This is a genomic window from Yoonia sp. (assembly GCF_017854565.1).
Classification (GTDB): domain Bacteria; phylum Pseudomonadota; class Alphaproteobacteria; order Rhodobacterales; family Rhodobacteraceae; genus Yoonia.
In genome coordinates, this window is sequence record NZ_JAFMHJ010000009.1 from 1 (window position 1) to 56,455 (window position 56,455).

Consider the following 56,455-nt stretch of genomic DNA (forward strand, 5'->3'; position numbering starts at 1 on the left):
GGACCATGCAGGCCTGCTCGCTGGCGCGATCTGTCCCGAACAACCCATTGAACCCGGTGAAGCCATCGGCATGGATCACGCCCTTATATCCCTTGAGATGCGATGAGGGGTGCTCGCCCTTGCGATCCACGCTGAACTGATACCACACGCAGGGCGGGGCTTGCCCGCACCATGGGCGTTCATCGCGCACATAGCTCCAAAGGCGCGCCGTTTGCGCTTTTCCTTTGGCCTGCATCTTGACGGGCGTATCATCAGCGAACAGCGCAGGTCCGGCCCGAACCAATTTGCCGATATGGGCGGCCAGTGGCGCCATCAGCGCCGTTGATCGCCCCACCCAATCGGTCAGCGTGGAGCGGTGCAGGTCGACCTTGTCACGGGCATAGATTTCAGACTGACGATAGAGCGGCAGGTGATCACAATATTTGCCGACCAGCACATGGGCCAACAGGCCCGGCCCCGGGCGCCCGCGGGTAATCGGGCGTGAGGGCAGTTCGGCTTGGGCAAACGCGTCACAACAGGTGCAGGTCATGCGAGGCCGAACGATCCGTTTCACCACAAAATGGCCGGGGACGTATTCCAGCTCTTCTGTCACGTCCTCGCCGAGCGTCTTGAGCGCACCACCGCAATCGCCGCAGGCGTCACCCGGCGACAGGATTTCTTCCTGTCGCTCAAGATGATCGGGCAGCGGTGCGCGATTGTGGGTGCGTTTGGCAGGAGCCTCTTGATCAGTTTCGGGGACTGTCTTTTGCGCCGCGCTGGCGGCAGCAATTTCGGTATCTTCCTGAAGATCGAACGCCAGTTGATCCATGGTCTCGGATTTGCTGCCAAAACGGGCCTTGCGATGAGCGGCCAGTTCCTTCTTCAGTTTCTCGATCTGATAGGCCTGCGCCTTGATTTCGGCCGCCATCAACTCGCTGACAGCGCGCAGCTCAGTGGGGTCTTCAGGCAGGGATTTGAACGTCGCGCGCATGCGCATTTTATATCCGAAAAGCCTTCTGAACGGAACACAAAATACGCGTAAACCCATGTTTTATTGACTTATCCGGCCTGCAACGGCCGCCATGTCCGCGCAGGCGTCCGCCAGTCAATGCCCTCCAGAAGCATCGACAATTGCGCCGCCGTGACACAGATTTTTCCGTCCTTGGCCGCAGGCCAGACGAACCGCCCTTTCTCGAGGCGTTTCATGAACAGGCATGCGCCCTGCGTATCCCACCAGATGATCTTCAAAAGGTCACCTCTGCGACCCCGAAAGACGAACAGGTGGCCAGAATACGGGTCCTCGGCCAGCAGTTTCTCCGTTTGTGCGGCCAGCGTGTTGAAGCCACGCCGCATATCCGTAACGCCAGCCGCCAGCCAAACCCGCGTGTTGCTTGGCACTGGGATCATGTCGTCAACCCACGCACCAAGCCCATGACAGATACCAGCGACGTCGGGCCTTCCACCAGAATGCGCCGCCCGTCCGACAGCGCGATGTCCACGCGCTGCGCCAAAACAGCAGGTCCAGGATCAGCCGCCATGTCATTCATTCGCGCAGGAGCGGTCGGGCCTTCCAAAGCGGACGCTTCTATCTCGACAGGAAGGAAAACGCCTTCAAGAGCGATACTCTCCTCTGGCGACGGTCCGCTCTCCACCAGCGCAAACCGGGGATCTTTCAGCCACTTGAAAATCAAGTTCGCGTTCATCGAATAGCGGCGGGCAACCTGTGCAACCGAAACGCCCGGCGTCAACGTCTGCGCGCAAATCGTGCGCTTCTCGTCATCCGACCAGACCCGCTTCTTCAAACCCTTCTTCCCAGCCATCACAACCCTCAAGATGTCCACTATCGATGGTGAACACTATCACCCACTCCATCATGCAGGCAGGGCAGTCAGACCGGACGGATACGTCTTTTGCCACAGGGAAAATCCTGCACCGCAGCTTTGCGGCGATCCGGCCAAGGTCGTCCATGGGCCATGATTGGATATACCATGCGGAAAGTTAGAAACACGTTTGGCGCTTTAGGTGTCGGAAAAGTTTCGATACGTCGAAACCAACCAACGGAATCAGCAGAAAGTTTTATAAATGCGCCCACTGTTAAGCCCTGACGCTATCCACCCCGCCATTAACGAGACAGTCAGCACCTATCACAGCGACATTGTGCAAGAGGTCAGCCAAGCGGTAGCTGCGAACGGTGTCGTCGTCGTGGGCATGAAACAAAACCCAGTCGTCAAAAAGGCCCGCAAATCCCTGCAAGATGCAGGAATTGAATTCAAGTATCTGGAATATGGCAGCTACACTTCACAGTGGCACAAACGACTAGCCCTCAAGATGTGGTCGGGTTGGGCAACCTTTCCAATGATTTTCGTGGATAAAATGCTGATTGGTGGCAATGCGGAACTACAGTCGCTTCTCAAGAACCCAGATGCGAAATTGACGTCATTGACGCGCGTTTGAGTCCCCCTATGCCACGATAGCAGTCCGCAGCTCCCTTGGCATGGGGCTTACTCAGATCCAAAGGTTACCCCCATCACCGAAGGGAACGCGGTGATGCGCGACGACAAAAACGGCACGCAAAATCAGGAAGAACACCAAGCAGAGCGGACGCGCGTGCGGCAGCGCAGAGCCCACTTTTCAAAATGCTGCGCTTTGGCAATGCGCAGGCAGTGGGCACCGCAGATGTCGGAGAGTTCGCGTTACGACGTCCCGGATCATCGACCCATTTCGGGCGTCATGCTGAGATAGGTTGCAATCGCCGTTCGGGGGAAATCGGGATGGGTGGCCCGCTACGCATGATCTGCGTTTCAGTCGCAATGCCTGCCCGGGCACATGGACAGGATCAGGGGTTATCCGTCGTGGTGACAATCCTTCCATCTTCCAGTGTCAGGATACGGTCCGCGCGATCAAGGATGCGGTTATCATGCGTGACCAGCAGTGTCGTCGTGCCCCGCGCAGCGCCAAGGCGCTTGAGCAGGTCGACCACATCCGCTGCGCTGTCCTTGTCAAGCGCGGCGGTCGGTTCGTCCGCAAGGATCATGTCGGGGTTGCCGACCAGGGCGCGGGCTACCGCGACGCGCTGTTTCTGTCCGCCGGACAGGTTGGCAGGTAAATAATCAAGTCGGTCGGACAGGCCCACAAGCCCAAGCGCCTGCGCTGCCGCACGCCGCGCAAGATCGTCTGCCACGCCGGGGCGCACCTGAACACCCATGACGACGTTTTGCAGCGCGGTCAGGCTTTCGTGCAGATTGTGGGACTGAAAGATAAACCCCAGCCGCTGGCGCAACACGGTCAGTTCGGCCTCTGTCGCACCCTTCAACGCGTGTCCCATCAACTGCACAGACCCGTCCTGCACCCCGCGCAGGCAACCAAGCAGCGTCAGAACCGTGGTCTTTCCCGATCCTGACGGCCCCATCAGCACGGTAAAACTGCCGCGCGGCAGGCTGAGATCAATATCGAAAAGGACCTGCTTGCGCGCCTCACCGGTGCCGAACCAATGGTTCATCCCGCGCGCCTCGATGATCATGCTGCTATTCATGGTGGCTCCTCAAAACAGATCGGCAGGATCAGCCGCTGCAAGGCGTCGGGTAGCGATGACCCCCGACAGGACCGAAAAAACCACGGTCCCCGCAAAGACGGTGACCGCCATCCCCGGCGTCATCGCGAGCGGCAAGGTCGTGGCCTTGCCCATCAGAGTCAGAATACCGGTGCCGACGACAAGCCCCGGCAAAAAGCCGAGGACCCCCAGCACCAGTGCCTCCTCGACGACAATGCCAAGGAAAAACCGCGGGCCATAGCCCATTGCCTTGAAGGTCGCATATTCGCGCAGATGGTCCGCCACGTCTGCGGACAGCACCTGATAGACGATGACCAGCCCCACCAGCACGCCGATCAGCACGCCGAAACCAAAGATGATGCCGGTGGGCCGCTTGGTCTGCTGATAGCGCAGGTCCTCCTGCGCGGCGTCGCCATAGCTGCGGATGCGCAAGCTGTCGTCCGAAATCAGAATGCGCAGTCGCTCTGCCACGGTCGCGACATCGGCGCCGGGACGCAGCCGCAACAGAATGTGGTCCGGCGCGGCCGAACTGCGCGATGCGAACAGCGACAAGAAGGTCTGGTTGGAGACGAACATATAGCCATCCCCGCCAAAGCCGCCGCCGCCGGCAAAGGTATTCAGCGCCGTCAGGGTCCGGTTCTGCGTCTCAAAGGACAAGGGCGTCTGCGGCCGGATCGCGGCGGCGGCTTCTTTTGAAATGCCGCGCGCCAGCCGGTCCAGGATTGCGACGTCCTGCACCTGCAGGGACGCGATGTTGCCCGCGATCTGCGGTGCGACGAATTGGGGTTGGCTGGGGTCGATCCCGAAGGTCGTGAGACTGATATCGGTGTCGCCCCGTTTCAGCGGCGCGTTGGCGATGAAAAGCCCCGTCCCGGCAATCACGTCCGGATCGGCAAAGGCCCGCAACATCCACTGCCGGGCGACATTTTCGCCCTCTGCCAGCGCATTCGCATCTGCCGCCGAGATCATGATATCGGCGTTGAAAAACGCGTAAGGCCGCAGTGTCGCAGTCGCCATTGAGTTCATAATGCCAAGCTGGACGAAAACCAGCACATTGGCAAAGGCGACACCCGACAGCGCGGCCATGAACCGCCCGCGCTTGTGGCTCAGTTGCAGCCAGCCAATGGGCAGGCGGCCAAAAAGCCATTGCAGAATCCGGCTCATTGCGCGGCCCGCGTGAATGCGCCGGTGTCGATACGCGCCACGGCCTCGAGGCCGACATACCGCGCCGCAAGCGATGACGACCCCGCATCAAGCGCGACCAGAACCCTGATCACCCGCGCGTCGGAATTCGCCGCCGCATCGTCCGAAATCAGGCCCTGCCGCCCCACGGTAAGACCGATGCTTTGCACGGTGCCGCGCAGCGACTGGCCAAGCGCGGGTGCGGCCAGTTCCACCGGCTGACCCACGGCGACCGCGCTGACGCGGTCCTGCCAGATTTCGACCTCGGCCATCATCACGCCGGTGTCGCCCATCTCCATGATGCCCTCGGCGGGGGGGCGCTGGCCCGGCGTGGCGTTGATCTCGAGGATCGTGCCGCTTACGGGCGCGCGCACTTCGGCACGGGCCATATCCATCTGCGCGCGGGTCACCTCTGCCTGCGCGGCAGCAACATTGCGGGCCGCGACGACGACATCGGGTTGATCGTCAAGCGCACCGGCGGTGAAACGGGCCAGTGTCGCCTCTGCGCGCCGGACCGCGAGCGTTGCTTCCTCGGCTGCCGTAAGGGCGGCATCCAGCGTGGCGCTGGTAGAAACGCCGCGGTCGACAAGGTCTTGGGTCCGCGCAAGGTTTGTCGCAGCCTCGCGCGCTGCGGCGCGGGCCGTATCAAGCGTCGCCTGCGCCTCTGCACGGCTCGCCGCAACGGCGCTGCGGATCTGGGCCAGTGTCGCCTGCCGCACCGCCAGATTTGCCTCGGCCGTCAGCACCCCGCCTTCCAGCGCCGCGCCGTTGTCGAGGCGCGCAACGGGCGTACCGCGCGTGACGGTGTCGCCTATCGCCACCAATATCTCGGCCACACGCGCGTCGCCCGCGCCGTAAGGTGCCGCCACGATGGCCACGTCGCCGCGAGGCATCAGCCGCGCCAGCCCCACCACATCCGTCGGCAGCAACGTTTCGGCGATCTCCTGCGGCAGTGCGATGTCGGGTGGCAGCGCAATCGGGCTGTCAGCCCCGCCGCCGGGTTGCAAGCCGGTCAGCGCATAGAATTTCTGTAGCGCGGGCGGCTGGTAATACATGCCGATCACCCCGCCCGAAAACATGAAGACCGGGATCAGCAGAACAAGCAGATACCGTTTGCGGAGCCCGTGACGCGGCCCCTTTCGAAGGGCTCCCGGCCTGTCCGGATCACGTCCGAGATCAAGGGGCAGATCGGGTGAATCTTTCGCAGTCATATCAATGGTCCTTGCCGGTGTTGAAAAAGGGCAGCAGCGGGAATGGGTTATTTCGCCGTCTTTCCCATGGGTCAGCCGGTGGGCCAGATCATCCGCTGCATGACGTTGTTTTGCAGAACCGGCTTGCGGAACGGTCATTGGTCAGGGCTCTCTTTTTCGTCGGGCTGGTGCGGAGAAGGCGCCAGCTACGTCTTGTCGCGACTGTTACGGCGTATCGGTTATGCCTGCGTACCCTTTGAATCCGCGCGGTCATTATTTCCGTCTAGCATGGCAAAGGGCCGTACGGCCATAGGCTGCGTCCCCTCGGCACCGCTGTCGCATGAATTGCAGACCGGGTTATTGACCATGGCCTGCATCGGCCCACGTCCCGCCGCTCCACCGTGCATCATGTGGCCCGGCCCCCAGCCGTCCGGTCGTTCGGCTGTTGCGACGGAACCAAGGCTCAGACTTGTCTTGCGTTTCATGTTATCGCCCCCCTTGGGTACAAGTCGCGATGACGTCGGGGTGGCGCTTCGATTGGATGATCCTTGACGTGATGATGCCCGGCAAAGACCGGTTGTCGGGCGGCCACCGGCCCAAATCATGGGTCAAAGCAGGGGCTTTGTGCGGTTTTGCGCGGTCGGCGATCCGTCGGACAAAGGTCGGACGTCTGTCGGACCTTCTAACAGGCAGCGGCGAGGTCAAGCGGGCGTGCGGGCGTCATGCCAGCTGCAATTCGACGATTTGGCGCCGGGCCGCCATTCAGTCGCAGGGCGATTTAACGTCGGTGCCGTGCCGTGACTTGGCGCTATGATTGCGAAATTGATGCCGCACGGCAAAAAATAAACAGGATATGACATATGTATTTGGCATTTTTGCCTTTTTCATGCTTTGTCGGGGCCCTTTATTAGTGAACGTATCCTTGCATGGCGAAAAATTGAAACTGATATAATCACTTGGCCTTGCAAACATTGCAGCCTTGGCAACGACCACGGTTGCCGCAGTCGCTGACGAGCTTCCGACTTTTGCCGCCCAATCCACGGTCAATATAACGGCTGCGGCGCCGGAATGGGCCGGTGGTTATGTCGGCGGCAGCCTTGATTACACGACCAGCAGCGCCCTTTATTGCGATGGGTTCGACGGTGACGAATACGATTGCCACGATCCCGCAGACGGGCTTCCAGAACCATCACCCAAAGGTAGCATGATCGGCGTCACCGGCGGCTACGATTGGCAGAGCGGTGTCCACGTTTATGGTGTTGCGGGCGATCTGATGTTCGGCGACCTGTCGGATGTCGTCGGAAACGGCACGGACCCAAACAATGGCTGCAGCGGCGGTTGCGGGCTGGAAGTGTCCAGTATTGCGCGGCTCACGCTGGCTTATCGTTTTTGATCATTGGTCCGCCCGCCTATCGCACCGGGCGGACCCTGCCCTTGATCCGAATTCCGACAGCGCCACAGATGTTGGTGCAATGGCGGATCATTTGGCGGCGGCCTGACCGCTGAACCGGTCGCAAAGGTCCAACACATCATTCAGCAAAGACCTGATGGAAATTGCCGACAGCCCATCGTCGCGCAAACGGCAGGATGCGCCGACATCTTCCCATCGGCGCGGATCGGCTGAGTGGACAAGGCCGGACTGCTTGCATGGATATGCGGCTTTGTCATAAGGTCCCTGAAAACCTCTGACAGGGGTCAGGCAAGACGGCACCAGAAGCGTGCCGCGTATTGGCAGAGCAGGCAGGAACGATGACATTCGCAAAGAGATTTGGAAAGATGGCGTTTGCCGCGCTTCTTTACCTGTCGCTTGTGGTCTGGACCGTCATGCCTGCGGCCACCCATGCACCTGCCGCATTCGTCGGAACGATCCAGACCCATATCCAGATGATCGCTTACCACGGACATTCGCACGGCGTTGAGGAAGACCTTTCCTGGGCCATGCACGGCCACAACCACGACGCTGCGGACCACGATCACAGCACGGCATTCCTTGCATTTAGCACCGGATCGCAGCCGTTCTTTACAGACAAGGACGCTCGGCGCCTTCGGCCTTCGCGGCAAGGCCCGCATCCCAATTTCCGGATCGAACGCCCCCCGCGTGCATGATCGCGGCTGCACTTTGCGGCTTTACCGATCAATCAAATGCACAACGGAGACGTATCCATGATTTCCAGTTCACGGGTTCAGCGCGCCCTGGCGACACGCCAGTTGGCCGCCCTGATCCTTATGGTGCTGGCGGCGTTCATCCTGAACGTCAGTCAGGCCCTTGCCCATAACGTCACGGAAGGTGACGCGGGCTATATTCAAGAAATCTGGGGGGTGAACATCATTCCCTTCATGTATCTCGGCGCCAAGCACATGGTGACGGGCTACGATCACATCCTGTTCCTGCTCGGCGTCGTTTTCTTTCTTTACAGGATGAAGGACGTCGGTATCTATGTCAGCCTGTTCGCCCTTGGCCATTCAACCACGATGCTGCTTGGCGTCTGGTTCGGCTGGGGCGTGAACGCCTATATCGTCGATGCCATCATCGGCCTGTCGGTTGTCTACAAGGCGCTCGACAATCTGGGTGCCCATCAGCGCTGGTTCGGGTTTCAGCCGAATACAATGGCCGCGACCCTGATCTTCGGGCTTTTCCACGGGACAGGTCTGGCCACCAAGATCCTTGACTACGACATCGCGTCTGATGGGCTTCTGCCCAATCTGCTGGCGTTCAATGTCGGCGTCGAGATCGGGCAGATTCTGGCACTCGCCGTCATCCTGATCGTCATGGGTTACTGGCGCCGCAAACCCGCCTTCCTGCGTCAGGCCTACACCGCAAATGTTATCATGATGACCCTCGGGTTCATTCTGATGGGCTATCAAATCGTCGGCTACGTCGTGGCCGTTTGAAAGGAAACTTCCTATGTTCAATGCAAACAAGCCTTCGCTTGAGGAACTGCCCAGCACGGCGCAGCTTTTGCGATCGACAGCAATCGCGGCTGTTGCGGCTGTCGCACTTCTTGTCACCATCGTCCTGCCGTCCGAATACGGCATCGACCCGACACGTGTCGGCGGCGTTCTTGGCCTGACGGAAATGGGCGAGATCAAACGCCAACTGGCCCAAGAGGCTGAAATGGACCGTCAAATGGAAGCCGCGGGTGATCAGTCAAGCTTCCTTGACGGGATTTTCGGGATTTTTGTCGGCGCGGCCCATGCGCAGGAAGCCGTGGTCTGGCGCGACGAAATCAGCTTTACCCTCGCACCCGGAGACTCGGCGGAATGGAAACTGGTCATGCAGCAAGGCCAGACCGCGCAATACCAGATGTTTGTCGCAGGCGGGCGGGTCAACGTTGATCTGCATGGTCACGGGTCCGGTCAATCTGTCACCTACGACAAGAGCCGCGGCTCCACCGGATCGGAAGGTGACATCATCGCCGGTTTTGACGGCGAACACGGCTGGTTCTGGCGCAACCGCGACAAGACCGATGTTACGGTGACGCTGCAAGTGCGCGGTGAATATGCCGTACTGAAAGACGCGAGCTGACACGATTGCTGCCATTCGCGCAACGTGCCGCGAATGGCAGGTCCGGACCGGAAGTGACGGTGCAACCGGTCGATACAAAGGCGCGCTTTGCCCGCGCGACGTCCATTTACCGATCAGGACAACGGCACTGCGGAAAGCCCCCGGCGTCGCACCGGGGGCCATCTTATTACTTGTGGCCGGCGTGACCGCCCGAGATTTCCTCGGTGCCGTCCATATCCTCGGGCAGCAGCAGGTTCAGCACGATCGCGATTAGCGCGGCGGGCAGAATACCCGATGCGGCCAGCACCCGCAGCCCGTCAGGCAGGAATTGCAGCGCATTGGGCGCACCGGGTGCCAGGTTCAGCACCTCGAGCTGCAGACCAAGCCCGATGGACAGGGCAATCGCAAAGATCACCATGTTGCGCTTGTTCCACACGACATCCGACAGCATGGACACACCGGCGGCCACGACCATCCCGAACATCACGATCACACCGCCGCCCAGCACCTCGATCGGCATGGCGCGCACGATCCCACCCACCTTGGGCACCAGCCCGCAGAAGATCAGGAAGATCGCACCAATCGTCACGACGTGGCGGCTCATCACGCCAGTCATGGCAATCAGGCCGACGTTCTGGCTGAAGGATGTATTCGGCAGACCGCCAAAGATGCCACCGATCGCCGTGCCGAAACCATCGGCAAAGGTCGCGCCCTGAATTTCCTTGTCCGTCGCCTCGCGGCCTGCGCCGCCTTTGGTGATACCCGATACATCGCCCACGGTTTCAACCGCCGACACGAATGCCATCAGGCAAAAGCCGACCAATGCCGCAAAGGAAAATTCGAACCCGTATTTGAACGGCATCGGCACGGAAAACCACGCTGCGTTGTTCCATTGCTGGGCCACGAATGCAGGCGTTACCACCGGCGTTTCCCAGAAAATCGGCGTGATATACAGCGCATAAAGATACCCTACGACGATCCCGATCAGCACCGCCGACACCGACAGCATGCCGCGCGCAAAGAACTTGAGACCCAAGGTCACGAAAACCACGACCAAGGCTGCGGACCAATTCATCCAGCTGCCATATTCGGGATTGTTGAAACTTTTGGCAGGCACGCCGCCTGCCGCATATTCGATACCGACCTTGACCAGCGCCAGACCGATCATCGTCACCACAAGGCCGGTCACCAGCGGTGGCAAAGCAAAGCGGATCTTGCCGATCACCGTGCCCAGCAGCGCATGAAACAGACCGCCCAGAAACACCCCCGTCAGCAACGCGCCCATCGCTTCGGGACCCTTGCCGGCGACCAGTGGAATCATGATCGGGATAAAGGCAAACGACGTGCCCTGCACAATCGGCAGCCGCGCGCCCACCGGGCCAAAGCCAATCGTCTGGAACAACGTGGCGATACCGGCAAACAACATCGACATCTGGATCAGATAGGTCATATCCGGAAAGCCAAGCGCGCCCGCGTCGGACCCAAACCCGAAACCGGCAGCGCCGGCCACGATGATCGCGGGCGTGACGTTCGAGACGAACATCGCCAAAACATGTTGAATACCCAGCGGCACCGCACGCGCCATCCCCGGAAAATAGTCAGGATCGCGCAGTTGCTCTGGCGTTCCTATGCTTGCGTTACTCATTTTTCTTCCCCTGTTGTTGCCGGTCTTTAGCGCCGGTCAGTCGTCCAAAACTACGCGGTATGGCGTATCGAAAACATGCTCATCAAGGTTGGGGCCGTCGCCGATCCGGTCGATCACGGCAAACAGGCCGGGCCCGGACAATGGGGTCAGCACCCCGTGCCATGTTCCACGATGGAAATTTATGCCCTCTCCCGGTGCGGTGATGAACGCCTGTGGCGTCAGTGCGGCATCGGCCACGACAACCAAAAACGGGTCCATACTCATCGGAATGAACGCTTGGCTGCCCTCAGGATGACGTTCAATCAGATCAAGCGTATAGGGCAGCGTCCGCAGTGTGGACCGGAACAGGCTGATCCCAACCCGGCCATCGCCGACATCGACAAGGGCCCGGTCATGAAACCGCCCGCACAGCCCCGCATTGATGATCTTGTCGGGGGCACCATCGCAGTTCAGCACATCGCCAAACGGGGCAAAGGCCGTGGCCGTCAAAGGGGATATCCTGAGATCACGGGTCACCTTGGCAACATGTCCTTTAACCGATGCAGCGCGATGCGTTCGACCTGATGGCAGGCTTGGGCAAACTCTGCCGCCCGATCATTATCCAGCCGGGTCTGAAAGGCTGCCATAATCGACGCCTTGTCGTGGTCGCGCACGGCAATGATGAAAGGAAACCCGAATTTTGCGGTATATGCGTCATTTGCCGCCGCAAAATGCGCCCGCTCGCCATCGGTCAGTGCGTCCAATCCAACGGACGCCTGCTCGGTCGTGCTTTCTGCCGTTAACCGCTTGGCGGCTGCCAGTTTCCCGGCCAAATCAGGGTGCGCCGTCAGCACGCCCAGCCGCGCATCCTCAGAGGCGGACCGAAACATGCGCGCCAGTGCATTATGCAAGCCAACCGCAGTGTCATGCGCGGGGCCAAGTTCCAGCCCATGCGCCCGCTCGGCAATCCACGGTGAATGTTCAAACACGCCGCCATAGGCCGCGACAAACGCAGCCAGATCCATCTGCGAAGGCCGTTCAAAGCGCACAGAGGGGTGCGTCGCGGCCCAGTGATCAGCGATCTGTTCACGGGTCGCAAACCACACGTCAGCGTGGCCCTGCGCATAATCAATAAACTGGCGCAACGCCTCGACGCGGCCCGGCCTGCCAATCAGACGGCAATGCAGCCCAATCGACATCATCCGCCCGCCCTCGCGGTAAAGCGCGTCAAAACTGGCCTTGAGGTAATCGAAAAACTGGGTTCCGGTGTTAAACCCCTGCGGCGTGGCAAAGCGCATATCATTGGCGTCCAGCGTATAGGGCACGATCAACTGATCATAGCGCCCAAACGCGGACCAATACGGCAGATCGTCGGCATAGGTATCGGCGACATAGGCGAACTGCCCCGTCTGGGCTGCCAACCGGACCGTATTCATCGAACAACGGCCCGTGTACCAGCCACGCGGCGCGGTCCCGACAACTTCGGTATGCAACCGAATGGCCTCGGCCATATCCGCGCGCTCCACGTCCTCGGGGGCGTCTTTGTATTCGACCCACTTCCATCCATGGCTGGCGATTTCCCAGGCCGCGTCTTTCATCGCGGCAACCTGTTCGGGGCTGCGCGCCAGCGCCGTGGCAACCCCGTAAACCGTCACCGGCAAGTCCGCCATGAGGCGGTGCAAGCGCCAGAACCCGGCCCGCGACCCATATTCATAGATGCTTTCCATGTTCCAATGGCGTTGCCCAGGCCATGCCGCAGCGCCGACAATTTCGGACAGGAACGCCTCGGACGCCGCATCGCCGTGCAGCACGTTATTCTCGCCGCCCTCTTCGTAATTGACGACAATCTGCACGGCAATTCTGGCCCCACCCGGCCATTTGGCATCGGGGGGATTGGGACCATAACCAATCATGTCACGCGGATATCGCTGCAATGGACGTACTCCTGTTCGTTACGAAGCTATTCCAGAATAATTGAAACGTTTTTCAAATAAATCACGAAGCACTTTCGGCGCGGCGGACAGCCGCGCTGATCCGGTCAATGATGAAATCCATAAAAAGCCGCGTCTTCGGGTCCTGATGGCGCCTGTGGGTATAAAGGCAGGCCATCTGCACAGGCACCGGCGGGGTCGCTTCGGCCACGACGACCAAAACCCCCGAGGTCAAATGGTCTTCCACCTCGAATCGGGGCTTCATCGCCACCCCCTGTCCGGCCAGCGCCCAATCGGTCAGCACATCGCCATCGTCGCTTTCTAAACGGCCACTGACGCGAAATCGTTGCGGACCGTCATCGGTCATCAAACGCCACTGAAACTCTGCCGCGCCGGGAAACCGCAGGTTCAGGCAATCGTGCTTGTCGCGCACCAGCGCCGGACCATCCACCGGATGCCCGCGCTGCGCGATATAGGCGGGCGCGGCCACCAGTACACGCTCCACGTCGGCGATCTTGCGGATTCGCAAATTGCTGTCGGCGGGCTGGCCCAGATGAAACGCCAGATCCAGACCCTCGGCTGTCATATCCACATTGCGGTCGGTCAGACGCAGGCGCACGTCAATCTGGGGATACGCAACAGTGAACGCAGGCACATTGGGCGCAATCAACCGCCGCCCCACACCCAACGGCGCCGCGACATGCAACAGCCCCTTGGGATTTTCGGTCAGGTCCATGACCTGCGCCTCGGCGTAATCCACCGCATCCAACACCGAACAGGCCCCGCCATAAAACGCCTTGCCCTGCGCGGTGGGGGTCAGACTGCGGGTCGTTCGCTGGAACAGGCGCACCGACAGATGATCCTCGAGCTGTGATATCCGGGCCGACGTGACCGCAGGCGAAATCCGCAAATCGCGGCCCGCCGCCGACATGGAGCCCAACTCGTAGACCCGCACAAAGGTTCTGATGTTATCGAGATATGACATTATTCCGCAATTTTTGATAGAGCTTGGTAATATCAGGATATACAGAATAACGAATGGCCTGACTAGACTGCCTGTAAAAGGGGGACCGCGTATGTATGATATAGCAATTCTGTGGGACTGGGCGGCTTTCGCTGTACGCTGGTTGCATGTGATCACGGCCATCGCGTGGATCGGATCATCGTTCTACTTCATCGCACTGGACCTGTCGCTGAACCGCGATATCGACGGGCCTGCGGACGGCGAAGAATGGCAGGTCCACGGTGGCGGCTTCTATCACATCCAAAAGTATCTCGTCGCGCCTGCAGCGATGCCCGAACACCTGACATGGTTCAAATGGGAAAGCTATGTCACCTGGCTTTCAGGCTTGGCGATGCTGGCGGTCGTCTATTGGGCCGGGGCGGAACTGTTCCTGATTGACCCCGCCAAAGCCGACCTTGCCACATGGCAGGCCATCGCGATCTCTGCTGGCTCGCTTGCGATCGGGTGGGTGATCTACGATGCCCTTTGCAAATCGCCGCTGGGCAACCAACCAACCACCCTGATGGTGCTGCTGTTTGTGCTGCTGGTGGCGATGTCTTGGGGCTATGATCAGGTCTTTACAGGCCGCGCGGCGCTGCTCCATCTGGGGGCCTTTACGGCGACGATCATGACCGCCAACGTCTTTGTCATCATCATGCCGAACCAGCGGATCGTCGTGGCCGACCTGAAGGCCGGACGCACGCCAGACCCCAAATACGGCAAAATCGCCAAGCTGCGGTCGACCCACAACAACTACCTTACGCTGCCGGTGATCTTTTTGATGTTGTCAAATCACTACCCGCTGGCGTTTGGCACGCAATATGCGTGGATCATCGCGGCGCTGGTCTTTTTGATGGGCGTGACGATCCGGCACTACTTCAACTCGATGCACGCGCGCAAAGGCCAGCCATCATGGACATGGGCCGTCGCGGTGATCCTGTTCTTGATCATCGCATGGCTGTCCAGCGTACCCCGCTTCGATACCTACGAAGAGGCAGAGGCACGGGCCCTTACCCCCTACGAGGCCCGGTTTGCATCCGCCGCCGGGTTTGACGACGCACATGACATCGTCATCGGGCGCTGTTCGATGTGCCACGCCCGTGAACCGGTCTGGGGCAACATGCAATGGGCACCCAAAGGGGTGTTCCTCGAGACGACGGGCGATATCGCCAAACACGCGCGGCAAATCTATCTGCAGGCAGGCGTCAGCCACGCCATGCCACCCGCAAACATCACCAACATCCCCGACGAAGACCGTGCCAAAATCGCCGCATGGTATCGGGCGGGATCGTAGGGCGGGGTTCACCCCGCCACGCCGATCAAGCCAAACCGTAGGGTGGGTCTTGACCCACCTTACGCTGCATCAAAACCTGATCTCAAAAACAGCGCCTTGCCCATTGATCAGGTCGATCTGCGCGCCCTGCGCCTGCAACATACGGCGCACAATCGGCAGGCCCATTCCGGTGCCACCCTCTGCACGCCGAGTCGTGAAAAACGGATCAAAAACCCGGTCCCGATTACCCGCAGAAATCCCCGGCCCATCATCCCGCACCATCATGCGGTCGTCCACCAAATCAAACGTAATCACCCGCGCGCCATGCCCCCGCGCATTGCCGATCAAATGTGTGGCGACCAGCGCCAGCGCGGCGCGCGGCAACGGCACGATCCCATCGTGCAACACCACCACATCGCCAAACTCCGACAGAACATCGGACAGCAAACATGCCCCGGCGGGCATCGGCTCTTGCGCAATGGCCAGCGCGCGCTGACTGTCCAGCAGGGCCTCCATGCGCGCCACCGCCCCCATGATATTCGCCAGCATCCGATCCCTGTCCGTTGCCGCAAGCCCCGGATCATCCAGCAGCTCGGCCGCACCGCGCACGACCGTCAGCGGTGATTTCAGCTCGTGGGTCACATGGTCCGCATAAGACCGCAGCACCGCCTCGCGTCCGCGCAACGTGGCGCTCATGTCCAGCACCGCCTGCCCCAACTGTGAAAACTCCGGCGTGCCAAAATGCGTCGGCGCGGCCTGCGCCCCGGTGCTATGCGCATACGCCGTCAGCGCCCGCACCGGCCGCAACACCAGCCGCCACAGCAAAAACCCAAGCACCGCCGTCGCGCCAAAGGCCACCCATACGATCATCCAACTGGTTTCCACCCAGCCCAGAACTCCGCCGGCCACCCGAAAATAGACGACCCCCAGCAACGGCAGGCAGAACACGGCCGCCAATGTCCCCCCCAGCACCAATGCCAGCGGCGGGCGCCACTTGCGGATCACACGCCCCGACATGGTCCCATCCGAACGCCCACGCCATGCACAGTCTCGATCGCATCCAGACAGGCCGCACCAACAAGTTTCGCGCGCAAATTGCGCAGATGGCTGTCCATCGTGCGATCACTCACATGAACGTTGGTGCCGTAAATCGTGTCCACCAACTGCGGGCGCGACAGCACATGATCCGGGCGCAGCATCAACTGCACCAGCAGCGCCATCTCGCGGGCCGTCAGGGTCAGCGGCACATCACAGACGTGGCACAAATGCCGGTCCGGATCGACGCTCAGCACACCGCGCCGCAACACCGCCTGCGCCGCAGCCCCCGGCGCTGCGCGTTTCAAGATGGCCCGGACCCGTGCGACCAGCTCGCGGGGGGAAAACGGCTTGGACACGTAATCATCCGCGCCTAACTCCAACCCCACGACCCGGTCAATCTCGTCGGCCTGCGCGGTCAAGAACAGGATTGGGACGTCCGATGACTTGCGCAACGCGCGGCAGACGGACAACCCGTCCATCTCGGGCATCCCAATATCCAGCACGATCAAATCAGGGCGCAGGGCCTGCGCCATCCGCAATGCGGCACGACCGTCATCGGCCTCGACCACTGAAAATCCGGCCTGTTCCATGGCGATCCGAACGACATCGCGGATCTGCGCCTCGTCATCTGCCACCAAGATTTGACCGTTCATGTCCGCACCTCTGCTTCGATTGCCGCCAAACTAAGGCGCAGCCGCGCATTGCGATAGCCCCATTCACGCCAGTCACGCGGCGCGCCCAGCCCCGGCCACCCCCGCGAACATAATGGCGCGCCCGAACGCCGTTCATAGGCCGCAATCGCAGGCACGGCCCCCCCGCTCAACCCACAGACATAATAGGGGTCAACGCGCGGACTGTTCAGATTGGATCGGGCCACATAGCCGTCGACATTCACCAAAGCGCAGACATAAAGCGCCACGATCCCAAGCCCCGCCGCACGCAACCCAAACCACGCCACCGGTACGCGCTGCACCATCTGCGCGATCAGCAACACAAGCCCAAGCGCCACAACGACCATCCAAACAAAGGCTGCAAACCGCAGCCGCGTCAGCCCGTAGACATCCACATAAAGATCCAGCCGCAGGATCGACGACACCACCAGCAACACCGTCTGCGCGACCCACAGATACAGCAGCCCGCGCAACCGCGTACACCCACCCAAATACGGTTGCGACAGCAGCGCAAACGCCCCCGCCAACAGCGCGGTCCCCAACAATGGATAGGCCCCGCGATGTGCATAGGCCGCATAGGTCATCCCCTCAGGCAACGCGACACCACCCCAAAGATACCCAAGATCAAGCAGGCTCTGCACAAGGAAAATCGCGTTGAACAGGACCAGCGCGCGCGACACGGACCGATCATTGACCAAGCCACTGCGCCATCGCGGTGGACGCGCGGCGGACACGCAACGCAACCGTCCTGCCATCGCCGACAGCCGCAGGAACGGCCATACCAAAACGATCATCACACACCAAAAGGCAACGCGCGCACCGCTCACCGAAAACCCGTTTTCAAACCGGGTCATCTTGGCCAACCACAGGTCCACGACCGGGTTGGCCATCACCATCAAGACGACAAACACAGCCCCCACGCCCAGCGGCACAGCCCAGTCCAGGAAAACCCCCCGCAGCCTGCCCGCAGCAGGCGCAGCAATGCACAACGCGCAGACATCCACAACCGACTGAAGCAATCCTGCTCCCGGAAACCGCCGCATGACCTGCAATATCGCCGCCGCGTCCCAGACGGGCACAATCATCAAGGCGGCAAAACCCAAAAGACCCAAACCCGCAAAGATCACCGACAGCATCTGCACCAAATCCACCGCGGGCACCAAAGCCACGAAAAGCAGCCCCCATGCCGCTGCGGACCGGCCCCGCGGCACCGCCCCCCACCGCATGACCTGCATGGCCAATGCGACAATCAGCACCCACGCGACAACCCCAAGACCACCGGTCGCGGCCCAGACCAGCCAATCCGCACAAACCACCGCCACCACCAAAAGCCACATCGGGCGCGGGTGACGTGGCACGGCATCATCCATCCACCACGCATCTTTCGCCAACCGCTCCGGCAATCCACGCACAACCATATCCTGTCCCTTACCTGTTTGTTGCAGGCAGGGCTAAGTCACGGTTGTGCAGCTTGTCTGCCAGCAGTCGTGCAGTTTTCGCGCAAGTCACTTCTTCCGAGCGGAAATATCCGCGGGGGTCAGGGGGCAGCCAGCCCCCTGCGGGCGATTCAGCCCGCTGCAGCGTCGCGAATAGCGCGGATATTGGCGCCATATGGGGCGGGGTCACTGACCGATCCGCCCCGGAACACGGCCGATCCGGCAACCAGCACATCAGCACCGGCAGCCACCACCAAAGGCGCCGTCGTCGGATCAACACCGCCGTCGATTTCGATGTGAATAGGCCGGTCGCCAATCATTTCGCGCAACAATCGGACCTTTTCGATCTGACTATGAATAAACTTCTGCCCGCCAAATCCGGGGTTCACCGTCATGACACAGACCAAATCAACCATATCCAACAGGTCTCCGACGGCCGACGCGGGCGTGCCGGGGTTCAGCGCGACACCCGCCTTGGCACCCGCGCCACGAATTGCCTGCATCGTGCGGTGAATATGCGGACCCGCCTCGACATGGGCGGTAATCACGTCGGCACCCGCTTCGGCAAATGCCGCAATATACGGATCGACCGGGGCGATCATCAGATGCACATCCATGACACCCTTGATGTGCGGGCGGATCGCAGCGCACGTCGCTGGGCCGAATGTGATATTGGGAACAAAATGCCCATCCATCACATCGACATGCACCCAATCGGCGCCCTGCGCCTCGATCGCGCGGCATTCCGCGCCAAAATTGGCGAAATCAGCAGACAGGATAGACGGGGCAATCTTGACGGAACGATCAAAGGACATCGGGGGGTACCTCACAAGCAGAATTCCACAGCGCAATAGCGCGGCAATCGGCGAATGTCACGGGGAACCCAACAAACGATCCCATATCCACCAGCGGCGATTCGCGCCGATCACACCTGATGCCGCCCGCCCCGTCACGGATGGCCTAGCACCCGCCCCGTGCGGCAAAAATTCACCCCATTCCGCCAGTTCGATAAATTCATGCTGCAGCGCAGAAATAACTGTGTTATTTTGAGGTATGATCAAAAAACTACACCACCGTGACATCTTGCAAAACGGCGCTCAGATTCATCTGACGCGGGCTACGCTCACGGCGGAACGGCCAAAGGCGCTGCATGATCACGATTTCTATGAACTCTTTTGGGTCCAGAATGGCAAGGTCCGGCATCATTTGTCGGACCGCGCCGAAACCCTGACCGAAGGCACCGTCACCTTTCTGCGTCCCGGCCAAAACCACGCGCTGCAAGGGCGCGGCGAACACGCGCTTGTGGTGTCGCTGTGCATTCACCCGACAACGGTGCAATCGCTGGCCAAACGCCACCCCAGCCTGACCGGCCACCTGTTTTGGACCGATGGCGCCCCTGCCCAGCATCATCGCGATATCCGCCAGCTCGCCGCGCTTAACCATGCCGCCGTCCTGCTTGAACGCAGCGCACGCGATACATTGGCAGCCGAGGCATTTTTGCTACCGCTGTGCGCCGACCTGACGGCTGATGCCTATCCCGACACGATGCCCGCATGGCTGACACAGGCCTGCATCGCCGCCAAGGACCCCGCCGTCTTTCGCGACGGGTCCGCCGGGCTTGTCGCCCTGACCGGCAAGGCGCATCCACACGTCAGCCGCAGCATGCGCAAACATCTGGGCCAAACGCCATCGGACTACATCAACGACATCCGCATGACCCATGCCGCACGTGCACTGGTCACAGATGGCGAAGCCGTCAGCCAGATCGCCACCGATTGCGGCATTCCCAACATGTCGCATTTCCACAAACTGTTTCGCGCCGCCTACGGGCTGACGCCCCTGCAATACCGGCAAAAATACCAACGTCAGGTCATGCAACCCACATAGCATTTGACCGCTTGGTCAAAACTTGCCAAGACAGGCCGATCATGCCACGTTCATCTGGCAATGCAGGAGGCCCCCTTGCAGACAAAACTGTCCCCCACACTGACCGCGACGCGCCTGCCGCAACTGCACGAGCCGCGCAATGACGGCATGCCGCTCGACCTTGATTGGGTCGCCGCCGTGCAGGCCAATACATCAGCTATCGAACGGCGGGCCGCCACATTGCCGGGCCGCCGCTCGGTCAAGAAAGAGTATCAGGCCGCTTGGCTGTGCAAAGCGATCAGCCTGATCGACCTGACCACCCTGTCGGGCGACGACAGCGCCGGACGCGTGCGCCGCCTGTGCGCCAAGGCACGCCAACCGGTTCGTGCCGATATCCTTGAAATACTGGGCATGCAGGGCCTGACCACCGGCGCCGTCTGCGTCTATCACGACATGGTCGCGACCGCCGTCGATGCCCTGCAAGGCTCCGGCATCCCGGTCGCTGCCGTCTCCACCGGCTTCCCGGCGGGCCTGTCGCCTTTCCACCTGCGCATCGCCGAAATCGGCGAAAGCGTCGCGGCAGGTGCAACCGAAATCGACATCGTCATTTCCCGCCGCCATGTGTTGACCGGCAACTGGCAGGCGCTTTATGATGAAATGCGCGAAATGCGCGCCGCCTGCGGTGATGCCCACGTCAAAGCGATCCTTGCCACAGGCGAACTTGGCACCCTGCGCAATGTCGCCCGCGCGTCGCTGGTCTGCATGATGGCCGGGGCGGATTTCATCAAAACCTCCACCGGCAAGGAACCCGTCAACGCCACCCTGCCCGTCACCCTGACGATGATCCGCGCGATCCGCGACTATCACGACCGCACCGGGATCAAGATCGGCTACAAACCCGCAGGCGGCATTTCCAAGGCCAAAGACGCACTGGTCTACCTGTCGATGATAAAAGACGAACTGGGCTGTCGCTGGCTGCAACCCGACCTCTTCCGCTTTGGTGCCTCCAGCCTTCTTGGCGACATCGAACGGCAACTCGAACACCACGTCACCGGTGCCTATTCGGCGTCGTGGCGGCACGCGATTGGATAGCGCCATGACCATCAAGGAAATCTTCGACACCATGGATTACGGCCCCGCCCCCGAAAGCGCATCCGAGGCCCTGCAATGGCTGGCCGATCATGGCGCCATAGCGGGCCATTACATCAATGGCAAATGGGGCGCGCGGCGCGACGATTTCGCCACCAGCAATCCCGCCACTGGCCAAAAGCTGGCAGGTGTCACCAAAGGCACCGCGGATGAAATCGCCGAAGCCGTCAAAGCCGCCCGCAAGGCGCAGCCCGCGTGGGCCAAATCCGGCCACAAGCGCGCCCGCACCCTCTACGCCATCGCGCGGCTGATGCAGAAACATGCGCGCCTGCTGGCTGTCATGGAAACCCTCGATAACGGCAAGCCGATCCGCGAATCCCGCGACATCGACGTGCCGCTGGCCATCCGGCATTTCTATCACCACGCCGGTTTCGCCCAGTTGATGAAAGACGAACTGCCCGACCGCGAGGCATTGGGCGTCTGCGGCCAGATCATCCCGTGGAACTTCCCGCTCCTGATGCTCGCTTGGAAAATCGCGCCCGCGCTGGCGATGGGCAATACCGTCGTGCTGAAACCCGCCGAATATACGCCGCTGACCGCGATGATCTTTGCCGATATCTGCACCCAGGCCGGCGTGCCCCCCGGCGTTGTGAACATCGTCACGGGCGACGGCGAAACCGGCGCGGCCCTCGTCAACGCCGACGTCGATAAGATCGCCTTCACCGGGTCCACCGAGGTCGGGCGCAAGATCCGCGAAGCGACGGCGGGATCAGGCAAAGCACTCTCGCTCGAACTTGGCGGTAAATCCCCCTACATCGTGTTCGACGATGCCGATATCGACAGCGCCGTCGAAGGCCTCGTCGATGCGATCTGGTTCAACCAGGGCCAAGTCTGCTGTGCTGGATCGCGCCTGCTGGTCCAGGAAGGCATTGCCGACCGTTTCTATACCAAACTCAAATCCCGCATGGACGGGCTGCGCATCGGCAACCCTCTTGATAAATGCATCGACATCGGCGCCATCGTCGACCCCATCCAACTGGCCCAAATCACCAAGATGGTCACCGACAACCCCGAAGGCGACATCTACCAAACCGATGCCCCGGCAGGCTGTTTCTACCCCCCCACACTCATCACCGGCCTGTCCTCCGCATCCACCCTGATGCAAGAAGAAATCTTTGGTCCGGTCCTTGCCGCGACGACGTTCCGCACCCCTGCGGAAGCCGTCGAAATCGCCAATGACACCCGCTACGGGCTGGCCGCGTCGGTCTGGTCAGAAAACATCAACCTCGCGCTCGACATCGCGCCAAAACTGGTCGCCGGGATCGTCTGGATCAATAGCAGCAACATGATGGACGCAGCGGCCGGTTTCGGCGGCGTGCGCGAAAGCGGCTTTGGTCGCGAAGGCGGCTGGGAAGGGCTGGCAGGCTATACCAAACCCAGATTCACCGCTAAACCGATCAAGCAGATCACCCCCTTCACAACCGACGACGGGCACCCCGCCGACCCATTGGACCGCACCGCGAAACTCTATATCGGCGGCAAACAGACCCGGCCCGATGGCGGCTACTCCAACCCGGTATACAGCGCAGGCGGCAAACTACTCGGCCACGCCTCGATCGCCAACCGCAAAGACATCCGCAATGCCGTCGAGGCATGCAACGCCGCCAAAAGCTGGTCCAGAACCACCGGCCACCTGCGCGCCCAAATCCTCTACTATATCGCCGAAAATCTGTCCGCGCGGGCCAACGAATTCGCAACCCGCATCAACACCATGACGGGCAATAAAACCGGCGCGGAAGAGGTGGAAACCGCCATCCGCACCCTGTTCACGTATGCCGCATGGGCCGATAAATACGATGGGCAAGTCCACGGCGTCCCGATCCGTGGCGTCGCACTCGCCATGAAAGAACCCGTCGGCAATATCGGCGTCTTCTGCGCCGATGACACCCCGCTTGGCGGGCTGATCGCGGCCATGGCGCCCGCCATCGCAATGGGCAACCGAACCGTCCTGATCGCCAGCGAACCGTTCCCGCTCGCGGCGACCGACTTCACCCAGGTGCTCGAAACCTCAGACCTGCCCGCAGGCGTCGTCAACATCCTGACCGGCAGCCACGCCGACCTGGCCCCGACCCTTGCCCAACATTTCGACATCGCCGCAGTCTGGTCATTCTCCAGCACGGCCCTGTCAGCCGAAATCGAACGCGGCAGCGCGGGCAACCTGAAACGGACATGGGTCAACAACGGCCTTGGCCTCACGCCGGGCACGCATGACTATCTCGCCGCCAGCACAAATGTAAAAAACATCTGGATACCGTACGGCGAATAACCTTCTTCCGAGATCAAATATCCTGGGGGAGCCCCGGACTTGATCCGGGGCGGGGGCAAAGCCCCTAACCAGATTAATCAAGTCGGCGCAGCCGTCATTTTTGCGACGGTTTGTCCTTGCCGCGCCACGTCGCCAACCAACGCGAAAGGCGGCCCTTCCGCTTCGCGACGCCAGCCTGCACCTCATCGACGCGCTCTCCCGCACTCTCCAACAGCGGATCAACCGTGCGCTCGCGGAACTGGCGCCACATGGCGCGGATAAACGCCAACGCGACCATCAAAAAGCCGAAGAAGACGATACTGACCCAAGGAATGATCGTCACATCAGGGCTCGCAACCGTCCGCACCCCGATCGCATTGGGGTAAATACTCGCCCAGCGGATACGCCAACCGTAATGGGTGATCACAGCCCACTCATCGCCCTTGGCAATGCGCGCGGCCTCTGCCTGCAAGTCCGAGCTGTCAAACTTGAAATATGGCGGCCATATCCATCCCGTGTCCTCGTTGCGATAGACCATGACGCCAGTGCTATCGCGCGGCACGAAACCCAACAGAAACGTCTTTTTCTTATCCGTATTGATCAGGCGCAGATCGCGGGTCGGCTGATCCACCCCGCCGCTGTCGGCCTGCGCATAGAAAATCCGGTTATAGGCACTGAAATCTGTCCGGATAACTTCGGTCGATGTGATCTTGACCACATCATGCTGCGGCAGCACGTAGTGAAAAAACGCACCGAACACCAACAGCGCCAGAACCCGAACAGTGACCTTAAGACGATGCATCGCAAATCCTCAGTTGGTGTTAATCACATAGACAATCACAGAGACGACAATCAACGGGACCACATAGACCAGTCCAATCAGCTTGGGCCGAAGGGATCGGTGATAGGCCGCCATCCCCTCAGCGATATAGGTATCGCGGGCGGCGGCGTCAGCCCCTTCGGGCGGATTGGCGTCGAATTCGTCCTCCAACCGTTCACGGCGGACCGACTTGGAATAGACCGCAATCGACACATAGATGATGCTCAGCCCGATAAAGCCGAAAACAACAAGCTTAATAAACCCCATCAGCGCCTCCTGCTGACCGCGCCCCATGGGCCAACCCGGTTGATGATATCAGGTTGCTGCACGGCCATGGGTTCGTCCATCGTGGCATCATGCCCAAACAACGCATCCCGCGTTCCCGCCTTATCAACCTGATACTCGCGGTCAAGAAAATCAACGACATAGGCCTTCTTTTCATCCGGCCACGTCGCATAGGCCCGATAAAACGCCTCCTTGTGACAGATAAACAACTGCCGAATATCCAGCGGCGTCATCTCGGCCAGCAGCATGTTCACCAGATCCGCATCGCCATGCGGCTTGGCCCGCAGCGTGTAGAAATACGCCGGATGCTCTGATGTTATTTTGGGCCATGGCCCATCGTCCTCGGCCCAGCGGACCAATGCGGCCAGCCCCTGCCATGCCTCTGGCAACAGTTTCGCATGCTGCCGCCCCAAACGGCGCAAATCCCGGCGGGTCGCCCCGGCCAGATCTTCTTGCATGGATGTCGCAACTGCGGCCACGATGAAATCCATTTTTTGATGCAGGATTGCCGCCGCATCGACCCCGCGCGCCGCGACAATCGGCTCGACCAGATCATTGATGTTCAAGAACTTCGCAATCGCTGACCGCTGGCTGAAATCGAACGTGAACGGGATCGGCAGATCGCCCACCGCCGCCTTATCACCCGGCACGATTGCCGCTGGATGCGCGACCCCGCGAAACACGTAGATCCCGCCGAAATGATCCGTCCAGAAATTATCCTGCGCAAATTCCATCTGCCGCAAGTTCACCGGATTGCGCGATATATCGCCGGTTTCCTTGGCCATGCCAATCATCTGGCCAATCAAGACATCGTCAAACCATGCGTCCTGCTCGTCCTTGAACCGGTCAATCAGCTTGCCCAGCTTCTTGGCCATGGCCACCGTTCCGCTGGTCGTGTCGGCCTCCATCGTGACCTTGCGAATATCAAACAAACGCGCGGGCGTATCGACCATATAAACCGAATTCACCATCTCGCCCGCCACCGCGTCGCGGGCCGTCAGGGCAAACAACTCGGCCCGGTTCCCTTCAATGAACTGCTTTAAAACCCCCCTCGAGGTCGAGAATTTCGCGTTGAGCAACGGGGCCCGCGCCTGTTCTGTCGTTAGCAAAATGAACTGGCGATTGACCCCTTGGTGGTTCAGATACAGATCATCTTCAAACGCATCGCCAACCTCTGGGCTATACCCGGAAATATCAATATGGAACACATCCAGATCGGTTTCGCGCCCCACAAGATGCTTTAGCGCACGATTGTACCGCGCGACCAATACCGGACTATCCACCCGAATAAGGTTGCCGAACATCAGGCCCTTTTCAATCAGTCGGTGCATGCACACCCCCCTTGATCACCACGTCTCTTTCACCCACTTGCGCGGCAATCCTGCCACCGACAGCACCATAATCGGTGCCCAGATCATCGCCGCTATCAGGCCCAGCCTGCCAAAGAATACCACATTTGCCGCCAGTCCCGGCTCCATGATTTGTGCCACGCTCAACCCCTGCCACAGATACAGGCAGAAAAAGAACAGCCCGCTGATCGCAAACAGCAAAACCGTCGATAAAAACGCATTCAGCAACAACGGCTTCACCCCTTCGGGCAACATCCACCCCAACAGACGCGGCACCGAAAATGCGATCCCCGCCAGCACCAGCGCAGGCAGAAACAATGTGTCCGACAAGACGCCCAATAGACTACCCTTTCTCCGCCAGATACCGACGCTTCGCCTCTTCCTGACGGCCAAAATCACGGACCATCGTATCAATCGCCACCTCGTCCGACTTGTCGGCATAGCGGAATTCACTGTCGGCGTAGCGGTTGATTTCCTGAATCACCATGTCCACCGTGATTGGCTGCCGCAGGTCCTCGATCATTGCTTTTTTGGTGTCATAATCCTTGAACATGAACAGATCAGGGTCTTCCATCCATTCATCGGGCAGTTCAAAATCCATTGCCCGGACCTTGACGGCATCGGTGATATTCTTGATCGCGCGGCCCGTGAACCGCTCATCCGCCTCCTGAATCGCCTTCAGGTAGGTGCCCATTTTGGCAATCGTGTCCAGCGCACCTATCTGTGACGAAACCCGGTCATAGACGTTCAGAAGCCCCGGTTCGTGCGGGCGGGCGTGCCCGGCAAAGCTGGCCGCGACCGCCTTTTTGATCTCTTGCGCGCGGAACAGATCATGATCGCCCACCGGGATCGCATGGTTCTTGCCCATCAGCAGATGCAGGATGTCGATATAATCGTCCCGCGTCTGCGGGCCATCGACCAGAAACCGGGCGCCCGCGCGTTGGCGCAGCGCATCATCGACATTCTCGGGGTAATTGGAAAACATCCCAAACGTGCAATTTCCGCGCACCACGGTGTTCGCCCCGGCAAAGCTTTCCATCAGCACCGCCGTGATCTCCAGTTGCCCAGCCGAAGATTGCCGGTCCCCCCGCTTGCCTGCCAGTTGGTCAATATCGTCAATCGTGCCAAAGCCGATCACCTGCGGATCAAGCACATTGTTGATGAACGCCTTCGCGTTTTGCCCCGACTTGCCCTGATAACTATCTATACTATCGGTGCTCAGGTTCTGATAGCGAAACGGATAGCCCGCCACCTGGCAATAGTCATTCACCAAGCCCGCCATCATCTGAATAAGGGTCGTCTTGCCGGTGCCCGGCTTGCCATCGCCCATGAACGTAAAGATAAAGCCGCCCAATTCCGCGAACGGGTTCAGCCGCCGGTCAAAATCATAGGCCATCACCATCTTGGCCAGCTTCATCGCCTGATACTTGGCGATGTGGTTGCCCACGACCTCATGCGGCTTCTTGAAGGTCATCGTCAGGGTCGATCCCTTGGCCTTGCGCGCCGGAGTGAACCCCTGCACCACGAAATCATCGGCCTCGACCCGCCAGCTTGCCTGCAAGAACGGCGCCAATCGACCTGCCGTCGTGGCGCGTGCGGCAACCTTTTCCATCAACTGTTCGCAATAGGCCAGCAGGGTCGCTATCAGCGTGGCTTCGTCGGTGGCGAACTGACCCAGCTTTTGGTCCAACTCCCAAAGCGCGCCATGCAGGGCGAGTGCGGCGTTATCGGTCAGCACCTCATCGACGCTGCCAACCTCGACACTCTGCTCGCCCGCGCGTGATGCCAGCAGCGATGCCGTGGCATTGGCAAATGTGTATAGCACCACCAAAGATTGCGCCGCCAACAGCTCGGTAAACGCGTCGCCCTGCGCAGGCGGCAACCGCCCCTCAAGATTGGCGCGCTTCAGCTCGACCAACGCGGTCTGCTCGGCATAGGCATCCCCAATCGCCAGCGCGATCGACAGCGCCCGGCGCAGCGCATGGGCACAAGCCGCCTGCGCGGGTGACGTCAGCGGATCATCGTCATCGGTTTCGGCGATCCGGTCCAGCAACCGCACCCCTTCGGCACGCGCCGTCGACCGTGTGACAAGCCCCGGCGTGGTGGACCGAAACCTGCGGCGGCCCATCGCGGCAACATCTGGCGACCGTTCCGGCACCTCAAGCGATAATCGGGCCTGCGCCAGCCGCGGGGTATGATCGACCGCCATCAGCATTTCCGCCACTGCGGCGTAATGCTTGCGAATATCAACCTCGCGCAGTTCCATCTGGTCACTTGTCTGGCTCATGCCGTCTCCTTGCCGTAGGGTTCACCCCAACTTATCTGTAACTCAACACCCGCCCGCCCGCGCTGACCACAAACTTGCGGACATCGCCAAAGCCGGCTGGGTTACGCTCTGCCAGCGCCTGATAGGGGCGCTGCGGCATGATCAACGATCGTTCCATGCGCGTCGCGCCGCTATCGGCCCCGCTACCCGCAAATGGATCAAGCGCAAATATCTGCCGCTCGACCGTGCCGAACCAGCCCGATTTCACCGTTTCAACCCGTTCTGACACCAGCTCTTCTTCGGTCCAGACCAGCGCCCAATCCTCGCCCGAGGGGGCCCGTGCCGCCTCCAGCACCTCGCGCAGCGGACCCGACTGCAGCGTGAACGCGCTCGAATACATCGGCCCGATGTGGAACCGCCGCAGCCGCACCGGATGCAGATCGTCGAAATCTTGATCAAACCCCTTGGCAATCGTCAGCAACTTCAGATGTGCCACCGATTGCGCCATCAGATGCGCCTGCACCTCGGGCCAGCGGCGTTCATCTTTGGGCAGACCTGTGCGGCCCGTATCCTCGACGTCCATCAAATAGATCGTCGGCAGGTTCACCTGACTGTCATAGACCGCCCAATGCAGCAGAAACCGGCGCCGGGTTCCCTCTGTGCCCAGCCATACCGCCTGCGGGTCATTGCGCGCCCAAAACTGATCACCGCGCTGCAGCTCTTGATAATATAGCCGCTGCGACAGCGCGTATTGCAGCTTTGTCGGGATCGCCTGTTCGCTCAGGATCACGCGGACCATCTGATCCTTAAGCGCCTCTGACGATGGCAGCGTCACCAAATGCCGCTCTGCCTGAAGCGCATCATTGGCCATCTCCAACAGCTCCTGATAGACAGGAAAGCCGCTTTCGACGCGGTCAAACGTCAACTGCCCCGCATGGGCAAACCGCCCGGCGAAATGGTACTTGTGCGCCAGCGCGGTAAAGGTCCAGTTGAGGCTCGTCAGATATCGGGCCAAAACCGCAATATCCTGCCGCGAAAACCGGCCCTCCGCCTCCATCGTCGCGGCCACCTTGGTCAGGTAGCCGGTGATCTTGGCGAACTTGCCGAAATACCGGCGCGTCACGCGGGTATCTTCCAGCTTCATGTGGTCTGCGGAAAGGTTCGTCTGGGTCATATCAGTCCAAGCAAAGCACAACGCAGTCCCGGACCTGATCCGGGACCTCGGGTCATCATCAATGGTCCCGGGTCACACCCAAGACCTGCGCACACGTCAGGATTCCGCCCCATACTGATTGCTGTCATGCTTCTCCACGATCTTTGCGAACCGCCGAATAAACCGCTCGTCCGCCTTCGCCTTCTGCTCCAGCACTTCGCGGGCAAAAACCATATGATCCCCATGCGCTTCCAGCATATCGGCCATCCGTGCGTTTGTGGCGGCACCAATGGCGGCCATCGCAGTCTGCGCCTCCTGGTCGGTCTTCACGCCGATTTCGTTGATCTTATGCGCCACGTCTTGCTGTTGCGCGGTCTTCAGCGACTTGGACAGCGCATCGTACAACACAACACGCTGCTTGGTGTCGGTCTGCAATTTGTTGATCAGCACCATCTGCGTCGCTGCCTGATTTTGCAGCGAATCCGTCCAGGTTTTCCCCTTCTCGATATACCGCTCCAGCGTCTGTGATTTCGCCAAATGCACCTGCTCGCCTTGCACCATCTCATTGTACGTGCTGTTCAGCGCGGCCAATTCCGTCTCAAGCTTGGTGCGCGCCGCCGCATCCTGCTCAACCGCGATTTTACCCTCAAGCGTGATCATCGACGGGTCCAGCGCCAAAATATCCGCGCGCAGCGTCTCAAGAGTGCCCACCGCCAATTCCCGCTCTTCCAACGTCGCGGTCAGGTTCTGTTCGACACGCACCTTCTGCTCGTTCAGCACAGCCAATTGGCCTTCCAACAGCTTCAGGATCACATCCGATTTGCTGATCAAATCCTGCAACTTGTCATCGACCGATGCGGTGCGGATACGTTCCTGCCGCATGCTGTCCGCCTTGGCCTTGCTGAAAAAGCCGATCACGCTTTCCATGCCGGTCTTCGACCGCATCTCATCGAAATCCTTGGAAAACGCGGTCGTCACATCGTCCAGCCCCATAATCAGTTCGGCGATATTGGCGTTCATCAGCTCGGTATGGGCATGCACGTCCTCAAGGCTGGCATTTTCGATATCCACCGAAATATCCGTACCTTCGGCCATTTTATTGCGTGCCGCTTCGATCCGACTGGTCATTTCAGAAATTTTGCTTTGCGCCTGGGCCACCTGGGCCTGTGATTCCTGAATCTGGGTGTCGAAACTGGCCATCTAGTATCCCTTTTTTATCGCGTGTTACCGGAGACCTATGGACGGTGGCCGCCAATTTCAAATCCAAGGCGCAAAAATACACGCCCTGTTCCGACGCAATTATTACCCAACCACCGACCGAATGTAAGCCGCTTATGCCGCGTCGAATTGCGGTGGCCGATCATTCGCTTCGGCCTCGGCACCCAGCAAATCCTCGGGCGATATGATCTTGGGCGGCAACTCAATCCCGCGCTCATAGTTCTCTGGGTCCACCCGCCGCGATTCCTCGGGGGATCGGATGAAAACCTGCATCGGCACGTCGATCTGATCGAACAGATGGATAATGTCCTGATTGAACATCCGAATACAGCCCGCCGACCCGGAATTTCCGATTGATTCCAAATCGTTCGTGCCATGTATCCGGTAATATGTGTCGCGGTTGCCGCGGTACAGATACAGCGCCCGCGCGCCCAGCGGGCTGCGCAGACCGCCCGGAATACCCCCGCGGAATGCCTCGTAGACCTCAGGCTCGGTGCGCAGCATGTTCTGCGTCGGCGTCCAGCCCGGCCAATGCCGTTTCATCTTGATTGTCGCCATGCCGCGAATGGATTTACCCGCGCGCGCCACACCCACCGGATAGCGCGTCGTCGTGCCATCTGCGCGCACGTGATACAGAAATTTCGCATAAGGGTCGATGTCGATCGTATTGGGGCCAGATTCCCCATTATAAATCCCCGACATCCGCCGGTTAACGCCCCGCAAATACCGCAAAGGAATACCGGGCAGCACATAACCGTCATCCTCAATCGGGCCATAACCGTCGAGAAACGGGTCCGGCTCGGGAATAAGAGGCGCGGTCACGGGGACCTGTTGCGCACAGGCCGCGACGCTTGCCATCATCATCGCCCCAAAGGACCGGCGTGTCAGATTCTTCATTGGTTGCATTATCAGACCTTGTATTTCATCGCCCCCTCTTAACACCCATGTCAGAAAGGGCAAATCACCGCACCGGCAACTTTCCGCGAGCGCACCGGGAGGCTGGGCCAATGCGCCTGCCGGGCGGTCCATCCTGAACCGCCCGACCGCGCCGTTGGGGGCATGCGGCCCCTTCTTTGGCGGCTGCTCCCTATCCGACCACGTTGAACGCAGGGCCATAGGGATAGCCCGTAATATCCTCATTGCCATCGTCGGTGATAAACAGAATGTCATGTTCGCGGTAACCACCGGCACCCGGCGCCCCATCGGGGATGGTCAGCATCGGCTCCATTGAAATCACCATGCCGGGTTCCAGCACCGTATCAATATCCTCGCGCAACTCCAGCCCGGCTTCGCGGCCATAGTAATGCGACAGCACGCCGAACGAATGACCATACCCGAACGTGCGGTACTGCAACAAATCCCGCGCCTCTAGGAAATCATTGATCTGCGCGGTCACATCCGAACACTTCGCCCCCGGCACCAACAGCGACATGCCGTATTCATGCGCGGCCACATTCGCCTCCCAAATTGCCAAACTCGCCGCATCGACCTCGCCGACAAACAGCGTCCGCTCAAGCGCGGTATAGTAGCCGCTGATCATCGGAAACGTGTTCAACGACAAGATATCGCCACGCATCAACGCACGCGATGTCACCGGATTATGTGCGCCATCGGTATTGATCCCCGACTGGAACCAGACCCAGGTATCGCGGTATTCCGCATCAGGAAAGCGGCGGGCAATTTCCAGCTCCATCGCATCCCGTCCCGCCATGGCAACATCAATCTCGCGGACGCCGGGCTTAATGCTATCACGAATAGCATAGCCGCCAACGTCAGCGACAGCCGCACCTGCGCGGATCAAATCCAACTCGGCGGGCGACTTATGCATCCGCTGGGTCATGGTCAGGGCCGCAATATCCACCAACCGGGCCGGTTGCAGATCGTCGCGCAGCGCCATGCGCACAGCGACCGTCATGTGATCGGCTTCATACCCGATCACCTTGCCCAACCCCGTAACCGACCGGATCGCGCGCCAGTAATTGCCACGCTGCCAATCGGTATAGGTGATGTTATCGCCATACGACCGGCGCCACGGCTGGCCTGCATCAATACCTGCACTGATCGTGACACATTCGGTCGCCGTCACGACCAACCCATACTGGCGGCCAAAGCTGCAATACAGAAACCCCGAATAATAAGCGACATTGTGCATCGACGTGAAAACAGCCGCCTCCACACCTTTGCTGGCCATAATCGCCCGTAGCCCCGCAAGACGCGCGGCATACTCGGCTGCGGCAAACGGCAGCACTTCAGCACCCTGATGGAAACGATAAAATTGTGGACGTTCAGTCATGTCAGACCCTCGCAAAAAGGTCCCGGCGTTCAGGACAGATATATGAGAATCGCAACGACGCCATCGCTACCTCGGGCAGGCTAACGGTTGCGCCGTATCAGATCAATACGGCAGGCATGGACAACCCGCGCAAAGCCTCTGCGGCAGCCATCGCCTTCTTGCCTTGGCGCTGCACAAGGGTCACTTCGACAGCGCCCTGCCCGCAGGCAATCGTAAAGCCCTCCAATACCTGCCCCGGCACCCCCGCGCCCACGGCCACACGCGACCCAAGCAACTTTACCCGCTCGCCAGCCACATCGCACCACGCTCCCGGAAACGGCGAAAGCCCCCTGATCAAACGGTCCACCTGCACCGCTGGCCGGGACCAATCCACGCGGGCTTCGGCCTTGTCGATCTTGGCGGCATAGGTCACGCCCGCCTCGGGCTGCACCACGGGCTGCAACTGCGGCAACCCGGTCAGGGCCTGCACCACCAACCGCGCGCCCAGCGCTGACAGCCGGTCATGCAATGCGCCGGTCGTTTCCTCGGCCTCGATATCCAGCGCCGCGCGCAGCAAGACGGGACCCGTGTCCAACCCCGCCTCCATCTGCATGATGCAAACGCCGGTCTGGGCATCCCCCGCGATAATCGCACGATGGATCGGTGCCGCGCCCCGCCAGCGGGGCAGCAACGACGCATGAATGTTCAGACAGCCAAATCTGGGCGCATCCAAAACCCGCTGCGGCAAGATCAACCCATAGGCCACCACGACAGCCACATCCGCCTGCAACGCGGCAAATTCGGCCTGCACCTCTGCATGCTTCAAGGAAACCGGACAGCGCACCGGCAGAGCCAGCGCTTGCGCGCGCAACTGCACAGGTGACGGGCGGTCTTTCTTGCCACGGCCCGCAGGGCGCGGCGGCTGGCAATAAACGGCGGCGATCTCGTGCCCGGCAGCCACAAGCGCATCCAGAACAGGCACCGAAAACGCAGGCGTCCCCATAAAAACAACGCGCATCATCTACCCCTTCTTATGTCCCAAAATACTCTCACGCGAAGCGCATCAAATTTCTGGAAATTTGATCCCCTTCAGCCACGGCGCAGCTTGCGCGCCTTCTTGATCAACATATCGCGCTTCACCCGGCCCAAATGATCAAAGAACATCCGCCCGGCCAAATGATCAATCTGATGTTGCACCGACGTCGCCCAAAGACCAACGAAATCCTTGCGGTCCCATTGCCCCTGCGCATTCATGAACCGAACGGTCACCGCACGCGGACGGCTGACCTTGGCCCAGACCCCCGGCAAATTCGGTGACCCTTCGTCATGCACCCGGTATTCCACGCTGGCATGCAGCACCTCGGGATTGGCCATACGCACCGCCTGACCGCGCGCGTCCGACGCATCGACCACGGCCAGCGCCAGCCCAATCCCCAACTGCGGGGCGGCCAGACCAACGCCGGGCATCGTATCCATCGCCCGGATCATCTCATCCCAAATCGCGCGCACCTCATCGGTCACTTCGGCCACAGATGCGGCTACAGTCCGCAGCGCGGCATCGGGCCACATCACATAAGGCCTATGGATCATATCTCGGTCCCACTATCGGTGATCAGCACACCATTCAAATGATCCAGCTCGTGACAGACGCAAACGGCACTGATGCCGTCAAACCGGGCGGTCTGCCCAATGCCTGCGGGGCTGGTCCAGCCTAAATCCACCCAAACCGGGCGCAGCACGTTGAACGTCCGGTCCGGAATCGACAAACAGCCCTCGGGACCCTGCCGCAGCACGGAGGCCGCCGCAATAATTTCGGGATTAACAAAGGCAACCGGATGCGGTGCGGCATCTTTCCACGTCGTGTCGATCACGAAAACCCGCTGTGAAACGCCCACCTGCGGGGCCGCCAACCCGCGCCCCTTGGCCGCATACATCGTCGCGAACAGATCAGCGATCAGTGCCGTCAGGCTTGCGTCGAACTGCACCACCGGCGCGGCAGCTTCACGCAGCACCGGATCACCATCCAACCGCAAATGCTGCACCGCCAACGGTCAGTCCCGCGCCATTTCACGCTTCAGCTTCTGCATTTTGCGGGTGATCATCTGGCGCTTCAGAGGCTTGAGGTAGTCAATGAACAGCTTGCCGTCCAGATGGTCTATCTCATGCTGCACGCAGGTCGCCCATAGCCCGTCAAAACGCTCGCGCCGGGTCTTGCCATCCAGCCCCATCCACGCCACCTCAACCTCGGCGGGGCGTTCGACCTCTGCATATTGATCCGGGATCGACAAACAGCCCTCATCATAGACATTGCGGTCCTCTGACGTCCACAACACCTGCGGATTAAGCATGACCATCGGCTGCGGCCTCGCCTCCGCATCCTTCTCGCAATCCATCACGATCATCCGGTTCATCATCGCAACCTGCGGGGCCGCCAAACCGATCCCCGGCGCTTCATACATCGTTTCAAGCATGTCATCGGCGAAACGGCGCAGGTCATCCGTGACGCTTGCCACAGGTTCAGCGACCTTCTTAAGTCGCGAGTCGGGGTGAAGAAGAATTTTAAGTATAGCCATGACGCCGATTTAGTCGTTCACAGCGGCCACTGCAAGACGGTGTTGAAATTACCCTTGCACCCCGGCGCGCATCACAGCACCTTGCCATGGAACCTCAACCCCGGAGACGCCCCCATGACATTTAACACCCCCATTGACCGGCGCGGCACGCTCAGCACCAAATGGGATCTGATGGAAAAACTCTATGGCGTGTCACCTGATGACGGGCTTGCGATGTGGACGGCGGATTGCGATTATCAGACCGCGCCCTGCGTCCGCGATGCGTTGCAACGCGCCGTCGATCACGGCGCCTTCGGCTACTCATGGCAAGATGAAACCTATCTGGGCGCGATCCAATGGTGGATGCAGACGCGGCACAATTGGCCCATCGAAACCGACTGGATCCTCACGACCCAGGGGCTCGGCAACGGCATTGCGCTCTGCCTTGATGTCTGGACCGATCCGGGCGACGCGGTGGTCATCTTTTCCCCCGTTTACCATGAATTCGCAAACAAGATCAAAAATGCGGGCCGGGCCGTCACCGAATGCCCACTGGTACGCGATGGCGACACCTACACGCTTGATCTCGACGATGCGCAGGCGCGGCTGACGGGCAAGGAAAAGCTGCTGATATGGTGCTCTCCGCAAAATCCCTCCGGGCGAATTTGGACAGCCGGGGAACTGCGCGCCCTCGCCGACTTTGCACGCAAAAACGGCCTGATCATCGTTAGCGACGAAGTGCACCACGATCTGATCATGCCCGGCAATACGTTCACGCCCATGGCCGTCGCCGCCCCTGATGCGCAAGACCGGACAGTCTATCTGACAGCCGCCTCGAAAACCTTTAACATCGCCGGTCAGCGCACTGGCAATATGATCATCCCAGATGAAACACTGCGCAGCGCGATGCGGGCACGCCTCAAAACGATTGACTACAACCCCTCCGCGCTTGGCGTCAGAATGGTGACTGCCGCTTACTCCGCGCCGGGGGCCACTTGGGTCGACGCGCAGGTCGCGCATCTGCAAGGCAACCGTGACCTGTTCGATGCGGGGGTCAACGCGATCCCCGGCGTCCACTCCCTGCCCCTGCAATCAACCTACCTCGCTTGGGTCGACTTCGCTGGTACGGGCATGACGCGCGAAGACTTCACCGCAAGGGTAGAGCGGACAGCCAAAATCGCGGCCAGCCATGGCAACGGCTTTGGTGCAGGCGGCGAAACCTTCCTGCGCTTCAACCTCGGCACCTCCCGGTCCGTGATCGAAGACGCGGTCGCACGTCTGCAAGACGCATTTGGGGATCTGCAGTAAAGTCAGGTCTTACCGCCATCCGTCACTGTCTTTTCAACGCTCACCGATGCGGCACAGGCCGCCTGCGCCGCATCGGCCAAACTTCCAGAACGCCAGCAAGCAAAACCAAACAGCCGCCCGCGATTTCAACCGCGGACAGGTGTTCGTTTACCATTACCGCAGCCGAAATCGCCCCCGCCAAAACCTCGGCGATCAGCAATATACCAACGCGCGCCGGGTCCAGCCGGACCGTGGCCCACATCAGACCCGCAATCGACGCGATCCACCAAAGAACACCGGTCGCAACGGCCAAAAATGCCGCGCGACCGACCCCTCCGGCGCTCATACTGGCAGGCCAAGGCTCTAGAAATGGCGCAAGAACTAACGCCATGACCAGCGCACCCGATGCAAAGACAAACGCCGCCTCAAGCAGTCCGATGTCTGATGTCGCGCGCATACCCGTCGTGCCAACTGACCACAAAATGCCCGCGATCAGCGCCCTCCACTCTCCCGCACCCTGCGGAACAGGCCACCCGCCGTGCGCGCCCAGCATCACAACAAGCCCCGCCAATCCGACGGCGATGGCCAAAACCCGCGAACGCGGCGTGTCCCAACCCATCACATAACGACCGATCAACGTGCTCCAGACCGGCGTCAGGAAATACAGCAGAATAATGATCGCGACCCGCCCATAGACAAAACCAACGGAATAAAGCGCGAACGCGGCCCCGCCCAGGCCGACAGACAACAGCGCGACACCCTGCGCCCGCGCCAGCCTGCGCCACCTGACGGCCGCAACGGGTGCCAGAATGACCGCCGCCGCAAGCGTGATCGCAACCGTACCCCATGCCCCCGGCAGGCCCGCCCCCGCAAGTCCGCGCACCGGCACCCAATAGAACCCCCCAGAAGGCGCCTGTTGCGAAAACGATGGCCGTGGCCAACAATGTGGTGCGGTCGTGGTCCATATCCTGCCACTAGCCCAATGACACAACGGAAACAAAGCCTTTCACGCATGATCACGGGCGCGCGCATTTGGCCGAAACGAACGCCCCCGCGATGCGGCCGACACATGTGGCGGTTGCCATTGCCTCCGGCAATTTCGCCGATCCGCCGCGTGTCTACCGCCCCAACAGCCCCGCGGGCACAAAGTCAGGTCGCACAAAATCCGCCGCAGGTCGGTCCGTCACAGGTGTCAGCCACTTGAATTCAAACACCCGCTCATTGTCCTCAACGATCGAAGACACGACCAGACACCGGTACAAATGCCGCGGCCCGTCATAAATATCCACATGCCCGCGCAACCGGTCTGACCCCTTGAGGTCAAGCGCGAAACCGCCATCCCAGAACCGCCTGATGCGATAGGTGTGATCCCCGTCATGCACCGCCAGCCGATCCTTGCGGCGCAGCGCGGCCTTGCGTGCTTCTTGCAAACCTTGGCGCACCGCCTTGGGTAGAAAATCATACATAACAGCCCCTCCTGTTCCCCCCAAGGATGCGCCAGTATTTGTAAATATCAAGTAACCAAATCCGCTGCAGCGCGGCGAAAACCGCCAAAACCCCTAAGAATCCGCCTTAACGCGGGGTCTCAGCACATGCGGCTTTCTGGCATCATAAAGCGCAGAATCGGGAAACCCATGCGAATCGCTCAACGCAGGCCCGACCAAAATCAACGCCGTCCGTGTGATTTTCGCCGCCCGCACCTTCTCGCGGACATCCGTCAGCGTGCCGCGAATAATCAACTGATCCGGCCAGCCGACACGGTACACCACCGCAACCGGGCAATCGGCCCCATAAAACGGCACCAACTGGCGCTCGATCTCGCGCAACGCGCGTATGCCAAGATGAATGGCCAGGGTCGCACCCGTCCGTGCAAAATTCTCAAGCGTCTCGCCCGCAGGCATCCCGGTCGATTTCATCGACATCCGCGTCAGAATGATAGATTGTGCCACCTCAGGCACGGTCAATTCCGTCCCCAATGCCGCCGCCGCCGCCGCATAGGCAGGCACGCCGGGAATAATCTGATACGCAATCCCATCCGCCTTCAACCGCCGGATCTGCTCGGCAATCGCACCATAAAGCGACGGATCGCCCGAATGCACCCGCGCCACGTCCTGCCCCTTGCGATGGGCCTCCAAAATCACCCCATGGGTGTCATCCAACGTCATCGGCGCCGTATCCATGACACGCGCCCCATCCGGCGCACAGGCAACAACCGCCTCGGGCACCAAAGACCCCGCATAAAGACACACCGGACAGGCGCCGATCAGCCGCGCCGCCTTCAACGTCAGCAATTCGGGATCACCCGGCCCGGCCCCGATAAAATACACAGTCATTTCTTATGTCCCCAAATACTCCCGCCGGAGGCGCGATCAGCCAACCGCCAGATCCCCATCAATCTTGCGCGCATAGCCGCGTGGCGTATACATCCGCGGCCCCGTGCCCAATTGGGCCAGACGCGAATGCGACGACCCCACCAGCACCACGGTCAGCATATCCACCTCATCGACCTGCAATTCATCCAGACGCCGATAGCGGATATATTCTTCGGGCCGCCCCAGACTCGAGGCCAACATCACCGGCGTATCCGCCGGGCGATGCTGCAGCAATATATCGCGCGCCTCCGCCAGCAAGGTCCGCCGCCGCATCGACACCGGATTATAGAAAGCGATCACAAAATCCCCCTCCGCCGCCGCCCGCAACCGCTTCACGATATCGGCGCGCGGCGTCAGCAGATCCGACAGCGAAATCGCACAGAAATCATGCCCCAGCGGCGCACCCGCCCGCGCGGCCGCGCCCTGCAACGCACTCACGCCCGGCGAACACAGTACCTCGACCCGGCGTGCGGCATCCGAAACCCCCATCTGATCCGGCCCCCGGTCCAGCAACTCGAACACCAGCGCGCCCATCGCATAAATACCCGCATCGCCCGAACACACCAAGGCGACGTTCTTGCCCGTGCCCGCCTGCTCCAACGCATACCGACAGCGGTCTTCCTCTCCACCCAGCGGGAAATCCGACCGCGCCTTGCCCACGGCCAATGGCCCCAGCAAATCAATATACAGCCCGTAGCCCACCAGTTCCTCGGCCTGCGCGACCAGCTGCGACACCTCTGGCGTGCGCCATGCGGCCTGACCGGGACCAATCCCCACAACCGACAACCGCCCACGGGCACGCCCGGCCAAGACCACCAGCGGCTCTGACGTGACAACCAAAGCGCATGTCGCATTGGCCGTCTTGCGTTTCGTCACCAGAAACTCACCTGCAGCGCCCGCCTGCGCCAATGCCGCCGCTTCCGCCACACCATGGGTGCCAACTTCTGCAAAAACCACCGCCGAAGGATTGGCCAGCCGCGGCGTCTCTGCCTCAAGCGCGGCCGCCTCAAACAGCCGCAAAGGCACACCCAGCTCCGCCGCCAGATCAATGATCGCAGGCTCGTCCGCCTTCAGCGTGATGGTGTTCACCGAATGCACCGCCTCTGGTGCCACCCCCGCCTCGGCCAGAACACCGCGCACCAATTCAGCCAATTCAGCCGGTGCGCAATTGCGCGCGCAGCCCACCCCCAAGGTCAGACGCTGCGGCGCAAATTGCAAATGCGACGTGCCCAGATCGTCGTACCGCTCCATTGTACACGACACCCGCACCGCGTCACCCTGCGGCAAATCCGCCAACCATGGCGCATGCCCGTGCACATCCGCACCACCGCCCGACAAAAGCGCCGCCATCGCGCCCTTGGCATCCGCATGGTTCACCAACCGCCAGCCTCGGGGCGGCGCATCCAACGCGACACCCAGCGCCACGTCGCCCGCCGTCGTCACCGCCGCGACAGCGCCCAGCGCCTGCGCAATCTGTGCGGCCACCCTGTTGGCGCCGCGATGGCCACCCAACAACGGCACCACGACGGCCCCGTCATCAGACACCGAAATCACCGGCGGCTCGACCGACTTGTCGGCCAGCAACGGCGCCACCGCCCGGATCAAAATCCCCGAGGCACAAACCCCGACAATCGGCACGCCCGCCGCAAACAAATCCCGCGCATGATCCAGCGCATTGCCAAAGAACGCATCCGCCACCGCCACGCGGCCTGCACGGCCATGCACGTGACACCCCAGCACCTGCGCCACACGGTGCGCCGTCTTCTCGCCCGAACGGGACAGCGCCAGAACAACAGGTTTCATAGCCATGGATCAGCCCCTTTAGTCAGTAAGATCATTGAAAAATATGGCGCCGTTTCAGGGGCATCCACCAGCGGCAACACGACCTCTTCGGGCAATGTCGCCCGCTCCACATAGACAGCACGATCCGTCAGCCCCAGCGCGTCAATCACACCACGTATCTTGGTCAAATGCCGCCCCACCTTCATAATCACCACACTTTCCGCGCCATCAATCCGTGCGCGCAACGCGTCTTCCGGCAACGGCCCCGGCAATACCGTCAGTTGCTCATTGCGCGCAGCCAGCGGCATCCCGGCCCGCGCAGCACATGCCGTCACCGACGTCACCCCCGGCACAACCTCAATCCGGTAACGCGCCGACAACCGTGCAAACAGATACATAAACGACCCATAGAAAAACGGGTCCCCCTCGCACAGGCACACCACATCCTTGCCCGCATCCAAAGCCGCCGCAATTGCCGCGGCTCCTTGATCATAGGCGGCCTGCGCCGGGGCGCGCTCAACCGACATGGGCACATCCATGACAATCTCCTGAGCATCCCGCGCAATCAAATCCGCCGCAATCGCGCGGGCAAAACTCGCCCCCCCCGCCAGCGTCGGATAAGCCACGACAGCGGCCCCCTCGATCAACCGCGCCGCGCGCAGCGTCATCAGGTCCGGCGCCCCCGGACCCAAACCAACACCATAAAGCGTGCCTTGGGATGGCGGGTGGGGCGATGGCGTCAGCCGAGCGTCAGCCACCGTCATCGCTTCACCAAACTCCACTGCGTCACCGGCATCAACGGGCGCCAGCCGGTCAGTCGGCCCACAGGCTCCGCACGATGCACCGACAGCTTGACCAGATCACCACCATGCAGCTTGTGCAGCGCAAACAGCTCCGCCTCACTTTCCAGCGTCACCGCATTGGCCACCAACCGGCCCAGCGGGCGCAGCGCGGCCCAAGCCGCATCAAACGTCGCCCGGCTCAGGCCGCCACCAATGAAAATCGCATCCGGCGCATCCAGCCCCATCAGGGCCTCCGGCACCGTTCCATCAATCAGTTCCAGCTTCGGCGCGCCCAGCGCCAGCGCATTCGCCGCCGCCATCGCACGCCGATCCGCACGGGGTTCGATCCCCACAGCGCGTGCATAACGCGCCGCGCGCATCCACTCGATCGCCACAGATCCGCAGCCACAGCCGATATCCCACAAAAGCGCACCGCGCATCGGCATCAGCTTGGCCAGCGTCGCCGCGCGCACCTCTTGCTTGGTCATCGTGCCATCTGACACAAACAAATCATCGGCCAGCCCCGGCACCCGCGGCAGCAATGCCGCATCCGGCGCCGCCACACAGTCCACCGCCAGCGTATTGAACGCAGGCACCACATGATCCCAGCTTGCGGCAATCCCGTCAAAGCGCGCCTCGTCCTTGCCGCCCATCGCAGCCAATACCGTCATGCGCGACTGACCAAACCCGCGCTCTGTCAAAAACCGCGCAATCTGCCCCGGTGTCTCGGCACCGGTCGTCAGTATCAGCAACCTCACATCGGGCTGAATAAACGCGATCATCTGCTCCACCGGACGGCCATGCACGGTCAGCGTTTCCACATCCGGCAACGACCACCCCATGCGTGCTGCGGCCAGTTGAAACGCGCTTAGCTGCGGATGATAGACGATCTCGGCAGGATCAATCGCGCGGCCAATCCGGGCGCCGATCGAAAACCACAGCGGATCACCCGTGACCAACACGACCGCCCTGCGGCCCCGCAAACCCGAAATCGTCTCGATCATCGCGTTGAACGGGGATGGCCAGGCGATCCGCTCCGCCGCGACATTTCCCGTCAGGTCGTGATGGCGATCACCGCCGACGATCACCTCGGCGGCTTCGACCACGGCACGGGTCGCGGGCAGCAGGCCATCCAGCCCGTCCTCGCCAATCCCGACGATATGCAACCAAGGATCAGACATCTTCCGGCAACCCCGCAGCCAAAGCATTCACCGCAGCCGACGCCATCGCCGACCCCCCGCGCCTGCCGCGCAGGGCCACAAATTCACACCCGCGCGGATTGCCCGCCAGTTCCGCCTTGCTTTCGGCAGCACCGACAAACCCCACCGGAAACCCAAGGATCACCGCAGGTTTGGGCCAGCCCGCATCCAGCAGCTCCAGCAAATGAAACAGCGCCGTGGGTGCATTGCCAATCGCCACGACCGCGCCCGCAATCCGGTCACGCCACAACTCGACCGCCGCCGCCGACCGGGTATTGCCGATCTCTTGCGCCAGCGCGGGAACGCCGGGGTCGTTCAATGTGACCACCACGTCGTTGCCGCGCGGCAGATACCGCCGAATGATCCCCGCCCCGACCATCTCGCAATCGCACAGGACCGGCGCACCGGCCTGCAACGCGGCATGGCCCGCCGCACGCGCACCGGGTGAAAACGCCAGCCGATCCGCGATTTCAACCATGCCGCACGAATGGATCAACCGCGTGACCAATGGCTGCATATCCGGCGCGAACCGCTCAAGCCTTGCCTCGGCGCGCACCATGGCAAAGCTTTGCGCATAAATCGCGGCAGGATTGGTCTCGTAGGGTCTCACGCCTTGGTTTTCCGCGCGCTTTCCGGCCCATGCGGATGTGCCGCGTGGGGGTAGGTGGCGTGATGATGGTGATCGTGATCGTGGGCGTGGCCATGCGCGTGGGCATGATCGTGATGATCCTGCGCCTGCAACCGGCACAGGCCCGTGCAAAACGTGTCGCACAGCGCACAATCTGCCACGTTCGACCCCGGCGCATTCGCGCCTTGACCCTCGACATGGTGGTGGTGGCTTTCCTGCACCGCGCCGACCTCGGCCTCGAACCCCAGAACCTGGGTGCGATATTTGCACAGCACGCAGGTCGGCGGCGGCACGGCCCCAAAGGCGGGATGGCTCCGGTCGGCGACACTGATCTTGCGGCTCTCACCATCCTCAAGCGCAAGCACCTGACTGCGATAGCCGCAAATGCCGCAGTTCGGCGGTGGCGTATCGCTGTCCTGCTCCATAATCCGCTCGGCAAACGTCTCGAGCACCTTGGGATGATCCCCCAGATAGCCCGCTTTCACGAACTGAATACCAGGATGTTCGGCGGCGACCTGATCCGTGAACCCATAAATCCGGTCGATCAAAATCCCCGAGAACAAGAAGTAAGGGAAAACAATCACCCGCTTGTAGGGCAAAAGCGCGACATGCTGCAGGCACGGTTCCACCAGCGGAAATGTCACCCCCGAATAGCCCACTTCGCACCAGCCAAAGCCCATACCTTCCTGAACCATCCGCGCCACCTTGGCGACATTGCCATTGGCATCAGGGTCCGATGCACCGCGCCCGATGACAACCAGACAGGTCTCGGCCAGCGGCAGCGCGCCGTATTTCGTGTTGGCCCGGTCGACGGCTTCGCGCACACGCCCTGCGGCAGCGGCGATCATCTTGGGGTCGATGCCCAGCTCGCGACCATAGCTGACGTTCATCCCGTGCTTGGCGGCATAGGTGTTCAGCACCGTGGGAATATCGTTCTTGGCATGCATCGCGGCAAACAACATGCCGGGCACCGCCAAAATCCGCGTGCAACCCGCCGCGCGCAGCTTGTCCAGACCATCGCGGATCACCGGATTGGCGAACTCCAGATAGCCATAATCAGTCATCCAATCGTCCGGCAGATACGCAGGCAGCTTTTGCGCCAACGTGGCAAATTCATCGACCGCCGACTGGCTGCGCGACCCGTGGCCGCAAATCATCACACCGGTTTTCATGCCATTTCCTCTTCCATCTCTTCTTCGGGCTCTTCTTTGGCCTTCTTGCCCTTCAAAGCGCCCCAGATCGCGGCCAGCCCGGCCAACCCGATCGCCGCACCGGCAACCCAATGATCATGCCCCGCCACATCCGCCCAATGGCCGGGATGGGCCGCAGCCGCAGACCCGGCAAACACCAACATCAAAGAATAAAGAAAACGCATCGGTTCCTCCGTTTCATATCACGACCAGAGGCCCGCAAACGGGGTGCAAGGACGATGTGGCGCTGTGGTCCCCGTCTTGGGTCAACCGTCACACCTCCAACCTTTCTGGCCCATAGGGCTTCGTCTCGCGGTTGGTATATGTGGGCAGGCCCAGCGCTGCAAACGGTTAAACGCCGCACCATGGGCAAATCCCGACATGTGCAAAAATGCAAAGGCACCTGCGCCTTCGCGCGGGTTGGTGAATTTCTGCGGTGGCGCTACACCGCGTTCAAGCAATGAAACAGGAGGCCGCGATGGGTCAGTTGGTTGATGGCGTCTGGCATGACGTCTGGTACGATACGAAACAATCCGGCGGGGCCTTCGTCCGTGCCAATGCCACATTCCGCAACTGGATCACGGCGGACGGGTCTGCCGGGCCATCGGGCACCGGCGGTTTCAAAGCGGAATCAGGGCGTTACCACCTTTATGTGTCCTACGCCTGCCCATGGGCACACCGCACGCTGATCTTCCGCACCATCAAAGGGCTGACCGATCACATCAGCATCTCGGCGGTCCACCCCGACATGCTGACCGAAGGCTGGACGTTTGAAACGGACGACAAGGGCGCAACCGGGGACACCCTGTTCGGACTCCCCTACGCCCGCGACATCTATCTGCGCGCAAAACCTGACATGTCGGGCCGGGTGACGGTGCCGATCCTGTGGGACAAACAGCAAAACACCATCGTCTCCAACGAATCATCCGAAATCATCCGGATGTTCAACAGTGCGTTCGACGATATCACCGGCAACACCGATGATTACTGGCCGCAGGATCTGCGCGCCGCGATAGAACCCGTAAACGACCGGATCTACGACACGGTCAACAACGGTGTCTACAAATCCGGCTTTGCGACAACACAAGATGCCTACGACAGCGCGGTGCATCCGCTGTTCGACAGCCTTGATTGGCTGGAAACCCGTCTTGGCGAAAACCGTTACCTGATGGGCGACAAGATAACCGAGGCCGACTGGCGCCTTTGGACCACATTGGTCCGCTTCGACCCGGTCTACCACCTGCACTTCAAATGTAACCGCAAGCGGATCATGGACTATCCCAACCTGATGGGCTTCACCCGCGAGCTATACCAATGGCCGGGGGTCGCAGCGACGGTGAACATGGATCATATCGTGCGGCACTACCACTACAGCCACGACACCATCAATCCACACCGCATCATTCCGATCAACCCGATCATTGATCTGAACGCTACGCACGGGCGTGGGTAACGCTGCCATAGTGATGAACGATCTCGGCCAAATCCTTGGCCGGGGTCGTGGTTTCAATGAATGCACGTGCATTGGCGCTGTGACGAAAGATCGACCCGTCTGAAAAGAATGTCGTGTCGGTCACAAAGACCACATTAGCGTCCGGCTGACGGAACTGCGCCAAATCCGCAACCGTCAGCGCACTGCCCTCACGCAGCACCAGATCAAGAACGATCACGTCGAATACTGTGGTTTCAATCAGGTTCAGCGCCCGTGCCCCGGTCTGTACAAGAACGACGTTCGCATCCAGACGCTCCAGGTGCCGTTTCCACAGCTCCCCCAGGTTCGCATTGCTCTGGACAATAAGGACGCGCATGCCGTCTCCGATACTTGGCCGAATTAACTAAGGTAAATGAACAACATGAACCCAAGAAGAATATATAACGAATTAACCTTCTACAAACACAACTCTGCCCAATTTACTAACGAAGTATTAACGCAGCCCGTGACCCTGTACCAAAGGACAGTGATTGGTCGCACACCTTGCCAAATCAGCAAGAATCCGCTTGAAATGCGATGAAAATTTACGGGCAACACGATGACAACATGGATTACGACCTGCGACACCTGCAAGCGCGCAGGGTGGGAAGAAGGCGAAATGCGGCAAACCGATGGTGAGTCGCTGGCAGCCCTCATCGAAGCGGCGGCAACCGGCCTGTCCGATATCAGGACCCGCCGGGTATCGTGCCTGATGGGCTGCAAGCGGGCCTGCAACGTCACGATTCAAGGTGCGGACAAACTCAACTACACTTTGGGGGAATTCGAACCGACAGCCGTTTCGGCGGCAGGCATCGTCGCCTATGCCATGGCGCACGCCAGCAGCCCCAGCGGTCAGGTCCCCTACCGCGACTGGCCGCAAGCGATCAAAGGCCACTTTGTGACCCGCCACCCGCCATTGCCCAAAGACGAATGAAGACACCCCGCGATCACGGCGGCGGCCTTGATGCCGCGATTACCCGGTACGGCGGCACCCGCGCCGATTGGCTTGACCTGTCCACCGGGATCAACCCGGTGCCCTACCCCATCCCCACGCTGCCCGCCGATGTCTGGACCGCCCTGCCCGATCAGGCCGCCTTTGACCGGCTTTATGGCCTTGCGCGCAGGTTTTGGAACGTCCCGCCCGACGCGACCATCATCGGGGCCTGCGGCGCATCCGCGCTGATCGCGGCGCTGCCACGGATGGTGCCCACCGGACAGGTCTGCATCCCCGGCCCCACGTATAACGAACACGGTGCCGCCTTTCGCGCCGCAGGCTGGGCGCTTGGCCAAGCCCCCACAGACGCCATCGTCGCGGTCCACCCCAACAACCCCGACGGGCTGCTGTGGACTGCGGATCAACTGACCGCCCCCTTCACGATCATCGACGAAAGCTTTGGCGATGTCGCGCCCGATCAATCACTGATCGCACTGGCCGACCGCCCCGGCACGGTCATCCTCAAGAGCTTCGGCAAATTCTGGGGGCTGGCCGGTTTGCGCCTTGGCTTCGCAATCGGCGATCCCGCAATCATCGCCAGACTGGGCGATATCCTTGGCCCTTGGCAAATTTCAGGCCCCGCCCTGTCCATCGGCGCCGAAGCATTGGCCGACCCGCAATGGGCCCGCGAAACCCGCGCCCGGCTCACGACCGATGCCGCCCGCCTCGACACGCTACTGGCCTCCAAAGGCGCCAAGATCATCGGCGGCACCACCCTGTTCCGGCTGTACAAAGTGCAAGACGCCGCCGCCGCCCAAACCCGACTGGCACAAAACCACGTTTGGTCACGCACCTTTCCCTATGCCCCCGATTGGCTGCGACTGGGCCTGCCCGCGCACGGTCGCTGGGCGCAGTTGGAACAGGCGTTTTGACCCTCCTGCTTGGCATGCTGCTGGATGCCGCATTGGGCGAACCGCGCTGGCTTTGGACCCGCGCACCGCATCCGGCGGTCCTGATGGGGCGCCTGATCGGATGGTGCGACACCCGGTTCAACCAAGGCGAAACCCCACGCCGCAACGGCATCCTGACCCTGATCGCGCTCTGCTGTGGCGCCGGGGCACTGGGCCTGATCATCCAGGCCATGCCCTGCCAGATACTCGATGTCATCGTGCTGGCGGTCCTGCTTGCCCAACGCTCGCTGGTGCAGCACGTCAGCGCCGTGGCCGACGCCTTGCGCCTGTCGCTGGGTGACGGCAAACGCAGCGTCGCCATGATCGTCGGGCGCGACACCCGCACGATGGACACCGCCGCCGTCGCCCGCTCCGCCATCGAAAGCGCGGCTGAAAACCTCTCCGACGGCGTCATCGCCCCGATTTTCTGGTTTGCCGTCGCGGGCCTGCCCGGCCTGCTGATCTACAAGATCACCAATACCGCCGACAGCATGATCGGCTATCGCACGCCAAAGCATGCCCGCTTTGGCTGGGCTGCTGCCCGCTTTGACGACCTGCTAAACCTTATCCCGGCGCGGCTGACCGCGCTTTTGATCTGGGCCGTCACAACCCGGCCCAACCCCATGCTGATCCTCCGCGACGCACCGCTGCACCGTTCGCCCAACGCCGGCTGGCCCGAGGCGGCGATGGCCCACGGGCTCAACATCGCGCTCTGTGGTCCGCGCAGCTATGACGGCACCCTGCGCGATTATCCTTTCGTCAACGACCGGGGCGCACATGCCCTGACCCCCGATCACATCGACGCAGCCGTCACGACCCTGTGGAAAACATGGGGCCTTGCCGCCGCTCTGGCACTGATCATCGCCATTGTGCATTAGGCCCCATCAACTGGATGTTTCATGCGATTTCTGCTTTGATCAACCGCAGACACCCCAACAGGACCCCGCGACATGCCCGCCAACCACAACGGCTTTACCCGCCGCCACCGCACGGCAATCCGACGCCTGCTTATCACCGTGCTGGCGCTGGCGCTGCTCGGCACGACCTTCTTTGCCGTGCGACTGACCACCGCAACCGCCGTCTGGACCGACCCCGCACGTCAGTTCGAACCCATCGCGGGCTGGATGACACCGCGCTACGTCGCCATGTCATGGCAGGTGCCCCCCGAAGTCGTCGGTGCAGCGCTGAGTTTGGAACAAGACGGCATGGGGCGCAAAATCACGCTGGCTGAACTGGCGGACTTGCGCGGTGTGCCGCTGCACAGCCTGACAGGCGACCTCACGACCGCCATCGCCGCCTACCGGGCGCAGCACCCTTGACGGACCTGTTTTTCAGCCTTGTGGCCAACTGGGGCCTATTGATTATCGGCCTCTCGGCCTATTTTTCGTGCCTCGCCATGCCGATCCCCACATTCGCGGTCATGCTGGCAGGTGGCGCCTTTGCCGCTGCGGGCGATCTGGTGCTGTGGCAGGTGATCACCGTTGCCTATACTGCGGCAGTCGCGGGTGACCAAACCGGGTTCCAGCTTGGCCGCTTCGGCGGCCAATGGCTGACCGCACGCCTTGTCGACCGCCCCCAACGGGCCGCCCTGTTCGCACGCGCGGTCAAGGTCGTCGATCGCTGGGGCACCGTGGGCGTGTTCTTCAGCACTTGGGCTGCAGCCCCGCTTGGCCCCTGGGTCAACTTCGCCGCCGGGGCGGCACGCCTCAGCCGCTGGCGCTTTACCCTATGGGACGCACTGGGAGAGGCGATCTGGGTCGCCGCTTATGTGTCACTGGGCTATTTCTTCGGCACCCGCCTCGACGCGCTGACCGAACTTGTCGCTGACTGGGGGGGCCTGATCACAGCGCTTTGCCTCGCCACTGCAGCCTGCATCGGACTGATCCGCCACACCCAAAACAGCCACAAGCCACCCGACCATTAACCATTTCCCGGCGCACGGTGGCTTAAACGTACCAAAGCCGTACACCCGTACATACGCAATCTGCACGGGTTCCGCACGCGATCTTGCAGGTCGCAGCGCCCTTTTTTTCAACGCATTAACGGCGCAACTGCCCCCGACCGCCATCGCGCGCCCGGACCGGACCGCGCGCGGCCTTAACGGGTTGCGCCCGGCCCCCGCGCTGTTACCCTCCCCGCTCCACAATCCGGAGAGACCCATGCGCCTTCTTGCCGTTGCCCTGACCGTTTTTGCCGGCACCGCCAGCGCACAAACCTGCGGCGGCTCCGTCAGCAGCTTCATTGACGGCATAAAGGCCGAGGCCCGCGCAAACCGCATCCCCGCAGCAACCGCCGACCAGTTCTTCCAAGGGGCTGCAATCGACGAAAACGTCATACGCGCCGACCGCGCCCAAGGCGTCTTTCAAAAGGATTTCATCAGCTTTTCCCGCGCGCTCATCAGCCAGAACCGGATCGACAACGGGCGGATATATAGCCAACGCTACGACAGCACGTTCAAGGCCATAAAGGCACGCTTTGGCATCCCGCGCGGCGTCCTTCTGGCCTTTTGGGCGTTCGAAACCGATTACGGTCAGGTTCAGGGCAACTTCAACACCCGCAACGCGCTGCTGACGCTGGCCCATGACTGCCGTCGAGCAGAGCTGTTTCGCCCGCAACTCGTTGCCGCGATTGAGCTTTTTCGCCGCGGCGGCATGGACCCAGCCACCACGACAGGGGCATGGGCGGGTGAAATCGGACAGGTGCAAATGCTGCCCCTCGACATCATCGCACATGGCATGGATGGCGATGGCGACGGTCATGTGACGCTCAAGACCTCCGCCCCCGATGCGCTGATGTCAGGCGCGAATGTGCTGTCCTCGCTTGGCTGGCGCCCCAATGAACCCTGGCTGCAGGAAATCACCGTACCCGCCAATCTGGACTGGTCCCAAACCGGCCTGAACCACAAGGCCCGCGTGCGCGACTGGGCCGCCATCGGCGTGGCCGCCCGCCAAGGTGCGCTTGGCCCATCCGACCTGCCCGCGTCCATCCTGCTACCGATGGGCCGCGACGGCCCGGCGTTCCTCGCCTACCCCAATTTCGACGTCTATTTCAAATGGAACAAAAGCTTCGTCTACGTCACGACCGCCGCCTATTTCGCAAACCGATTACAAGGCGCTGCGGCCTATGATGCAGGCACCCCAAGCACGCCTTTGACCGGCCCGCAAATGCAACAATTGCAACAAAAACTGACTGATCGCGGCCATGACGTGGGTGGCATTGATGGAATCCTCGGCGCCCGGACCCGCCAAGCCGTCCAAGCCGAACAATCGCGCCTCGGCCTGCCCGCAGACGCATGGCCGACGGTTGACCTCATCAACAGGCTCTGATCGCTTGCAGATTGTAATTCTCTTTCAAAACAACTTCTTCCGAGCGCAAATATCCCCGCCGGAGGCACAAAAGCCAGATCAGGCCACCATCGCAGCCGCTTTTTTCAGATCCACCGACACCAGCTGCGACACCCCCTGCTCTCCCATCGTCACCCCAAATAACCGGTCCATCCGGCTCATCGTCACCGCATGGTGCGTGATGATCAGGAACCGCGTTTCGGTCCGCCGTGTCATCTCATCCAGCAGGTCACAAAAGCGCGTGACGTTGGCGTCGTCCAAGGGCGCATCAACCTCGTCCAGCACACAGATCGGTGCCGGGTTCGCCAGAAAAACGGCAAAGATCAACGCCAGGGCCGTCAGCGTCTGCTCGCCCCCCGACAACAAGGACAGCGTGCTGAGTTTCTTGCCCGGCGGCTGACACATGATCTCCAGACCCGCCTCGAGAGGGTCATCGGATTCGACCAAAACCAGCTTTGCCTCACCGCCGCCAAACAGATGCGTAAACAGCAATCCGAAATTGTCGTTCACTTGCTCGAACGCGGTCAACAGCCGCTCGCGGCCTTCTTTGTTCAGGCTTGCAATACCACTGCGCAACGCCGCGATTGCCGCCTCCAGGTCAACCTTCTCAGACACCAGATTGTCATGCTCGACCCGCACGTCCTTGGCGTCTTCTTCGGCCCGCAGGTTCACAGCACCCAGCGCGTCACGCTGGCGCTTCAACGCGTTCACCTGCCCCTCGACCACATCAGACGCGGGCATCTTGTCAACCTCGACATCCAGCGTTTCCAACAACTTATCTGGGGTGACCTCTTGCGCTTCCATGATCCGTTCGGCCGCATAGGCGACGGTTTCGCGTGCTGCATCCGACCGCGCCTCAGACCGCGCACGCGCCTCACGCGCTTCAGAGGCAAGACGCTCCGCGTCACGCTCCAGATGTCCGGCATCGCGCAATGTCGTATCCGCCGCCGCCAGCTTGTCCGCAGCCGCCATACGGCGCGTTTCAGCCTCGTCGATCGCATCTGCCAACTCGGAACGCTTGGCCGCTATCTCCTCGGGCGCGGCGGTCGCTTCGACCAGTTCCACCTCCGAACTCGCCTTGCGATCAGCCAATTCCGCCGTGCGTTTATTGGCTGTTTCCAAACGGTGTTTCCAGCCGCTCACCTCTTGCGTAATCTGCTGCGACCGCTTCAGCCGCGCTTCACCCTCGCGGCGCACTTCGTCATGGGCCGACCTGCGGGACATCATGGTGATCCGCGCCGCCTCGACTGTCATCTTGACGTCGTCAACCGCCGCCCGCGCCGTTTCCAAATCGCCCAAATCGTGCGCTGCCGCTTCGGCCTCGGACAGTGCCCCGCGGGCATTCATCGCCTCTTCTTCGTGCCGCTTCAGCGCAAGGCCCAGACTTTCCTGTCGGCCTTCAGACAGGTTGCGATCCGCCTCGGCCCGGCTGGCCGCCCTGTTCGCCTCTCCGACCATCCGGTCCGCATCACGACGCGCGTGCCGCGCAGCCTGATCCGCCTCAGTCTGCGCTTGCAAACGTGCTGTCAGCACGTCATGAGTCGCCGCCGCCCCTTCTGCCGTGGCCGATGCGGCATCAAGATCGCGCTTCAGCTCCGTCAACCGGTTCAACTGCTGCAGCCGCAATGCCGCCGCCGAAGGCGCATCCTCAGCGCCTGCGCGGAACCCGTCCCAACGCCACAAATCACCTGCGACCGACACCAGCCGCTGCCCCGGTTTCAGGTCCGCCTGCAGGCGCGCGCCATCCACCGCATCGACAACGCCGACCTGACTGGTCCGGCGTGTCAAGACGTCGGGCACAGTGACATAATCGGTTAGCGCCTTGACGCCATCGGGCAAAGCCTGCGGCGCGGCATATCCCGGCAACAGCGCCCAGCCTGATTTTCCGCTCGCTTCAACCACCGGCGCACGCAGATCATCAGCCAAAGCCGCCCCCAGCGCCTTTTCGAATCCGCCCTGCACGCGCAACAGGTCAAGAACCTGGCCACCATCACCCGCATCGCGCGCAACAAGCTTGGTCAATGCCGCAACCTCGGCACGCAATGCATTCGCCTCGCCCTCAGCCGCAGAGCGCAGCGCGCGCGCATCACTCTCGTGGCTTTGCGTCTCGGCCCGTGCAGCCTCGGCAGCCGACAGCGCGGCATCCGCAGCCTCGGCTGCCGCAACAGCCGTCTTTTCCGCCGCCCCGGCAGATGCAAAATCCGCCTCTGCTTTGGCAAGGGCCGCAGCTGCGGCCTGCATCGCAACCTTGGCGCGCGCCGCTTCACTTTCGCTCTTGGCCAAGGTGGTGCGATTATCGTCCAACAGCCGTTGCGCTGATTGGTGACGAGCCGCCAGCCGCGCCACATCTTCGGTCAGTTGTGACAAAGCAGATTCGCGTTCCTGCAACACACCACCCGCCTCGCGGGCTGCAACCTGCGCCGCCTCTAATCGCTGATCATGCCCCTCACCTGCCTTGGCAATCTCGCGGGCTTCCCAATCCAGCCGCTCGATCGTCTCGCCAGCGTCTTTGTTCAGCCCGGTTTCACGCTCCATATCGCGGGTCAACTGGTCAATGCGCGCCCGCAGCGTCGCAATTGTCGCCAATGCACGGGCTTCTTGATCTTTCAATGTATCGCGCTGAACCTGCAGACGCTGCAAAACAGCCGCTGCAATCGCCTCTTCTTCGCGCAGCGACGGCAGCGCATCCTCTGCCACAGTCCGCGCCTTGGCCGCTTCACGCGCCGCCTTTTCAGCCTGTGCAGCCGCCGTTGTCCGCTCGCGCAGCTGTGCAGAGGCAGCCGACATTGCCTCATCCGCCTCTTTCCAGCGCCGGAACAACAACAAACCTTCTGCACGGCGCAAATTCTCACCGATCTCGCGATAGCGCGCCGCCTGTTTGGCCTGACGGGCAAGCTGGGCCAGCTGCGCAGCCAACTGCTCGATCACATCATCAACGCGGGTCAAGTTACTCTCGGCCCCCTTCAGCTTCAACTCAGCCTCATGGCGCCGCTGATAAAGACCCGAAATCCCCGCCGCTTCTTCCAGAATACGACGGCGGGATTTTGGCTTGGCATTGATCAGCTCGGAAATCATTCCCTGCCGCACCAATGCAGGCGAATGGGCGCCGGTTGATGCATCGGCAAACAGCATCTGAACATCGCGGGCGCGGACATCCTTGACCCCTACCTTATAGGCCGACCCGGCATCACGGGTGATCCTGCGAATAATTTCCAGCTGATCGTTATCGTTAAATGCTGCGGGCGCCAAACGCTCGCCATTGTCGATAATCAGGGACACTTCCGCAAAGTTCCGGGCCGGGCGTGTGGACGCACCGGCAAAGATCACATCCTCCATCCCGCCACCGCGCATCGCTGTCGGACGGTTTTCGCCCATGACCCAACGCAAAGCCTCAAGCAAATTGGACTTGCCACAGCCGTTTGGCCCGACAACGCCAGTCAAACCATCCGCAATGATCAGATCGGTCGGGTCCACAAAGCTTTTAAAGCCATTCAGTCGCAATTTGCTAAAGCGCAAGGGATTTGGCCTTCTTGATTCCTAAAGGTCCAAAACCATCGCCCCACACAAGGCAATGAGTCAACGGCCATCCCCCCGCATGTGCCATGTTCCGCTTGCTTATCCACAAGATATTGCGACTTTTCGGCTTCTTATGTCCCAAAATACTCCCGCCGGAGGCATCAAATTTCTGGAAATTTGATCGCCCGTGCCAAATCATGGTGCCCCAAACCAACCTGATGAACTGTTTCCACCTTGACGCAGCACCCCGCAAAGGCGCACAACAAACTGCATGGTTCCCCAACGATGCCAAGCATCAGGGGATCAAATAGGAATGTGGACAGACCGATCCGAACAGGAGGTCAAATGCCACAGCCGCCCCCGCGACTGTATGCGGAGAGTGCCTTGTTAAGACGCCACTGGGTATACCTGGGAAGGCAGCAAGGTGCATCGACCCGCGAGCCAGGAGACCAGCCATGCAAAGACACACCAACCCCGTCGGGTGTGACGGGATAAGGAGCAAAAGATGAAGACCCAGACCAAGGCGATTTACGCCGCACAAACAAAGATCAATACAAACATTCTGTCGTTGATCGCCGTCGCGTTCATCGGGATCGGCATTATTGCCGTCGCAGGGCACGTTCAGGCAGCCACGCTGCATGACGCGGCCCATGATATGCGCCATGCAACCGGCTTTCCCTGCCACTAAGATATGTTCAGCAAAGTTTTGACCAGCGCGTTGATCGCTGGCTTTGGTGCGGGGCTGATTGCCGCAACGCTCCAACTTGCCTTTTTGCAACCTATCTTGCTGTTTGCCGAACTCTATGAGGCAGGGGTTTTGCAGCATTTCGCCACCACGCCTGCTGCGGTGGTGCCTCCGGGGTATGTTTTTGACCTGTACCGCGACGTCCTGACCGTCGTATTTACAGCGCTGATTTACGTCGGTTATGCTTTGGTTCTTTTGCCGGCCATGGCTTTCGCGCAATCGCGCGGCGCAGCGATCACGCCGCGCACCGGCCTGATCTGGGGTATCGGTGGTTTTGCGGCGGTCCAGCTCGCGCCAGCCTTCGGTCTGCCGCCAGAGCTGCCCGGCATTGCGGGCGCCGATGTCGATCTGCGCCAGATCTGGTGGGGTGCAACGGTCATCGCAACGGCAATGGGCCTGTGGCTGATCGCGTTTGGGCAAAACTGGGCCCTTTGGGGGACGGCAATCATTCTGATCGCGGCGCCACAGATTATTGGCGCACCACAACCAGACGCATTCACCGGCCCAGCCCCACCCGAGCTGGGCGCGGAATTTGCCTCACGCGCCCTCGGTGTCGGCTTTGCGGCATGGGCCAGCTTGGGGCTGTTCACCGCAACGATCTGGGGTGCTGACGACTAATGCGCAATTTACTAGTTTTGATCATTGGCCTGTTCTTTGGGGCCGGCATGGGCTTTGTTATCGCGGGCGGCACCGGCACC

General features: G+C 61.0%; 59 protein-coding genes and 1 riboswitch (1 of these 60 cut by a window edge). Of the genes, 20 read left to right on the forward strand and 39 right to left on the reverse strand.

Annotation, left to right across the window (positions count from 1 at the left end):
- From QZ196_RS05580 to QZ196_RS05590, 3 genes are all read right to left on the reverse strand, one after another.
- On the reverse strand, positions 1-970 hold a 970-nt coding region (locus QZ196_RS05580; RefSeq protein WP_296424762.1), incomplete at its 3' end, for an IS66 family transposase.
- 68 nt (positions 971-1,038) lie between these two features.
- Positions 1,039-1,386, reverse strand: a complete 348-nt coding sequence (tnpB, locus tag QZ196_RS05585; protein ID WP_296424764.1) for an IS66 family insertion sequence element accessory protein TnpB — start codon at positions 1,384-1,386, stop codon at positions 1,039-1,041.
- On the reverse strand, positions 1,383-1,799 hold the full coding sequence (locus QZ196_RS05590) for a transposase (protein WP_296424766.1): 417 nt from the start codon (positions 1,797-1,799) through the stop codon (positions 1,383-1,385). The genes tnpB and QZ196_RS05590 overlap by 4 nt, the downstream gene beginning before the upstream one ends.
- A gap of 262 nt (positions 1,800-2,061) precedes the next feature.
- Here QZ196_RS05590 and QZ196_RS05595 point away from each other — a divergent pair, with 262 nt between their 5' ends.
- Positions 2,062-2,433: a glutaredoxin gene (locus QZ196_RS05595; protein ID WP_296424768.1), complete on the forward strand. Its 372-nt coding sequence runs from the start codon at positions 2,062-2,064 to the stop codon at positions 2,431-2,433.
- A gap of 382 nt (positions 2,434-2,815) precedes the next feature.
- Here QZ196_RS05595 and QZ196_RS05600 read toward each other — a convergent pair whose 3' ends face one another.
- The 4 genes from QZ196_RS05600 to QZ196_RS05615 all read right to left on the reverse strand — a co-directional run bounded on the left by QZ196_RS05600 (position 2,816) and on the right by QZ196_RS05615 (position 6,386).
- Positions 2,816-3,511, reverse strand: a complete 696-nt coding sequence (locus tag QZ196_RS05600; protein ID WP_296424771.1) for an ATP-binding cassette domain-containing protein — start codon at positions 3,509-3,511, stop codon at positions 2,816-2,818.
- Between the two features lie 9 nt (positions 3,512-3,520).
- Positions 3,521-4,693 (reverse strand): FtsX-like permease family protein, encoded by a 1,173-nt coding sequence (locus QZ196_RS05605; RefSeq protein ID WP_296424774.1) that lies wholly within the window; start codon positions 4,691-4,693, stop codon positions 3,521-3,523.
- Positions 4,690-5,922 (reverse strand): HlyD family efflux transporter periplasmic adaptor subunit, encoded by a 1,233-nt coding sequence (locus QZ196_RS05610; RefSeq protein WP_296424775.1) that lies wholly within the window; start codon positions 5,920-5,922, stop codon positions 4,690-4,692. Before QZ196_RS05610 ends, QZ196_RS05605 begins: the two co-directional genes overlap by 4 nt.
- A 218-nt stretch (positions 5,923-6,140) precedes the next feature.
- Positions 6,141-6,386, reverse strand: coding sequence for a hypothetical protein (locus tag QZ196_RS05615; RefSeq protein ID WP_296424776.1), 246 nt, complete (start codon positions 6,384-6,386; stop codon positions 6,141-6,143).
- Positions 6,387-6,880: 494 nt separating this feature from the next.
- On the opposite strand from QZ196_RS05615, the gene QZ196_RS05620 reads away from it, so the two are divergent.
- The 4 genes from QZ196_RS05620 to QZ196_RS05635 all read left to right on the forward strand — a co-directional run bounded on the left by QZ196_RS05620 (position 6,881) and on the right by QZ196_RS05635 (position 9,427).
- Positions 6,881-7,294 carry a hypothetical protein gene (locus tag QZ196_RS05620; protein ID WP_296424777.1) on the forward strand — a complete coding sequence of 138 codons (414 nt, stop codon included), beginning with the start codon at positions 6,881-6,883 and terminating at the stop codon, positions 7,292-7,294.
- 356 nt (positions 7,295-7,650) lie between these two features.
- Complete coding sequence (locus QZ196_RS05625; protein ID WP_296424778.1) at positions 7,651-8,007, forward strand: hypothetical protein; 357 nt, start codon at positions 7,651-7,653, stop codon at positions 8,005-8,007.
- A 57-nt stretch (positions 8,008-8,064) separates the two neighbouring features.
- Positions 8,065-8,793 carry a HupE/UreJ family protein gene (locus QZ196_RS05630; RefSeq protein WP_296424779.1) on the forward strand — a complete coding sequence of 243 codons (729 nt, stop codon included), beginning with the start codon at positions 8,065-8,067 and terminating at the stop codon, positions 8,791-8,793.
- Between the two features lie 13 nt (positions 8,794-8,806).
- Entirely contained in the window at positions 8,807-9,427 is a 621-nt protein-coding gene (locus tag QZ196_RS05635; RefSeq protein WP_296424780.1) for a transmembrane anchor protein, read from the forward strand.
- A gap of 166 nt (positions 9,428-9,593) precedes the next feature.
- Here the strand turns inward: QZ196_RS05635 and QZ196_RS05640 are convergent, their stop codons facing one another.
- From QZ196_RS05640 to QZ196_RS05655, 4 genes are all read right to left on the reverse strand, one after another.
- Positions 9,594-11,051 (reverse strand): nucleobase:cation symporter-2 family protein, encoded by a 1,458-nt coding sequence (locus QZ196_RS05640; RefSeq protein WP_296424781.1) that lies wholly within the window; start codon positions 11,049-11,051, stop codon positions 9,594-9,596.
- Between the two features lie 36 nt (positions 11,052-11,087).
- The gene (locus tag QZ196_RS05645) at positions 11,088-11,567 is read right to left on the reverse strand and encodes an ureidoglycolate lyase (RefSeq protein ID WP_296424782.1); all 480 of its coding nucleotides are present in this window, start codon (positions 11,565-11,567) and stop codon (positions 11,088-11,090) included.
- Positions 11,564-12,964 (reverse strand): allantoinase PuuE, encoded by a 1,401-nt coding sequence (puuE, locus tag QZ196_RS05650; protein WP_366510949.1) that lies wholly within the window; start codon positions 12,962-12,964, stop codon positions 11,564-11,566. The genes QZ196_RS05645 and puuE overlap by 4 nt, the downstream gene beginning before the upstream one ends.
- A gap of 61 nt (positions 12,965-13,025) precedes the next feature.
- Entirely contained in the window at positions 13,026-13,946 is a 921-nt protein-coding gene (locus tag QZ196_RS05655; RefSeq protein ID WP_296424784.1) for a LysR family transcriptional regulator, read from the reverse strand.
- Positions 13,947-14,037: 91 nt separating this feature from the next.
- Here QZ196_RS05655 and QZ196_RS05660 point away from each other — a divergent pair, with 91 nt between their 5' ends.
- Positions 14,038-15,258 (forward strand): urate hydroxylase PuuD, encoded by a 1,221-nt coding sequence (locus QZ196_RS05660; RefSeq protein WP_296424785.1) that lies wholly within the window; start codon positions 14,038-14,040, stop codon positions 15,256-15,258.
- Positions 15,259-15,327: 69 nt separating this feature from the next.
- Here the strand turns inward: QZ196_RS05660 and QZ196_RS05665 are convergent, their stop codons facing one another.
- The 4 genes from QZ196_RS05665 to rpe form a co-directional block, all read right to left on the reverse strand.
- Positions 15,328-16,254: a HAMP domain-containing sensor histidine kinase gene (locus QZ196_RS05665; RefSeq protein WP_296424786.1), complete on the reverse strand. Its 927-nt coding sequence runs from the start codon at positions 16,252-16,254 to the stop codon at positions 15,328-15,330.
- Positions 16,239-16,928 (reverse strand): response regulator transcription factor, encoded by a 690-nt coding sequence (locus tag QZ196_RS05670; RefSeq protein ID WP_296424787.1) that lies wholly within the window; start codon positions 16,926-16,928, stop codon positions 16,239-16,241. The genes QZ196_RS05665 and QZ196_RS05670 overlap by 16 nt, the downstream gene beginning before the upstream one ends.
- The gene (locus QZ196_RS05675) at positions 16,925-18,364 is read right to left on the reverse strand and encodes a DUF4173 domain-containing protein (protein WP_296424788.1); all 1,440 of its coding nucleotides are present in this window, start codon (positions 18,362-18,364) and stop codon (positions 16,925-16,927) included. Before QZ196_RS05675 ends, QZ196_RS05670 begins: the two co-directional genes overlap by 4 nt.
- Before the next feature lie 149 nt (positions 18,365-18,513).
- Positions 18,514-19,197 carry a ribulose-phosphate 3-epimerase gene (rpe, locus tag QZ196_RS05680; protein WP_296424789.1) on the reverse strand — a complete coding sequence of 228 codons (684 nt, stop codon included), beginning with the start codon at positions 19,195-19,197 and terminating at the stop codon, positions 18,514-18,516.
- Between the two features lie 238 nt (positions 19,198-19,435).
- Here rpe and QZ196_RS05685 point away from each other — a divergent pair, with 238 nt between their 5' ends.
- Genes QZ196_RS05685 through QZ196_RS05695 form a run of 3 tightly spaced genes read left to right on the forward strand, consistent with a single transcriptional unit; the run spans position 19,436 to position 23,663 of the window.
- Complete coding sequence (locus QZ196_RS05685) at positions 19,436-20,269, forward strand: AraC family transcriptional regulator (protein ID WP_296424790.1); 834 nt, start codon at positions 19,436-19,438, stop codon at positions 20,267-20,269.
- A gap of 60 nt (positions 20,270-20,329) precedes the next feature.
- Entirely contained in the window at positions 20,330-21,340 is a 1,011-nt protein-coding gene (gene deoC / locus QZ196_RS05690; protein WP_296424791.1) for a deoxyribose-phosphate aldolase, read from the forward strand.
- Positions 21,341-21,344: 4 nt separating this feature from the next.
- Complete coding sequence (locus QZ196_RS05695) at positions 21,345-23,663, forward strand: aldehyde dehydrogenase family protein (protein ID WP_296424792.1); 2,319 nt, start codon at positions 21,345-21,347, stop codon at positions 23,661-23,663.
- 94 nt (positions 23,664-23,757) lie between these two features.
- Here the strand turns inward: QZ196_RS05695 and QZ196_RS05700 are convergent, their stop codons facing one another.
- From QZ196_RS05700 to def (QZ196_RS05760), 13 genes are all read right to left on the reverse strand, one after another.
- Positions 23,758-24,444, reverse strand: coding sequence for a DUF1523 family protein (locus QZ196_RS05700; protein ID WP_296424793.1), 687 nt, complete (start codon positions 24,442-24,444; stop codon positions 23,758-23,760).
- 9 nt (positions 24,445-24,453) lie between these two features.
- Complete coding sequence (locus QZ196_RS05705) at positions 24,454-24,729, reverse strand: hypothetical protein (protein ID WP_296424794.1); 276 nt, start codon at positions 24,727-24,729, stop codon at positions 24,454-24,456.
- Positions 24,729-26,078, reverse strand: coding sequence for a DUF6638 family protein (locus tag QZ196_RS05710; protein ID WP_296424795.1), 1,350 nt, complete (start codon positions 26,076-26,078; stop codon positions 24,729-24,731). The genes QZ196_RS05705 and QZ196_RS05710 overlap by 1 nt, the downstream gene beginning before the upstream one ends.
- A gap of 15 nt (positions 26,079-26,093) precedes the next feature.
- Positions 26,094-26,426 carry a hypothetical protein gene (locus tag QZ196_RS05715; protein ID WP_296424796.1) on the reverse strand — a complete coding sequence of 111 codons (333 nt, stop codon included), beginning with the start codon at positions 26,424-26,426 and terminating at the stop codon, positions 26,094-26,096.
- Between the two features lie 13 nt (positions 26,427-26,439).
- Complete coding sequence (locus QZ196_RS05720; protein ID WP_296424797.1) at positions 26,440-28,383, reverse strand: ATP-binding protein; 1,944 nt, start codon at positions 28,381-28,383, stop codon at positions 26,440-26,442.
- 31 nt (positions 28,384-28,414) lie between these two features.
- Positions 28,415-29,536 carry a hypothetical protein gene (locus QZ196_RS05725; protein WP_296424798.1) on the reverse strand — a complete coding sequence of 374 codons (1,122 nt, stop codon included), beginning with the start codon at positions 29,534-29,536 and terminating at the stop codon, positions 28,415-28,417.
- Between the two features lie 96 nt (positions 29,537-29,632).
- On the reverse strand, positions 29,633-30,715 hold the full coding sequence (locus QZ196_RS05730; protein WP_296424799.1) for a hypothetical protein: 1,083 nt from the start codon (positions 30,713-30,715) through the stop codon (positions 29,633-29,635).
- A gap of 132 nt (positions 30,716-30,847) precedes the next feature.
- Positions 30,848-31,630: a L,D-transpeptidase gene (locus QZ196_RS05735; protein ID WP_296424800.1), complete on the reverse strand. Its 783-nt coding sequence runs from the start codon at positions 31,628-31,630 to the stop codon at positions 30,848-30,850.
- A 190-nt stretch (positions 31,631-31,820) separates the two neighbouring features.
- Positions 31,821-33,026 (reverse strand): aminopeptidase P family protein, encoded by a 1,206-nt coding sequence (locus tag QZ196_RS05740; RefSeq protein WP_296424801.1) that lies wholly within the window; start codon positions 33,024-33,026, stop codon positions 31,821-31,823.
- 97 nt (positions 33,027-33,123) lie between these two features.
- Positions 33,124-34,023, reverse strand: a complete 900-nt coding sequence (gene fmt / locus QZ196_RS05745; protein WP_296424802.1) for a methionyl-tRNA formyltransferase — start codon at positions 34,021-34,023, stop codon at positions 33,124-33,126.
- A gap of 71 nt (positions 34,024-34,094) precedes the next feature.
- The gene (def, locus tag QZ196_RS05750; RefSeq protein WP_296424803.1) at positions 34,095-34,595 is read right to left on the reverse strand and encodes a peptide deformylase; all 501 of its coding nucleotides are present in this window, start codon (positions 34,593-34,595) and stop codon (positions 34,095-34,097) included.
- Positions 34,592-35,047: a peptide deformylase gene (def, locus tag QZ196_RS05755; protein WP_296424859.1), complete on the reverse strand. Its 456-nt coding sequence runs from the start codon at positions 35,045-35,047 to the stop codon at positions 34,592-34,594. Before def (QZ196_RS05755) ends, def (QZ196_RS05750) begins: the two co-directional genes overlap by 4 nt.
- 9 nt (positions 35,048-35,056) lie before the next feature.
- Positions 35,057-35,578 (reverse strand): peptide deformylase, encoded by a 522-nt coding sequence (def, locus tag QZ196_RS05760; protein ID WP_296424804.1) that lies wholly within the window; start codon positions 35,576-35,578, stop codon positions 35,057-35,059.
- A gap of 114 nt (positions 35,579-35,692) precedes the next feature.
- On the opposite strand from def (QZ196_RS05760), the gene QZ196_RS05765 reads away from it, so the two are divergent.
- A complete protein-coding gene (locus QZ196_RS05765; protein ID WP_296424805.1) occupies positions 35,693-36,865 on the forward strand; it encodes a PatB family C-S lyase in 1,173 nt (390 codons plus the stop codon).
- Between the two features lie 40 nt (positions 36,866-36,905).
- On the opposite strand, the gene QZ196_RS05770 is transcribed toward QZ196_RS05765, so the two are convergent.
- The 9 genes from QZ196_RS05770 to QZ196_RS05810 all read right to left on the reverse strand — a co-directional run bounded on the left by QZ196_RS05770 (position 36,906) and on the right by QZ196_RS05810 (position 44,982).
- Positions 36,906-37,733: a DMT family transporter gene (locus QZ196_RS05770; protein ID WP_296424806.1), complete on the reverse strand. Its 828-nt coding sequence runs from the start codon at positions 37,731-37,733 to the stop codon at positions 36,906-36,908.
- A gap of 229 nt (positions 37,734-37,962) precedes the next feature.
- Positions 37,963-38,310 carry a hypothetical protein gene (locus QZ196_RS05775; RefSeq protein WP_296424807.1) on the reverse strand — a complete coding sequence of 116 codons (348 nt, stop codon included), beginning with the start codon at positions 38,308-38,310 and terminating at the stop codon, positions 37,963-37,965.
- Between the two features lie 93 nt (positions 38,311-38,403).
- A complete protein-coding gene (gene cobM / locus QZ196_RS05780; protein ID WP_296424808.1) occupies positions 38,404-39,177 on the reverse strand; it encodes a precorrin-4 C(11)-methyltransferase in 774 nt (257 codons plus the stop codon).
- A gap of 36 nt (positions 39,178-39,213) precedes the next feature.
- On the reverse strand, positions 39,214-41,025 hold the full coding sequence (gene cobJ, locus QZ196_RS05785; RefSeq protein WP_296424809.1) for a precorrin-3B C(17)-methyltransferase: 1,812 nt from the start codon (positions 41,023-41,025) through the stop codon (positions 39,214-39,216).
- The gene (gene cobI, locus QZ196_RS05790; RefSeq protein WP_296424810.1) at positions 41,016-41,762 is read right to left on the reverse strand and encodes a precorrin-2 C(20)-methyltransferase; all 747 of its coding nucleotides are present in this window, start codon (positions 41,760-41,762) and stop codon (positions 41,016-41,018) included. The genes cobJ and cobI overlap by 10 nt, the downstream gene beginning before the upstream one ends.
- Positions 41,759-42,961 carry a precorrin-6y C5,15-methyltransferase (decarboxylating) subunit CbiE gene (gene cbiE / locus QZ196_RS05795; RefSeq protein WP_296424811.1) on the reverse strand — a complete coding sequence of 401 codons (1,203 nt, stop codon included), beginning with the start codon at positions 42,959-42,961 and terminating at the stop codon, positions 41,759-41,761. The genes cobI and cbiE overlap by 4 nt, the downstream gene beginning before the upstream one ends.
- Entirely contained in the window at positions 42,954-43,589 is a 636-nt protein-coding gene (locus QZ196_RS05800; RefSeq protein WP_296424812.1) for a precorrin-8X methylmutase, read from the reverse strand. Before QZ196_RS05800 ends, cbiE begins: the two co-directional genes overlap by 8 nt.
- On the reverse strand, positions 43,586-44,779 hold the full coding sequence (locus tag QZ196_RS05805) for a sirohydrochlorin chelatase (protein WP_296424813.1): 1,194 nt from the start codon (positions 44,777-44,779) through the stop codon (positions 43,586-43,588). The genes QZ196_RS05800 and QZ196_RS05805 overlap by 4 nt, the downstream gene beginning before the upstream one ends.
- On the reverse strand, positions 44,776-44,982 hold the full coding sequence (locus tag QZ196_RS05810; protein ID WP_296424814.1) for a DUF6732 family protein: 207 nt from the start codon (positions 44,980-44,982) through the stop codon (positions 44,776-44,778). The genes QZ196_RS05805 and QZ196_RS05810 overlap by 4 nt, the downstream gene beginning before the upstream one ends.
- A gap of 293 nt (positions 44,983-45,275) precedes the next feature.
- Here QZ196_RS05810 and QZ196_RS05815 point away from each other — a divergent pair, with 293 nt between their 5' ends.
- Positions 45,276-46,250 (forward strand): glutathione S-transferase family protein, encoded by a 975-nt coding sequence (locus QZ196_RS05815; RefSeq protein ID WP_296424860.1) that lies wholly within the window; start codon positions 45,276-45,278, stop codon positions 46,248-46,250.
- Here the strand turns inward: QZ196_RS05815 and QZ196_RS05820 are convergent.
- Entirely contained in the window at positions 46,231-46,605 is a 375-nt protein-coding gene (locus QZ196_RS05820; RefSeq protein WP_296424815.1) for a response regulator, read from the reverse strand. The two genes, QZ196_RS05815 and QZ196_RS05820, sit on opposite strands and share 20 nt — an antisense overlap.
- A gap of 222 nt (positions 46,606-46,827) precedes the next feature.
- Between QZ196_RS05820 and QZ196_RS05825 the strand changes: the two genes are divergently transcribed.
- From QZ196_RS05825 to QZ196_RS05850, 6 genes are all read left to right on the forward strand, one after another.
- On the forward strand, positions 46,828-47,202 hold the full coding sequence (locus QZ196_RS05825) for a DUF1636 domain-containing protein (protein ID WP_296424816.1): 375 nt from the start codon (positions 46,828-46,830) through the stop codon (positions 47,200-47,202).
- Positions 47,199-48,134, forward strand: coding sequence for a threonine-phosphate decarboxylase (locus QZ196_RS05830; RefSeq protein WP_296424817.1), 936 nt, complete (start codon positions 47,199-47,201; stop codon positions 48,132-48,134). Before QZ196_RS05825 ends, QZ196_RS05830 begins: the two co-directional genes overlap by 4 nt.
- On the forward strand, positions 48,131-49,030 hold the full coding sequence (gene cbiB / locus QZ196_RS05835; RefSeq protein ID WP_296424818.1) for an adenosylcobinamide-phosphate synthase CbiB: 900 nt from the start codon (positions 48,131-48,133) through the stop codon (positions 49,028-49,030). The genes QZ196_RS05830 and cbiB overlap by 4 nt, the downstream gene beginning before the upstream one ends.
- A gap of 72 nt (positions 49,031-49,102) precedes the next feature.
- Positions 49,103-49,471, forward strand: coding sequence for a hypothetical protein (locus QZ196_RS05840; RefSeq protein ID WP_296424819.1), 369 nt, complete (start codon positions 49,103-49,105; stop codon positions 49,469-49,471).
- Positions 49,468-50,076 (forward strand): VTT domain-containing protein, encoded by a 609-nt coding sequence (locus QZ196_RS05845; protein WP_296424820.1) that lies wholly within the window; start codon positions 49,468-49,470, stop codon positions 50,074-50,076. The genes QZ196_RS05840 and QZ196_RS05845 overlap by 4 nt, the downstream gene beginning before the upstream one ends.
- Before the next feature lie 235 nt (positions 50,077-50,311).
- Complete coding sequence (locus QZ196_RS05850) at positions 50,312-51,478, forward strand: lytic murein transglycosylase (protein WP_296424821.1); 1,167 nt, start codon at positions 50,312-50,314, stop codon at positions 51,476-51,478.
- A 78-nt stretch (positions 51,479-51,556) separates the two neighbouring features.
- Here QZ196_RS05850 and smc read toward each other — a convergent pair whose 3' ends face one another.
- Positions 51,557-55,012, reverse strand: coding sequence for a chromosome segregation protein SMC (gene smc / locus QZ196_RS05855; RefSeq protein ID WP_296424822.1), 3,456 nt, complete (start codon positions 55,010-55,012; stop codon positions 51,557-51,559).
- A 255-nt stretch (positions 55,013-55,267) separates the two neighbouring features.
- Positions 55,268-55,485: riboswitch (cobalamin riboswitch) on the forward strand.
- Positions 55,486-55,517: 32 nt separating this feature from the next.
- Between smc and QZ196_RS05860 the strand changes: the two genes are divergently transcribed.
- The 3 genes in view from QZ196_RS05860 to QZ196_RS05870 are tightly spaced (at most 3 nt apart) and all read left to right on the forward strand, a layout consistent with a single transcriptional unit that may run on beyond the window.
- Positions 55,518-55,700 (forward strand): CbtB domain-containing protein, encoded by a 183-nt coding sequence (locus QZ196_RS05860; RefSeq protein ID WP_296424823.1) that lies wholly within the window; start codon positions 55,518-55,520, stop codon positions 55,698-55,700.
- Between the two features lie 3 nt (positions 55,701-55,703).
- On the forward strand, positions 55,704-56,375 hold the full coding sequence (locus QZ196_RS05865) for a CbtA family protein (protein ID WP_296424824.1): 672 nt from the start codon (positions 55,704-55,706) through the stop codon (positions 56,373-56,375).
- On the forward strand, positions 56,375-56,455 hold the beginning of the coding sequence (locus QZ196_RS05870) for a hypothetical protein (protein WP_296424825.1). It continues 372 nt past the right edge of the window; 81 of the gene's 453 nt are visible here — the first part of the coding sequence; it begins with the start codon at positions 56,375-56,377; its stop codon lies off the right edge, out of view. Before QZ196_RS05865 ends, QZ196_RS05870 begins: the two co-directional genes overlap by 1 nt.

Excerpts from the sequence above, each read along its gene's own strand:
- QZ196_RS05590 (WP_296424766.1), bottom strand. The coding sequence starts at position 1,799 with ATGGCTGGGAAGAAGGGTTTGAAGAAGCGGGTCTGGTCGGATGACGAG.
- cobM (WP_296424808.1), bottom strand. The coding sequence starts at position 39,177 with ATGACTGTGTATTTTATCGGGGCCGGGCCGGGTGATCCCGAATTGCTG.
- QZ196_RS05825 (WP_296424816.1), top strand. The coding sequence starts at position 46,828 with ATGACAACATGGATTACGACCTGCGACACCTGCAAGCGCGCAGGGTGG.
- QZ196_RS05685 (WP_296424790.1), top strand. The coding sequence starts at position 19,436 with ATGATCAAAAAACTACACCACCGTGACATCTTGCAAAACGGCGCTCAG.
- QZ196_RS05595 (WP_296424768.1), top strand. The coding sequence starts at position 2,062 with ATGCGCCCACTGTTAAGCCCTGACGCTATCCACCCCGCCATTAACGAG.
- QZ196_RS05735 (WP_296424800.1), bottom strand. The coding sequence starts at position 31,630 with ATGAAGAATCTGACACGCCGGTCCTTTGGGGCGATGATGATGGCAAGC.
- QZ196_RS05610 (WP_296424775.1), bottom strand. The coding sequence starts at position 5,922 with ATGACTGCGAAAGATTCACCCGATCTGCCCCTTGATCTCGGACGTGAT.
- rpe (WP_296424789.1), bottom strand. The coding sequence starts at position 19,197 with ATGTCCTTTGATCGTTCCGTCAAGATTGCCCCGTCTATCCTGTCTGCT.
- QZ196_RS05865 (WP_296424824.1), top strand. The coding sequence starts at position 55,704 with ATGTTCAGCAAAGTTTTGACCAGCGCGTTGATCGCTGGCTTTGGTGCG.
- QZ196_RS05730 (WP_296424799.1), bottom strand. The coding sequence starts at position 30,715 with ATGGCCAGTTTCGACACCCAGATTCAGGAATCACAGGCCCAGGTGGCC.
- QZ196_RS05630 (WP_296424779.1), top strand. The coding sequence starts at position 8,065 with ATGATTTCCAGTTCACGGGTTCAGCGCGCCCTGGCGACACGCCAGTTG.
- QZ196_RS05740 (WP_296424801.1), bottom strand. The coding sequence starts at position 33,026 with ATGACTGAACGTCCACAATTTTATCGTTTCCATCAGGGTGCTGAAGTG.
- QZ196_RS05720 (WP_296424797.1), bottom strand. The coding sequence starts at position 28,383 with ATGAGCCAGACAAGTGACCAGATGGAACTGCGCGAGGTTGATATTCGC.
- QZ196_RS05655 (WP_296424784.1), bottom strand. The coding sequence starts at position 13,946 with ATGTCATATCTCGATAACATCAGAACCTTTGTGCGGGTCTACGAGTTG.
- tnpB (WP_296424764.1), bottom strand. The coding sequence starts at position 1,386 with ATGATCCCAGTGCCAAGCAACACGCGGGTTTGGCTGGCGGCTGGCGTT.
- QZ196_RS05695 (WP_296424792.1), top strand. The coding sequence starts at position 21,345 with ATGACCATCAAGGAAATCTTCGACACCATGGATTACGGCCCCGCCCCC.
- QZ196_RS05665 (WP_296424786.1), bottom strand. The coding sequence starts at position 16,254 with ATGTCGGGGCGTGTGATCCGCAAGTGGCGCCCGCCGCTGGCATTGGTG.
- QZ196_RS05810 (WP_296424814.1), bottom strand. The coding sequence starts at position 44,982 with ATGCGTTTTCTTTATTCTTTGATGTTGGTGTTTGCCGGGTCTGCGGCT.
- QZ196_RS05605 (WP_296424774.1), bottom strand. The coding sequence starts at position 4,693 with ATGAGCCGGATTCTGCAATGGCTTTTTGGCCGCCTGCCCATTGGCTGG.
- QZ196_RS05640 (WP_296424781.1), bottom strand. The coding sequence starts at position 11,051 with ATGAGTAACGCAAGCATAGGAACGCCAGAGCAACTGCGCGATCCTGAC.
- QZ196_RS05600 (WP_296424771.1), bottom strand. The coding sequence starts at position 3,511 with ATGAATAGCAGCATGATCATCGAGGCGCGCGGGATGAACCATTGGTTC.
- QZ196_RS05675 (WP_296424788.1), bottom strand. The coding sequence starts at position 18,364 with ATGGTTGTGCGTGGATTGCCGGAGCGGTTGGCGAAAGATGCGTGGTGG.
- QZ196_RS05700 (WP_296424793.1), bottom strand. The coding sequence starts at position 24,444 with ATGCATCGTCTTAAGGTCACTGTTCGGGTTCTGGCGCTGTTGGTGTTC.
- QZ196_RS05820 (WP_296424815.1), bottom strand. The coding sequence starts at position 46,605 with ATGCGCGTCCTTATTGTCCAGAGCAATGCGAACCTGGGGGAGCTGTGG.
- QZ196_RS05830 (WP_296424817.1), top strand. The coding sequence starts at position 47,199 with ATGAAGACACCCCGCGATCACGGCGGCGGCCTTGATGCCGCGATTACC.
- deoC (WP_296424791.1), top strand. The coding sequence starts at position 20,330 with ATGCAGGAGGCCCCCTTGCAGACAAAACTGTCCCCCACACTGACCGCG.
- QZ196_RS05710 (WP_296424795.1), bottom strand. The coding sequence starts at position 26,078 with ATGCACCGACTGATTGAAAAGGGCCTGATGTTCGGCAACCTTATTCGG.
- def (WP_296424804.1), bottom strand. The coding sequence starts at position 35,578 with ATGGCTATACTTAAAATTCTTCTTCACCCCGACTCGCGACTTAAGAAG.
- QZ196_RS05765 (WP_296424805.1), top strand. The coding sequence starts at position 35,693 with ATGACATTTAACACCCCCATTGACCGGCGCGGCACGCTCAGCACCAAA.
- QZ196_RS05850 (WP_296424821.1), top strand. The coding sequence starts at position 50,312 with ATGCGCCTTCTTGCCGTTGCCCTGACCGTTTTTGCCGGCACCGCCAGC.
- QZ196_RS05860 (WP_296424823.1), top strand. The coding sequence starts at position 55,518 with ATGAAGACCCAGACCAAGGCGATTTACGCCGCACAAACAAAGATCAAT.
- QZ196_RS05725 (WP_296424798.1), bottom strand. The coding sequence starts at position 29,536 with ATGACCCAGACGAACCTTTCCGCAGACCACATGAAGCTGGAAGATACC.
- cobI (WP_296424810.1), bottom strand. The coding sequence starts at position 41,762 with ATGACGGTGGCTGACGCTCGGCTGACGCCATCGCCCCACCCGCCATCC.
- QZ196_RS05705 (WP_296424794.1), bottom strand. The coding sequence starts at position 24,729 with ATGGGGTTTATTAAGCTTGTTGTTTTCGGCTTTATCGGGCTGAGCATC.
- QZ196_RS05815 (WP_296424860.1), top strand. The coding sequence starts at position 45,276 with ATGGGTCAGTTGGTTGATGGCGTCTGGCATGACGTCTGGTACGATACG.
- QZ196_RS05625 (WP_296424778.1), top strand. The coding sequence starts at position 7,651 with ATGACATTCGCAAAGAGATTTGGAAAGATGGCGTTTGCCGCGCTTCTT.
- QZ196_RS05840 (WP_296424819.1), top strand. The coding sequence starts at position 49,103 with ATGCCCGCCAACCACAACGGCTTTACCCGCCGCCACCGCACGGCAATC.
- QZ196_RS05635 (WP_296424780.1), top strand. The coding sequence starts at position 8,807 with ATGTTCAATGCAAACAAGCCTTCGCTTGAGGAACTGCCCAGCACGGCG.
- QZ196_RS05670 (WP_296424787.1), bottom strand. The coding sequence starts at position 16,928 with ATGAACGGTCAAATCTTGGTGGCAGATGACGAGGCGCAGATCCGCGAT.
- cobJ (WP_296424809.1), bottom strand. The coding sequence starts at position 41,025 with ATGGCTATGAAACCTGTTGTTCTGGCGCTGTCCCGTTCGGGCGAGAAG.
- fmt (WP_296424802.1), bottom strand. The coding sequence starts at position 34,023 with ATGCGCGTTGTTTTTATGGGGACGCCTGCGTTTTCGGTGCCTGTTCTG.
- def (WP_296424803.1), bottom strand. The coding sequence starts at position 34,595 with ATGATCCATAGGCCTTATGTGATGTGGCCCGATGCCGCGCTGCGGACT.
- QZ196_RS05775 (WP_296424807.1), bottom strand. The coding sequence starts at position 38,310 with ATGTATGATTTTCTACCCAAGGCGGTGCGCCAAGGTTTGCAAGAAGCA.
- QZ196_RS05615 (WP_296424776.1), bottom strand. The coding sequence starts at position 6,386 with ATGAAACGCAAGACAAGTCTGAGCCTTGGTTCCGTCGCAACAGCCGAA.
- QZ196_RS05660 (WP_296424785.1), top strand. The coding sequence starts at position 14,038 with ATGTATGATATAGCAATTCTGTGGGACTGGGCGGCTTTCGCTGTACGC.
- QZ196_RS05805 (WP_296424813.1), bottom strand. The coding sequence starts at position 44,779 with ATGAAAACCGGTGTGATGATTTGCGGCCACGGGTCGCGCAGCCAGTCG.
- cbiE (WP_296424811.1), bottom strand. The coding sequence starts at position 42,961 with ATGTCTGATCCTTGGTTGCATATCGTCGGGATTGGCGAGGACGGGCTG.